A 57,671-nucleotide genomic window follows, 5' to 3' on the forward strand; every position below is an offset into this window, starting at 1 on the left:
TTCATACCCAATCGAATTTTTGGAAAATGTAAATCCTAGAGGATATGGTGCTTCACCAAAGCATATCTTCTTTTTGAGTGCGGATGCATTTGGAGTACTTCCTCCGATCTCCAAGCTTACTGCTGAACAGGCCATGTACTATTTTATCAATGGATATACAGCTAAAGTAGCAGGAACAGAAATGGGAGTAAAGACGCCTACGGCTACTTTCTCCGCTTGTTTTGGTGCTGCATTTATGCCATTGCATCCTATGCACTACGCGGAAATGTTAAGGAAGAAACTAGAAGAAAATCCGGATATCCAAGTTTGGTTGGTCAATACGGGTTGGGTAGCTGGTCCTTACGGCGTAGGAAGAAGGATACAGTTAAAATATACCCGTCAATTAATCCGTACCGCTATGGAGGGCCATATTGGCGAAGCAGGATATGAAAAACATCCGATTTTTAATCTTCAGATGCCAAGGGAATGTCCTGAAATCCCAACTAATCTATTAAATCCTAAACGCGTTTGGGACAATCCAGAAGCTTATGAGGAGTTAGCGGAAAAATTAAAGGGAATGTTTGATGAAAATTATGCTCAATTTATCCCGAAACCAGTTGAAAAGGTATTGAGTTAATAAAAAGAGAAATGGGAATTCAAACATTAGAGCAATTTATTTCTGAGCAACAAACTCAATTTCCTCAAGCAAAAGGAGAATTGACACGATTGCTACAAGGGATTTCTTTGGCCGCTAAAATTGTTCATAGGGAAGTAAATAAAGCTGGCTTGGCTGACATCCTAGGGAAGCAAGGTAATACCAATGCCCAAGGTGAGGAACAACAAAAACTAGATGTATTTGCTGATCATTACTTTATGGATGCATTGGAACGAGTTGGCGAATGCTGCTATCTAGCTTCTGAAGAACATGAAGACGGAATAGATCTGACAAAACGAAATAAATATGCTGTAGGTAAGTATATGGTTTATTTTGATCCTTTGGATGGTTCTTCCAATATTGATGCAAATGTGTCAGTAGGTACTATTTTCTCCATCTATAAAAGAGTAAGCTCTGGAGAAGAGATCGAGAACATTGATTTTGCGCAGATCGGTAGAAAACAAGTTGCCGCAGGTTATGTGATCTATGGTTCTTCAACCATGCTTGTTTATACTACTGGAAAGGGAGTGAATGGCTTTACTTTGGATCCATCTATTGGAGAATTCTGTCTTTCCCATCCAGGTTTAAGGATTCCTGAAAATGGGAAGACCTATTCTGTAAATGAAAGCAATTACAACCAGTTTTCCCTTGCGATTAAACAATACCTGCAATTCTGCAAAGAAATCGATAAAGAAACCAACCGACCATATTCTTCTCGATATATTGGTTCCTTAGTGGCCGATTTTCATAGGAATATGATTCAAGGAGGTCTGTTCTTATATCCGGATACCTATCAGTATCCGAATGGGAAACTTCGATTGATGTATGAATGTAATCCATTGGCATTTATTGCTGAACAAGCTGGTGGTAAAGCTACAACCGGTGAGATGCCAATCTTGGACATTGAACCTGTCGAATTGCATCAAAGGACTCCGTTGATCATCGGAAGTAAGAACATGGTTGAAAAGGTAGAACAATTTATTGCAGAATATTCAAGTGTAGAACCGTCTTTTGTATAGGCTATTATTTAAGTAATTGAAAATAATTATGTTTGCAGAAACATCTAATTATGAAAATACTATTTGCTGTACTGTGTCTGTTCTGCTTTCAGCTTTCCTATGCCCAAGATAGATTACCTCTGTTTTTAAAAGGTCATTGGGAAATACAGGGAAGCAATAGCGAAGAACATTGGGATGTTCTTTCTGACAAGAGCATGAAAGGCTTTGGTTACAAAATTGATGGTGCTATTCCTCAGGTTTCTGATTACCTGGATATCCAATTGAAAAAAGGTAAAGTGGTCTTGATTGCTACGGTAGTGGGTCAGAATAAGGGATTGCCAATTGAATTTACTGCCGAAGGAAAACCATCTGATAAGGAGATCAAGTTTGTAAATCATAAGCATGATTTCCCGCAAGAAATTACCTATAGCAAGGCTTCAGACTCTACAGGGAATTTGATCGTAAAAATCGCTGGTCAAGGAAAGGAACATACGCAAATCTTTCTTCCTAAGAAGGTTTCAGGTGCAAAGCAGGATACTGTCTATGATGAAGCTTTAGCACAGAAGTTAGGTTCAGATGAATACGGTATGAAATCCTACTTTTATGTGGTTTTGAAGACTGGAGAAAATAAAGATCAGGACAAAGATTTGATCAATACGGCTTTCAAAGGCCATATGGATAATATCAACAGGTTGGTTAAGGAAGAGAAGCTGATCGTTGCTGGTCCTTTTGGGAAGAATTCGGATCAATATAGGGGTCTATTTATTCTAAACAATATAAAGACAGAAGAGGAAGCGAAAGCAATTCTGGAAACTGATCCAGCTATAAAAGCGGGGTACCTGGCTTATTCTATTTATACCTGGTATGGTTCAGCGGCACTTCCAATGTATCTTCCATATTCAGAGAAAATTACCAAATCCAAATTCTAATATAGTTAAAACAGATTCGGCCAGTCTTGCAGAGCAATGACTGGCCGAGTTTTTTATTAAATATTGTGATTTATTTAACTCCCATTTCTTGGATAATGAATTGAGCATTGTCAACCTTATCTGCTATCCATAACACATAACGGATATCGACACCGATCGAACGACTGTAGCTCTCGTTCCAAGCGAAATCATTGATAGTAGCATCATAAGCTCTATCGAAGTTCACTCCGATCAATTCTCCGTAAGCATTCATGATAGGAGATCCTGAGTTTCCGCCCGTAGTGTCCATGTTATATAGGATGTTAACAGGTACATCATTCAAATCCTTTTTAAAGTAGTTTCCGAAGTTCTTGTCCAGCCAATTGGTCTTGATTGCTTCAGGATAGGTGAATTCATTTAAACCTGAGTTACCCTTTTCAATGATTCCTTTTACGGTAGTGAAGGGTTCCATGTAGGTGGCATCTGCAGGACTATAGCCCTTTATGTTTCCAAATGTCAACCTTAAAGTTGAATTCGCGTCAGGGATAAAGCTTTTTGATTGGAACTTTTCTTTTACGGCAATATAATCCGCCATTAACTTGTTCAAATTACCTTCTCTTCTTTTTTGTTCCGCATAGAATGGCTGCATTTCCGTTTCCAGTTCTTTTTGAAACTTCATTAAATCATCTGAATACTTTAAGAAAGAATTTACATCCTTTAGGACAGTGTTCTCAAAATACTCTTGATTAGAAAGTTTGGAATCTTCGATGGCCTTGCTGATATAATCAGAAGCTGCCTGTTCGTTACTGAATTTGTGAGCTGCAACAAATGGAAGGGCATTGCCATCTTTTAATTGGTAAGCTTGAGCAAACATGCTGCTTGCAATACTTTTATCTACATTTAGATTGAAGCTTTCATAAAGGCCAGCTAACTGTTTCTTGAAATTATCAATATTGGCCTTGTACAATTCTTCCTTACGTTTGCTTGATAGTTCTTTGTTAATAGCATCTTGAAAGCTATTGGTCAAGGAAGCAAATTGTAAGGAGCGAATTCCAGAATAGATGTTGTTATACCATAATTCTTTTTCTGCATTTTGGAAAACCAATCCGTAGTGTTGGTCTATATCTTTCATCAAGGAGCCATATTGAGCTTTTAACGCAGCATCATTCTCAATGAATTTTGCCAATTCCTCATCCTCCTTGATCTTGGTATTGACAAGGTCGATGTTTCTCAAGCCTTTCAATTTACCTCTGTAATTCTTCATTACATTTGCATTCCTCTTGATCCTTGTTGCAAGTGCCAATTCAGTAGCTTTATCATCTTTTCCTGCAAGTAGCATCTGCTGATTTTGGAAATCATAAAGTTCTGAGGTGTAAGGCAATAAATATTGCTGCTGATATTCAATATACTGGGCAGGTCTATGACGGAAAGTACGACCAGGGTAGCCAAGGATAAAAACGAAATCATTTTCATTTACACCTTTAGGATTTACCTTTAAATGTTTCTTTGGTTTATAAGGGACATTATCTTTAGAGTATTTCGCAGAAGAACCATCTTTGGCAACATAGGCTCTCAAGAAAGAGAAGTCACCTGTATGTCTAGGCCATACCCAGTTGTCCGTCTCACCACCGAACTCTCCAATGTTCTGTCTAGGGATATAAACCAAGCGCACATCTTCTATGGTTTTATATTTGAACAAAACATAGCTCTTGCCGATGAACATCTCAGAAACTTCAGCCTTGATGGATGGATCTTGGGCTTCAGCTTCTTTTGCAATTTCTTTTCTTTTGTTGGTAATGATATCGATACGCTGGCTAGGGTCAGTTACATTTGCAACAGCTTCCCAGATTCTCTGGGATACATCCTCATAAGAGTCCGTAATCCGGATATTCAGTCCCTTGGCTTCGATTTCTTGCTCATGCGAATTCGCGACGAATCCATTTTCTAAATAATTGTGTTCGGGTGTGGAGGCTAATTGAACGGCACTGAAAGCACAGTGATGGTTGGTGATGATCAATCCATTCGGAGAGACAAATGAGCCAGAACAACCACTAACCTGTACCAAGGCATCGACTAGGCCTATCTGTCCGGGATTATAGATCTCCTTTTCGCTAATTTTTAATCCTGCTTTTTTCAGACCGGCTTTGCCCAGTTCGCTCAAAGGGAACATCCCTTCATCAGGAATGGCATTCGGAATGATGACCGTTCCGGTGGTTAAGAAAGCAGCAATTATCCCTGCTTTGATAAAGTTTAACATAACTATAGATTTTGTTTCATCCCAAAAATACTAAATGTTAATTGGCAAAACAGATTTATTGCTGTAATACCTGGGGTATTATTTAACTATTCGATAAATGGTTCCTATATTTGCAGAAAATAGGGAATTTTATTCACGCTAATTTAATAATAGGAACCTTAGCCTTTATAAATAGCAAACATTAATCTTTAGCTATCTAAAAGGGGAAATGACCAACGAATGAGACAAAAATTTCTAAAGAAACTAGAGGCTTTAAATAGGTGGAGAATGCAGAAGATTTCAAACAGAAATTTTCTAATCGTTCTAGCCTTTGTGGTGGGTATTGTAGGTGGGTTGGCAGCTGCTCTCTTGAAAGGATTAACTCATTTTATCGCGGCCAAACTACAGGATGATCTTGAATGGCATTTCAAATATTCCCTTTATTTGATATTTCCGCTGATCGGTATTTTCCTGAGTGTGCTATATGTCCGCAAGTTCATAAAGGGAAAAAAGCTTGAGCACGGAATCACACCAATCATTTACGCCATTTCCCGACGGTCCAGTCGAATCGATCTACATAATATTTATTCCCAAATTGTTACCAGTGCCATTACGGTTGGCTTTGGAGGGTCTTCAGGTTTGGAGGCACCGATTGCCTATTCGGGTTCCGCCATTGGTTCCAATATTGGACGGTTCTTCGGATTGAGCTATAAGGAAGTTACGATGCTTTTGGCATGTGGAGCTGCAGCAGGGATATCCGGAGCATTTAATAGTCCCGTTGCTGGGATGGTATTTGCCATTGAAATCCTATTGCCCGAGTTCTCAATCCCTGTCTTTATTCCATTGTTGATTTCCTCGGCCTTAGCTGCGGTTATCTCAAGGATCTTATACAGCGAACCTTTGTTCCATACTGCTGCAACAGATTGGGAGGTGAGCTCGATATTCTTTTACATTCTATTAGCCGTTTTGGTCGGCCTCTATACCATCTATTTCTCCAAGATCAGCCAAGTAGTAAAGAATTGGTTTTCGAAAATCAAGAATCCATATAATAAGGTATGGGTCAGTGGGATTTCCTTGGGAGTCATGATCTTCGTATTCCCCGCCTTATATGGAGAGGGCTATCTGACCATACAGCAGATCCTTGATGGGCACTTTAACTCGATTGTCAAGAATTCCCTGTTTTCAGATTATCGAGACATGGCCTGGGTAGTTGTTTGTTATACAGTTTTGGTTCTATTTGGTAAATCCTTTGCATCACTATTTACAATCAATGGGGGAGGAAACGGAGGTATCTTTGGACCTAGTTTGGTCATGGGTGGATTGATAGGCTTTGCCTTCGCCTATGGCATGAACCAAACTGGTTTTGTGCAACTCAATGTTCCTAATTTCGTGATGGCTGGTATGGCCGCCGCACTTGCAGGAATTATGCATGCGCCGTTGACAGGAATTTTTCTTATTGCCGAAATCACCGGCGGATATACTTTGATGGTACCCTTGATGTTGGTTGCTTCGATTTCTTACTTAATCAATCGAGGGGTGATGAAGCACTCTGTCTATACCAAAGTATTGGCAGAATCCGGAGATCTTCTATCTTACGAAGATAAAGACCGTACTGTTCTCAGTATGATGAAACTGAGGTATGTGCTTGAAACCAATTTTGTTGTTTTGAGACCGGATCAGACCCCATTGGACCGTCAATCGGATATTTTACATTCCAAACGGAATATATTCCCAATCGTTGACGAAAAAGGAAAACTTCTAGGGATCCTATATAGTGAGCGATTATTTTCCATTCTATTAGGTGAAGAAGAGGGAAGAGATAAAACTTTTGCCACTTTAGCTCAAAAGCCTAATGATATAATTATTGAAACGGAGAATATGGAGCATGTGATGACGAAGATGAATAAAGAGGATGTTTGGATCCTTCCAGTGGTCAATAAGGATGAACAATACCTAGGTTTTATATCAAAGTCTTCTGTTTTCAATAAATATCGCGGGCTTTTAATTAGACAAGGCCAATATTTGGAGTAATCCTATCGATTTGACCAAAATATGTTGCTTTGTTTACCATCTGTAGCAATAATATTCCCTCTAAATTTCGTTGAAATCATACAAAGGATTGCCTTTGACTGCTGATTTTCCAATTGGTTTAATTAAAAAAAATAAAGAAATCCCTTTTTTTATTTTTTCAAATGCATGGTTTTAGCCTTTGAAAACCAACGATTTATAGCTTAAATGTCTTAGAATTAACAAAATATTAACTAAAGTATAATCTGTTAACAAATGTTAAACGGTACAATAATTGTTAAATGATACGTTAATAAGATGGAAGTGTAATAAAAATATTACGAATACAAAGTACAAAATCGGAAAATTACTGTGAAGAAAACAAAGTTATCAATTTTAAAAGCAACATTATTATTAATAGGAACAGTAGGCATCATGTCCAGTTGTTCTGAAAGTAAATCCAAAGAAAAAGAAGATACCGCAAAACCCATGGCGTTACCAGTTTATACCGTCGATAAATCAGACGCTGTAACGGTAAAAGATTACCTAGGTACCATAGAAGGTAAGGTAAATGTTGAAGTACGTCCTCAAGTAGAGGGTTTGCTGCAGGAAATCTATGTAGATGAAGGTGCTTATGTTCAAAAAGGGCAGAAGCTATTCAAAATAGATCCATCTTTCTATCAAGAGGATTTAAATAATATGTATGCTGCAGAGAAAGTGGCGCAAGCCAAATTAAAGAATGCAAAGTTAGAAGTTGACCGTTTGAAACCATTGGTAGAGAACGATGTCATTGCAGATGTTAGGTTAGCATCAGCGGAATCTGACTATCAAGTCGCAAAAGCAGGACTGGATCAAGCTGCTGCAGAAGTTCGCTCGGCACAGTTAAGTAGAAATTTTACAACGATCACCGCGCCAGTGAGTGGTTATATAGGTCGTATTCCAAAGCGTATCGGAAACTTGATTACCAAAGGTGACAAAGAACCTTTGACTAATCTATCGGATATCCAAGAGGTTTATATCTATTTCGCAATGAACGAATCAGACTTCTTGTACTTCTCAAAGGCACAGGCTAAAGCTGATAGTGTCGAAGGTCGTAAATACGATAAATTGAAACGCCTGACTTTCCCAGAGGTTACCCTGATGATGGCCGATGGCGAAGAATACTCCTCCAAAGGTGTTGTAGATGCGGTTAATGGACAAGTTGATAGAACCACTGGTTCCATCTCATTGAGAGCGACTTTCCCTAATCCTAACAATATCTTGCGTTCAGGGAGTACGGGTACATTAAAAATTGCCGAAGTCAAGAAAGATGTATTGCAGATTCCGCAGATTGCGACCAATGAATTGCAGGACAAAACCTTTGTGTTTGTAGTTGACAAAAACAATCAGGCTCAACGTCGTAACATCAAATTGAACGGTTCTACCAAGGATAAGTATATCGTATCTGAAGGACTGCAAGAAGGTGACCGCGTAATTTTAAGTGGATTCGAAGAGCTTACTGATGGCTCTGTGATCATGCCTATACCTCAACAAAAATAATTGTCAAATTAATTTTGCTTATTCTGACCTTTCCATTGCGCATGCAGGAAGGGCTTAGGATAGCTAAACCCTAATATTGCTATATGCTTAAAACATTCGTAAGTCGTCCCGTTTTAGCTACTGTTGTATCTATTATCTTGGTTATTTTGGGATTGGTTGGGATGAAGTTACTTCCAGTAACGCGTTTCCCTGAAATCGCTCCGCCAAGTGTGGTTGTTTCCTTGAGTTATCCCGGTGCAACTGCTGAAACTGTAGCCAGCTCCGTTCTATTGCCTATTGAAGAAGCAATCAATGGGGTAGAGAACATGACTTATATCCGGTCAACTGCTTCCAACTCAGGATCTGGTTCGGTAACCGTATATTTTAAAACCGGTACCAACCCTGATGTGGCCTCAGTAAACGTTCAAACGAGGATCTCAAAAGCTATATCTTCCATTCCAGCGGAAGTAAACGAAGCTGGTATCACCACGATGCCACGGCAAAGTGGGGTTATCATGACCATCAATATCTTCTCTAACCAGAAAGATTCGGTCTATGATGAAACATTCCTACAGGCATTTGCCCAGATTAACTTAATGCGCCCATTGCTTCGTGTTGATGGGGTAGCCCAGGTTTCCAGGTTAGGAGCTAGGGATTACGCCATGCGTGTTTGGTTAAATCCCGAGAAATTAGCCCTGTACAATCTGGTGCCGAAAGATATATCGGATGCCATTAAGGATCAAAACTTTGAGATTGCACCTGGTAAATTTGGTGAAACATCTGATGAGGCCTTTGAAACCGTTATTAAACACAAAGGACGATTTAGTCAACCGGAAGAATTCCAGAATATTGTCATCAAAACCAATAATGATGGTTCCGTTCTATACCTGAAAGATGTTGCCCGGGTCGAGTTTGGTGCTACCAACTTAAACTCTGATAACAAGGTTGACGGGAAACCAGGTTTGACGCTTAACTTAACTCAGACAAGTGGTTCCAATGCCCATGATATTGATGTGGAGGTGCGCAAGGTATTAGAGGAACAAAGGAAATACTTCCCGAAAGGAATTGACTATGACATCACCTATTCCGTGCGTGACCAGATTGACCAATCCATCGATCAGGTAAAACATACCCTTTTCGAGGCGTTTATCTTGGTATTTATCATCGTATTTATCTTCTTGCAAGATTTCAGATCTACCTTGATACCTGCCATTGCGATTCCTGTATCCCTCATCGGTACCTTCTTTTTCTTGCAGCTCTTTGGCTTCTCGCTGAATGTACTGACGATGTTTGCACTCGTCCTCGCCATTGGTATTGTGGTCGATGATGCCATTGTCGTCGTCGAGGCCATCCACCATAAAATGCATGCCACGGGACAAAAACCGCGACAGGCGACTTTATCGACCATGTCGGAGATTACTGGAGCCATCCTTTCCATTACGATGGTTATGGCGGCAGTATTCTTACCTGTAGGGTTTATGGAGGGACCGGCCGGTATATTCTATCGACAGTTTGCCTATACCTTGGCTACGGCCATTTTGATTTCCGCCTTGAACGCTTTGACCTTAAGCCCTGCATTATGTGCATTGCTTCTTAAGGCACCTCAAGATGAAAAGGAAATCGGTAAGAAGAAAAATAAATTCAATACTTATAAAGACAGGTTCTTTACGGCCTTTAATACCTCATTCGATAGGTTCACTGATAAATATATCATTGGCGTTAAGAAGTTGATCAAAAATCAAAAGGTAGCATGGGCTGGTTTAGCTGTAATTACGGCTATCGGAGCATTTTTGATGATGAAATCACCAAAGTCGTTTATCCCGACTGAGGATGATGGATTCGTGACCTTTAATATTGCCATGCCTGCTGGTGCTTCCTTGGCCAGAACGACAGAAGTTCTCAAGAAAGCTGATAGTATCTTAAGGAGGCATAAGGATATCGAAGGAATGACTTCCGTTTCAGGTTATAATGCCCTGGATGCGAGTTCCAGTCCCGCATTTGCTGCTGGCTATATTACATTAGTTCCGCATGCTGATCGTAAGTATATCAAGAATATCCAAGACTTTATGGATACGGTCAGGAATGATCTTTCCCAACTTCATGAAGCTAAATTTACGGTATTCCCAAGACCAACCGTTCAAGGTTTTGGTGACTTCGCCGGTATCGAGCTGGTTCTACAGGATAGGTTAGGAGGTGATATCCGAGATTTCAACGTCTTGGCTGATACCTTTATCAATCAACTGAATGAATTACCGGAGATAGGAAATGCCTATACCAGTTTTAAATCAACCTTCCCGCAATATGAAGTCAATATTGATGTAGTTAAGGCTAAATCATTGGGTGTTAGTATCAATAGTTTGATGTCGACCATCCGTTTATACTTCGCAAGGGTACAGGCCTCAGACTTTAGCCGATTTGGTAGACAGTACCGTGTGTATGTACAGTCAGATTTTGATTTCCGTACCGATCCGGAATCCTTTAGTTCTATTTTCGTAAGGAATACTGAAGGAAAAATGGTGCCTATCAATACCATAGTCACATTGAAAAAGATCGTTGGACCTGAAACCATTACGCGTTATAACTTGTACAATGCGATCGTTGTCAATGCTGAGCCAGCTAAGGGCTACAGTACAGGTGATGCCATGGAGGCCATTGAGAAATTCTCTCAAGATAAGTTGCCGGGAAATATCGGTTATGAATGGACCGGTATGAGTTTAGAAGAAAGTCAGTCCGGTTCACAGACCATCCTCATCTTCGCATTGAGTATCCTGTTTGTGTACTTTTTATTGGCTGCGCAATATGAAAGCTATATCCTCCCTTGGGCGGTATTGCTATCCATTCCAGTAGGTCTGATCGGAGTTTATGCAACGATTGGTCTGGCAGGACTTCAAAATAATATCTATGTGCAGGTCGGTTTGATCATGTTGATTGGTTTGCTGGCGAAAAATGCCATCCTTATCGTCGAGTTTGCCGTGCAGGAAAGAGACAAGGGAATGAGTATAGTGGATGCCGCTATCAATGGTGCAAGGTTAAGGTTAAGACCTATCCTAATGACCAGTTTGGCATTCGTAGCAGGTTTGATCCCATTGATGTGGACTGTTGGTCCATCAGCTATCGGTAACCATTCCATCAGTTTCAGTGCCGCCGGCGGTATGTTGTTCGGAGTAACCTTTGGTATTTTCATTATCCCAGTGCTATTTGTTGTTTTCAAATCCCTGGACGAAAAGGTTCGTAATAAAATTAAAACGGAAGAAGAAGAATAGATCATCAATGAATAAGAAAATAATATTTAGAGTTTTAATCGGTTGTCTTTGTGCTGCATTCTTTATGGTGCAAGGCTGTAAGGTAGGGCAGAAATACCAGCAACCCGATTTAAACATGCCTGAAAAATTTAGGGGCGATACCCTGGCATATTTTGGTGATACTTCGAGTATCAGCGAGATTTCTTGGAAAGAATTTTTCCATGATCCTACCCTAAAAGATTTGATTGATTCTGCATTGAGCAATAACTATGATATGCAAACAGCATTGAAAAACATTGAGATTGCTAACAAATGGATGCGCCAGAACAGGTTTAATTATCTCCCAGAAGTGGATGCAACCATTGCCGGGGTCAATAAACAGTACAGATCCAAGCACTTTGGTTCTGGTCCATCAACCAGATGGTATGAGTTCAATGGTAAAAAAGCTCCTGAGAACATGTTTACTTATACTTCCCAATTTGGTACAGAAATAGGCTTCAGTTGGGAGATTGATATCTGGGGCAAGATCAGCAATGCCAAAGACCAATTGGTTGCAGAATACCTGAATACACAGGAGGCGAAGAATGCCATCCAGACCAATTTGATCGCTAGTGTTGCCAAAGGCTATTTTAACTTATTGATGTTAGACGCCAAAATCGAAGTTGCTAAGCGAAATGTGCAACTGAACGATAGCACCCTTCAGATGATCAAATTGCAATATGATGCAGGTGAAATTACAGCATTAGCTATCCAACAAACCGAGTCCCAGCGATTGATCGCGGCCTCCTTGGTGCCTGAATTGGAGAAAGAAATCGTCCTTCAGGAAAATGCATTGAGGATTTTGATTGGTGAGATGCCAGATTCTGTATCTAGAGGGACCAGTTTTGAGCACTTATTTGCTGAAAACAAAGATATTTCTTTAGGCTCTCCGCTTGAGATCATCCGGAATAGACCTGATGTGAGGGGCGCGGAGTTAGGTTTGATTGCCGCTAATGCCAATGCAAATATCCAACAAGCCATGCGTTATCCAAGCTTATCTCTTGAAGGGGTATTTGGAGTCAACTCTAGTTTGCCAAAGAACTGGTTTTCCATTCCAGGTTCCCTATTAGGTGGAATTGGAGGTAGTTTGACTGCTCCAATCTTTAAGAACAGAAAATTAAAGACCGAGTGGGAAGTTGCAAAAATTGAAAGAGACAAGGCTGAAATAGATTTCCAAAAAACGGTATTAGAAGCTGTTTCAGAGGTTTCAGATGCCGTAGTGACCGTAGAGAAATTAAGAGAACAATTAGAATTTGCAAGATTAAGAGTCGAGAACTCCGAAAAAGCAGTAAAAAATGCAGGATTGTTGTTCAAAGGTGGTTATGCTACCTACTTGGAGGTGATCACTGCACAAGGTAATGCACTTGATTCAGATTTGGCTTTGGTTGAATTGCGTCAAGAACACCTGGAATCCTATGTTGACCTTTATAGGTCCTTAGGCGGTGGCTGGAGATAAAACCACCTATTAAACAAGCTTCACAGTATCATTATGATACATTTCCATCGTTCTTAGCTTTCCGATTAAAAGCAAAGAACACCAAAAAAATGGGTTGGGTTTCGATGAGATTCCCACCCATTTGCTTTTTAACCGAAAAATTAATTCCTTACCGATTTTCAACACTCCAATTCAGCTCAATAACCTAAATTCTACCTGCTAAATAGTATATTTGAATACCGACCAGCAATTTATTGCATGAAAAACATTATTAACTGTTAACCGAATATTCTTCAGATGGAGAGGTATTTTATTTTCTTGGTTTTAGCACTGATCACAGAGATTATTGGCACAGTGTCTGGGTTTGGCTCGTCCATTTTATTCGTTCCGACCGCTTCCTTGTTCTTTGATTTTAAAGCCGTATTGGGGATTACTGCTGTTTTCCATGTATTCAGTAACCTTTCCAAGATCACTTTATTCCGGAAAGGTATCAATAAAGATATAGCACTGAAACTAGGCATTCCCGCTGTATTATTTGTGATAATCGGAGCTATGTTGACCAAATATGTTCCTGTCAAGGAAATGGAATTGGGAATGAACCTGTTAATTGCCAGCCTTGCCGTATTCCTTCTTTTCCGATTTGATAAACCCTTGAAACAGACCAATCAGAACTTATATTTAGGTGGGGTGATATCCGGATTTTTTGCGGGTCTTGTTGGGACTGGCGGAGCCATCAGGGGAATTACTCTCGCGGCCTTCAATCTGCCCAAAGACATCTTTATTGCCACTTCTGCCTTGATAGATCTTGGTGTCGATTTCAGTAGGGCTGTCGTATATGTATCCCAAGGCTATTTTCCTTCAGAATATATCAAGCTGATTCCTTTTCTGATCCTTGTGAGTATTTTGGGAAGTTATTTGGGTAAAGTAATCTTGAAACATACATCAGAAAGGGTCTTCAAATACATTGTCTTAGGGGTAGTCATCTTAACTTCGGTATTTCAGTTTATCAACTATTTCACCAAAGCCTCAGGATCTTAAAATCTAAAGTTAGGACGGTTAGTAAAAGGAGAAAATGACCAAGGAATGGAACTTAAAATGATTAGACTGATCCATATGTATCTTTTCCATAAATAAGTAAAACCATTGCTGCCAATCTTTTTCTTTACTAGGTTGTTCACGATATTGATCATGAATACCGCCAAAGTCATCATTGACATATGCTCCAAACCGAAGAATCTAAGTTGACGAGTTTTTACTCCTACTGAAATATCATTCCAAAAGGCCGTAACGATGGGGCTGTTCAAGTATAAAATCCAGCCAATCAGAAATTGTATATTATAGATCGTGGTCAATCTAAGTAAGATCTGATAATCCTTCAAACTAAAGATCTTGTTATTTCTATGGTTGATAAATATCCAGGCGATTTGAAATAGGAGCGCAAATAAAACCAGCCAACGGAAATAGGAGTGAAGGATTAGAAGATAATGGTACACAGATAATGAATAAGTAAAATGATGCTAAAATTACATACGAATAATTAAATTCGTGTCGTTTTTACATTGGAAAATATATTTACATGAAGAAATTGACTTTAATATTAGGATTTAGCCTAGTGATGCTACTTACAGCATTCCAAACACAGAGTTTTGCCCAAACCAAAAAAGTAAATCCAGAATTGGATTCCTTAGCAAAACCTTATCATCCTGAGGCGGATGCTCAAAAAGATATTGATAGTTTAGTTGCATTGGCTAAAAAAGAAAACAAGAATATTATCATTCAAGCTGGCGGTAACTGGTGTATTTGGTGTCTGCGGTTCAATAATTTTATTCATCAAAACAGCAAAATAGCCAATCTGCTCCAGGATAACTTTGTGTATTACCACCTGAATTATTCTCCTGAAAATAAAAATGAAGTGATATTTAATAAATACGCAGCTGGTAAAGGAGAGGAATATGGCTTTCCATTTTTTATCGTTATGGACAGCAATGGCAAAGTCCTTTTCACACGAGAAAGTGGTAGTCTAGAGTCAGGAAAAGGCTATGATGAAAACAAAGTAATGGCATTCTTCAGTGAATGGCTTCCGAAGAAATAAAATATTAGACTAAAGTAAAAAGAGCTATAATTTTAAATTATAGCTCTTTTTTTTTGCCTTTTTTAGGCGTAACAACTTCTCGTCTTGCATTGCTACAAGATGGAAATTCCTATCTAAATAGTTGTTATATGGTTTTGATTTAAATTAGTGGCTTTAAATTGTTCTGCTGATAGTATTCAATTTTATATTGAAACATTTCAGCCATTCTAGCACCTTGCCATTTTGCCCTTTCTGCCTTCTCACCTTCATATAAACTGTCCACAGTCTTAGAAAACATGCCAACCCATTGGTCGAAATGTTTCTTTTCTACTGGCATCTTTGCATGAGGTGGAAATGGACTTCCATAATAGGTGTGCTCTTCCAAAAGAACGGTTTGCCAGAAACGGTACATTTTTTCTAGGTGTTCCGGCCATCGATCTTGAATGATTCCATTAAAGATCGGTCCCAACAACTCATTCTCCCTTATTTGGTCGTAAAATGTATTGACCAAGACTTTGATATCCTCTATATTCCGAATATCATGTTTAATGCTTTCCATGCTTAAATTCCTTTAACATCTTAGGCCTATTGGCCTCCAAAACTGCATTACCTCATTAAGATACTTTCACCGGAAATAATGCCTACAGCCAATTCATAGACCGTAGTTTTTTCCAACATATTCTTTAAATCGGTCCTGATCTTCACAAAACTATTGTGCATAGGACAAGGTTTTAAAGCATTACATTCTTTCAAACCTAATCCACAGCCCATGAAGATCTGATCTCCGTCTACCGCTTTCACAATTTGCGATAGACTGATATTATGTATCTGATTATGGTCCATCTCAAATCCTCCGAATGGTCCTTTAATCGAATGTAGGATCTGATGCTTGGTCAATAGCCCTAAAACCTTTGCCGTAAAGGCTTCTGGCGTACCAGTATGCTCAGCTACCGCCGTAATCTTTACGCGGTTTCCTTCTAATGATTGCGTGGCAATATAGATGATTGCCTTAATTCCGTGTTCACAAGCTTTTGAAAACATAATCAATACCTAAAGTTCAAAGATAAGCAGTATTTTTTATTAAAGAGTATTTTGTCTTAAATAACCGCCGTTATTACAATTATTTGATAATGTACAGATTGTAATACCTTCTAATCAGCTGGAAAAGGAGTGAAGTCCTTTTCATAATGATTCCAGATGATATTGGCAATTTTTCTCGTCAGGACCTCGGCCTCATTGTTTTTTGTCCAACTTCTATCTTTGTTGTTATTGCTGAAGAAGGAGAAAACAAAATCACCATGTGGCGCATTCACCAAGACGACCTCAGAACGCACTTCATCCAAAGATCCTGTCTTTCCGATCCAGCTGACTTCAGCAGGAAACTGGGATAGTGCCCTTTCATTATAGAATTGGTTCTTTAAGAACCGATACATCTTATCTGAATGTGCAGGAGAGATCACTTTACCCTTTCGGATCATTTCATATAATGTTGCCATTTCCCTTGGCGTAGTTTGTCCCCAACCATACTTCTTCCAAATTTCTTCACGTCCGGGAGTCCTCGAATTGACCTTTGTGTTTTTAAGGCCTAACTGGTCCAAAATAGGATTGATGCTTTGACCTCCACCTGCCAATTCCTGACACCAAATGGAAGTTACATTATCGCTATAGCTTAACATTAATCCAATCAAGGTGGCTAGGTCAGTTTCGGTACTGTCCTTGAAAAATTGCATGAGTCCAGAACCTCCATAAGCCCGGGAATCTCGGTATATAAACTTCTGGTCTAAGCTTAAATCCCCGTCTTGAATTTTTTGAAAAACACCTACCAGTATCGGAACCTTTACTACACTTGCTGTAGGGAAGGTGCTGTCAGCATTGATGTTAACTATCTTGTTTTGCTTCAGGTGTTTAACATAAATCCCTAGGTCCCCCTCGAAACCCGCAATAGCTTGATTGATTTTCTCGGTCAGCTTTTTGTCGATCTTCTGAGCATGGGCTTGACAGATAATTGATAAAAATATAATGCACAGACTGAATAGTTTTTTCATGGATTAGAATTAAATTAGTTGAACCTCGAATTTAAGGAATAATAAAATACTATGGAATTATTTATGGTCGTAATTGGCGGAAAGCCTGAAGGAAGGTTTACTGAACAGCATGATGTTTTCTTTGGAATTGCTGATGAATTGAAAGATTTAGTGCCAGCTATGAATGAGTTTTGGCCAGCTCTAGAAGGTAGGATGCATATCGATTCCTGGAGAAAGGTAAGCAAGGTTACTGGTAATAAAATCCAAATCGTAGAGAAGGGACCGCAAACGGACGGTAATTTCAAGAAGTTATTTTTTGTCAATTTAGGAGGATACAAACCCAATGACATGGAGGAATATCATTACAAGCAATTGGTGGTGGCAGATGATTTAGCTGAAGCGACCAGGGTTGCCAAGGATACCGTTTTTTGGAAACATCATGAATCATCCCACATCGATGATAAATATGGGATCGATGTAGATGATATCTATGAAGTGTCTGACTTGTTAAACCCCAAATTCAAAGCCCAATATCATATCAGCATACAGGCGACGACCGATACATCTGAAGATATACTTGAAGTAGGTTATTTAAAGATCAGTAAGCTAGTGGGCTAGAGGTACACTCTCAATAGCCGGCTGTAAATCTCTTTTTGATGAATTTATTGTTTTCAACTTCATCTACCACAGCTACGGCCAAATCTTCCACGGAGATATTGGAATGACCATCATGATCAAAAACAGGATGGTCTGTTCCAGTCCTATATTTTCCAGTTCTTTTTCCCTTTTTACTTGGATTCATCTCAATGGCTGGACTGATAAAGGTCCAATCCAATTCTTCTTCCCGTTGGATAACCTCATAAAAATCCGCTGCTGCCAGGGCACCAGGTTTAATCTCCTTTGGAAAATTAGGGTCATCCACAAGCCTATTGTCATTTTCATCCAAGAGGCTTCCTGCACCTCCAATGACAATGAAACGTTTTATTCCGGTCTCCTTTAATTCTTTTAGAATATGTCTGGATCCTTCTAGGTAATCATCATAGATCTCAGGATTAGTCCAGCCTGCATTAAACGCCGAGATTACTACATCATTGCCATTTAATGCACTGCCAAGGCTAGTGTCATGCATCACGTCCATTTGTACCGCTAGGACATGAGGTTTATTTTTGAGGTTTTCTACATCCCGAGCGATCGCTGTCACTTCCATGTTTCTGTGTACCAATTCTTCCAATATATGGGAGCCAACAAACCCTGTTGCTCCGATCAATGCTACTTTCATATCTGTCCTATTTTATTCAATAAAAAACAGGTTAGCAAACTTCTCTCAAAGTTTGACTAACCTGTTATTAATACAAATTATTGTATAAAATGTTTATTCCAAAAAACTTATTGCTTTATTGGCTCAACCTTATTTTTCTTGAATTTAGCATAGGAATCCAAGATATAAGCTTTTAGATCTTCTGGTGAAGCTTGCTTGATAAACTCATAGGAAGGCCTATAGCCATCTTTGAACAACAGAAGGTCTTGTCGCTCCATTGGAATCAGTGAAAGGATGACATCGTTTGTAAACACGCGGTCTACATTTCGTTGTTCTCGCTCTATTTCCAAGATATCTATCGATGCCCTTGCCTGTTTAGCTTCTTTGCCAAATAATCGGGAAGGGGATATCCTTAAACCTCCACGGGTTGTGCTGGTTTCAACAGCTTTACTGTTGTTCTTGGCCCTTTCGATTTCTCTGGTCAATCGGCTATCCGTAATCTTAGAAACAACAACTTCATCAATCGTAATGGTGCTTTTGTCGTTTACTAAATAGATACGGGTAATTCCTTCCTGATAGATAAATGCAGTATCTCGGTCATAACCTTGGGCGGTTAGACTTAAATAATCACTCATCTTTCCAGGGATTGTAAAATTCCCCTGTAGGTCGGTCTTTACTTGATCGTTTGTTCGCAGGTTCTTGATCAGTACATCAGGCAATTTCTTGCTGGTTTCCAGATCATATACTATTCCTTTGATCTCTTGTGCAAATGAAATAGTTATGTTGCCCAAAAGCAACATAACCAATAGCAATAAATTTTTGTGAATCTTCATATATTATTTTGATGTCCAGTTATTGTTCTCTGGATTGATATCCGGATAAACATTGTCTGGATCTATTTTAACGCTAGTAAGCTTCTCGGTAGTATCTAAAACAAACTTCCAAGAGGTATTTCTTTCCCAAACTTCAACTGGTAATTTCTTTCTCACTTTTTTACCACTTGCTGTTGTTGCTTCAACCACAACGGGCATCGCCATTTTTTGAAGGTTTTCGATCGTGATCACGGAACCTTTAGCTGGATCTAAATCTACGTAGCTTACATCGCTAATCGCTTGATCTAAAGACCAATTGTTCAAGAACCAACCTCTCCAGAACCAATTTAAATTTTCTCCGGTTTCATTTTCAATGGTACGGAAGAAATCATTTGGTGTCGGGTGTTTGTAAGCCCAATAGTCGATGTATTTTCTGAAGGCAGCGTCAAATCTTTCAGGACCTAAAACCTCATCTCTCAAGATCCTAAGGGCAAATCCCGGTTTATAATAAGCCAATAAGCCAATGTTTCTTTCTTTCATGCCCTGTGGACTGGTGAAAATTGGCTCTAGGTTTGGATGCATTAACGCTTTCGCCATGGCATTTCTATCGCCCATCCTGCGGAAATATTCGCCGTTGTTGAAGGCCTCTGTGGAAAGGTCATTGATAAAAGTGTTGAAACCTTCATCCATCCAAGCATATAGGCGTTCATTCGAACCTACGATCATTGGGAACCAAATATGGCCAAATTCATGGTCAGTTACTCCCCAAAGGCTTCCTGCTTTAGCTTTGCTACCACAGAACACAATTGCAGGATATTCCATACCCCCAACATTGGATGCTACATTCACGGCAACTGGATAAGGGTAATTATGCCATTTCTTTGAATAATATTCTATGGAAGCTTTGGTATATTCTGTAGATCTTTCCCATGCATTTCCACCATTGCTCTCTTTTGGATAAGCAGATAGCGCCAGTGCTTTTTTGCCATCTTGGAGGTTAATCTGTGCTCCATCGATGATAAATGCCTTAGAGGAAGCCCAAGCTACATCTCTTGCATTTTCCAATCTATATTTCCAGGTCAATGTGCTTTTGTTTGGCCTAGAATTTTTATTCGTCACTTCATCTTGAGAACGGATAATGACGGTTTTATCACTTGATTTTGCTTTGTTGTATCTTTCCAGCTGTTCTTTGGTCCATACCTCTTGTGGGTTCAATAATTCACCACCAAGTACAACGATGTGGTTTGCAGGAGCAGTTACCTCCACATTGAAATCTCCATATTCAAGGTAAAACTCACCTGGACCAGAGTATGGTAAAGTATTCCAGCCAGTTACGTCATCATAAACAGATACTTTAGGGTACCATTGTGCAATAGCATAAATATCTCCGTTTTCCGTAGGAAGGATACCGGTACGGTCAGCGCCATACTGAGGGACGATATAGGAGAAATCCATGCTGATTTCTGTTTTTCCGCCGTTAGCTGCCAATGGAGTAGGAAGGTCGATTCGCATGCGGGTATCGTCGATGCTATACTTTACATCAGCCTTACCACCGCCTGAAACATTGGAAATCGTATATCCACCATTGAAATCGGATCCTGCGTCACCATAGCGACTGTTTGTCAATGGGACCACGGCTTGACCGATGGATTTTTGATTGAACAGGTTTTGTTCCAATTGCAACCAGATGAAATCCAATTGGTCGGGGCTATTATTTGTATAATGGATTTTTACGGTTCCTTTTACCTCATGGGTCTTATCGTCCAAGCTTACTTTGATATCATAACTTGCCGCATTCTGCCAATAAAGTTGGCCTGGTTTCCCCGAAGCAGAACGATAAACATTTCCATTCTGTGTATAAAAACCAGGTTTAAAAGCCTCTTTGTAATCGTATTTACTCTCGACTTTTTGTGCAAAACTGCTTTGTAAAATACCAGCTTGGGCCAATAGGAGGCCTAAGGATATCTTAATAATAGATTTATTCATGCGTGTTTATAATTTAGATTTGTATTCGTCTTCATCAAAACCTAATAAAATACCCTTTGGACTTTCGATCAAGGGTCTTTTTATCATACTATTGTTACCAAGAAGGACTGAATTTGCACTCTTTGCATCCTTAACGGCAGCCTGTTCTTCAGGGCTCAGCTTTCTCCAGGTTGTTCCTTTTTTATTCACTAATTGTTCCCAAGAAACTTCTTTTTCCCATTCTTCAAGTTTGTTTAAGGTTGCCGGTTCTTTCTTATAGTCGTGAAAAACATACTCTTTATGGTTCTCATTTAACCAATCTATTGCCTTTTTTACTGTATTACAATTTTTAATTCCGTAGACCTGAAGCATAGCTATTATAATATTAGAAAGTTATATTCAGCTAAAGATATTAATAAAATCTTTAATAGCTACGGAAGGAGGGTATGGAGGATGCCTAAAAAGTTCATAGTGTATTTTTTACACTATATTCTTTGAACTCACAAAAAAACTTTATCTTTATTGGTATTAATAAAATTTAGAAAATATACTATGAGCCTAAAAGATTTCAAAGGAGTTTTAACTGGAGATCAAGTTCAAGAGCTTTTTGAAAAAGCAAAAGAGCATAAATTTGCATTACCTGCAGTAAACATTATCGGTACAGATTCTATCAATGCTGTTATGGAAACGGCTAAGAAAGTTAATTCACCTGTGATCATTCAATTGTCAAACGGTGGAGCACAGTTCTACGCTGGAAAATCCCTGAATAATGATAATTTACAAGCATGTATTCTAGGAGCTGTTTCAGCTGCTCAACACGTACATTTATTAGCAGAGCATTATGGTGTTGCCGTTATTTTGCACACTGACCATGCTGCCAAAAAATTATTGCCTTGGATTGATGGATTGTTGGACGCTGGCGAGAAATTCTTTGCTCAACATGGCAAGCCATTGTTTTCATCTCATATGTTGGACCTTTCTGAGGAGCCTTTGGAAGAGAACATCGAAATCTCTAAAAAATATCTAGAGCGCATGAAACCACTTGGTATGACTATCGAAATTGAATTAGGCGTTACTGGTGGTGAAGAGGACGGAGTGGATAACTCTGACGTTGATAGCTCAAAACTATATACTCAACCAGAAGAGGTTGCTTATGCTTTTGAAGAGCTTTCTAAAGTTTCTGATAAATTCACGGTAGCTGCTGCATTTGGTAATGTACATGGTGTTTATAAGCCAGGAAACGTGAAGTTACAACCTGTTATCTTACATAACTCTCAAGAATACATCCGTGAGAAATTCAACTTAACGGCTGAAAAACCAGTTAATTTTGTATTCCATGGTGGTTCTGGTTCTTCTCCTGAAGAAATCGTAGAAGCAATTTCCTATGGTGCTATCAAAATGAACATCGATACAGATATGCAATGGGCTTTCTGGGACGGTGTAAGAAAATACGAAGCTAAAAACCACGATTTCCTACAGGCGCAGATCGGTAACCCAGAAGGTGCTGATTCTCCAAACAAGAAATATTACGACCCTCGTGTTTGGTTGCGTAAAGGTGAGGAAGCTTTCGTTGAGCGTTTGGAACAAGCTTTTGCTGAATTGAACGCTGTAAATGCTACAGATAAAATTTAATTCTTAATCGAATTACAAGTATAATAAGGGAGCTTTCCATTGCGGAAAGCTCTCTTTTTTTGTCCAGGTATCGGCTTTAATCCTGACCTCATTCGAGGCATATTCGAGAACGCCGAATTGGGTAAAGGATTTCTCGAATATGCCTCGAATAATACCCGATGCGAAGTAAGTAGATTTCTCTCGGAATGTTGGAGGGTAAAAAGGTCTTTTGGCCATTTTATTCTCCTTATCATGGAAAATCTGAATCTGTTGAAAACAATTCCGGTATCAGCATACTAAGCTAAGTTTAAACTCGTATATATTAATAGGAATACCTTATAAGAGGGGTTAAGAAATTGTGAAGTAAGTCAAATGTAAAATTGTCCTTTATCACATGTTTTATGCTATATAATCCTTAATATTACAATAAGAAGCAAATAAGAATGTATAAGGATCGATTTATAAATTATTTAAAATTTGAGAAGCGGTATTCTGAACATACGATCATTGCTTATGAGCGTGAAATAGATGGGCTGTTCCAATTTTTGGAAGTCGAGTCCATGCCCTTTGAGGAAATTGACTATCGATTTTTGAGGTATTATTTTTCTAATTTAAAGGAGCAGGGCAAGGAGGCCACTTCGGTGAATCGGGCGATATCTTCATTGAAATCATTCTATAAATTTTTAATGCGCGAAGGTCTGGTCAAGCAGAATCCGATTGCCTTGATCAAATCCTTGAAAACAGCCAAGAAACTACCCGTAGTCGTCGAGAAAGAAAAGATGATCAAGTTATTGGACCATATGAATTCATCGTCTGAGGATTTTGAGCAAATCCGTGATTTCATCGTTTTGGAACTCTTGTTCGGAACCGGTATTCGTTTGGCGGAATTGTTAAAAATAAAGGAGCAGGATATTGATTTTTATAATAAAAAAATACTTATATTCGGAAAAAGGAGCAAGGAGCGTTTTGTTCCCATACACCAAACATTGGCCAACGAATTGAGGAAGTATTTGGATTTGAAAAAAGCAAAAGATTTTCAAAACAAATCAACAGAATTGATCGTTAGCAAAGAAGGGAAGGAAGCTTATCCTAAACTGATATATCGAATTGTCAAGAAATACTTAAGTACGATCACTTCCCAAAAGAAAAGGAGTCCGCACGTATTGCGGCACAGCTTTGCAACCGCCCTGTTGGACAACGGCGCAGATTTAAATGCAATCAAGGAATTATTAGGTCATGCTGGGTTATCGGCAACACAAGTGTATACCCATAATTCGGCAGAACGTTTAAAATCAATTTATAAACAAGCTCATCCAAAAGCTTAAAAAAGGAGGAAAAATGAACATTACAGTGCAATCTATTAAATTTAATGCTGACAGTAAGCTAATCGAGTTCATTAAGAAGAAAGCGGAAAAACTAAATCAGTTCTTGGATAACATCATCGAAGGTGTATGTTATTTGCGACTGGAAAACGTAGAAGATGAAGCCAACAAAATAGTAGAACTTAAATTTAATGTTCCCGGCAATCAATTGTTTGCCAAAGCACAAGCTAAAAGTTTCGAGGAAGCAACGGATATTGCAATTGAATCTATTAGACGACAGATCAACAAACACAAAACCAAAACAAGAACTAATCTGAGTAATCACAAAGAAGTATTAAATCAAGAAGAAGAATTTTAACTACAATATTTAAAAACACGAAAAGGCTCCTGATGAGGGAGCCTTTTCGTGTTTTTAGACATTAGACAATAGACATCAGACATCAGACCGTTCTGGGGGTATAGCAGGGATAGATGGGTGGATGGGTAAAGATTTAAGGTTCCGCAGGAAGTTTTGTTAGCACACTGCTATTCTGAACGATCAGTGAAGAATCTGTAGACTCTTTTTTTAAAGGACGCTGTCATTCTGCACCGAAGGTGCAGGAACTGTACGCTATGTTGAGCCAGGATGCCCTTCGCGTAGCTCAGGGAATGGGATAGGAGGATGGACCAAGATCTGGTTTTGAGCCAGGATGCCCTTTGGCAGAGCTCAGGTTCTGGATAGAAGAACAAGATAGTTTTCCAACTTTGAAAATTCTGTTGTCTTATGTCTTATATCTGTTAGTCTAAACTAAACAATATGTCTATTTTAATTTGGAATAATTCTTAACAATATTTAGATTTGTTCCAAATTAAAAGAGAGCACATGATTTGTCCATTAGCAAATTTTGAAGAGATTTTCCAAACTGAGGATGGGGCTGTATACCAATGTAGCCGTAGGAACTGTTATTGGTTAGATTTTCAAGGGTCTACAACTGCTTTTAGGGTTAGGGACTTTTTTGCTTTTAAGAAGAGGGTAGATGCCATTGATCTGGAAATGATGCTGAGCAATTCGGCTAGAGCATTTGATTTTGAGATCATTATGCCCTTCAGGACCGATAGTATCTTTGTTTTATCTGTGCAAGACATCATTAAATTAAAGGCTGTACTTTCTGGTGCGAAATTTATGATCGAGCTGAATAGCGAAATCAAAGCCTGCCTACAGGCCAAAGCCTTGATTGCTATTTAATATTCTTTATAATTATACTGATTCTAAATAGCTTAGCTAATATTATGGCTAATTTAGACTGAATTTGTATTACATATTTTTCCTACAATTTCTTTCGTTTAGCTTTATCTTTGTGTTAAGGAAATCGACATAAGGTTTCTTGTTATTACATAAAAAGGAAAATATATTATGAAAGATTTATTGAAATTAAAAACATCTATCTCAGAGGAGATTGAAAACATATTGAATGAACAAGTTAAAGTAGAAGCACACTCATCAGCATTGTATTTGGCAATGTCAGCATGGTGTGATGATCAAGGCTTGGACAATGCAGCAGATTTCTTTGCTAAACAATCAGATGAAGAGCGTACTCACATGCTAAAGATCTTCAAATACATCAGCGACCGCGGTGGACGTTCTATTTCACCTGAAATCACGAATGTACCAGTTGATTTTGAATCTTTCAGAGGTGTATTCGAGCAAACATTGGAGCAAGAGATGTTCGTAACGGAACAATTTAACAAGATCGCTGACAAATGTTTCAAAGCAAAAGATTTTGTAACATTCAACTTCATTCAATGGTTCCTAGAAGAGCAAGTAGAGGAAGAATACATTGCCAGACGCATCCTAGAACTATTCGACGTAATCGGCGAAGAAGGTACTGGACGTTGGGAAATTGACCGTCATTTAGTGAAAGTAACTTTCGATGGAGAATAAAATTCTTTAAAAAGTAAAAAAAAGGGGCTAAAATCACATTTTAGCCCCTTTTTTTTATACAATTATTTTCAGTTTATACGTTTTAATAGTAAATTTCAGTTTATAGTTATTTAGTGAATTTTTAGATTGCCAATTTAGTCTATAGCTTTGTGAGAAATTACTGTTTAGGTATACTTATTTTGCTTCTAACATTTTTAGGATTTCATGAGCTCCATGCTCAAGAAGCCTTGAAAAATGTAGAAGGTGTGGTAGTTGACAGTACGGGGCTGGGGATGAAAGATGCATCGGTAAGGTTAGTTAGCAATATCGATACCATGAGCACTACCACTGATGCAAATGGCTTCTACCAATTCAGGAATGTCAAAGGGAAAAACCTCAATATTTCCTATAGTATGTTGGGATACCAGATCGTAAACAAGAGTATTCCTACTACAGTATTCATCAATAAGATTTTCGTACCGCGAGTTGTACTATACCCACAGTCCACATTAATTCCCGAGGTTAGGGTAGTAAAAGTCATCCCTGTCGTGGATCGCGGGGATACGATCCAATTCAATATGTCCGCATTTTCTTTTCCTGAACATTCACTTCTTGAAGAGGCCATCAAGCAATTGCCAGGTTTTCAGGTCCTGCGTGATGGTACAACATATTATAATGGTCAATTGATTCGGGGAGTACGAGTGGATGGCAAGAAATTCTTTGGTGGTGACCTGCTGACTGCTACGCGAAACCTCCCTTCGGAGTTTGTAAAACAGGTTGAAGTCATCAATGACTATGGCGATCTCTCTATGGCAAAAGGTATTAAGACATCAGATCCGGAAAAGATCATCAATATTATCCTAGAGGAAGATAAGAAGCGGATTACCTTTGGGCAGGGAACGATTGGTGCGGGTACACGGGACCGATTTATCGGTAGTTTAGGTATCAATAAATTCAATGATGGTCAGGAAATGTCCATTATTGGTTCCTTGAACAATACGAATACCAGTCTATTCCTTTTCGGTTCGCCAGATGGAGCTGGAGGTAGGAATACGGACCTTTCTGAGGTAGGAGACTTTTCAGACCCTAATGATGGTTTGAACAAATTAGGGTCGCTAGGGATTTCTTTTACCGATAACCTAGGCGATAATATTACCTTGAATGGAGGATATTCCTATCAAAGTAAGTTTAACCTAACGGAAGGAAATTCTTTGTTGACCTCTTCATATGCAGGCTATAAGATCCACCGTTTCGAGAAGTACCAAAGCCGTTCCTATGATAACTTGCATACCTTGAATTTGGAGATGAATGCCAAGTTCAAAAATAACGATGTATTAAAGATCAATCCAAAAGTTGCCTATAATCGGGAGTATTTCTATAACCATAGAACGACGGATTTGACCAACCGAAGATTGCATGATATAGGTGAGAGACAGGATACGACCATCAATAGTAAGCCTTCGGCTGATATTTCAGTTCTCTATTCCAAATACTTTCACAAGCCGGGAAGAAAGCTCGTTGGTGATCTGAAATTAAATTATCAATCATTGACCAAGGATGATGTGGTATCGGAATACTATGAAAGTTTTGATTCTACTGGAACCATTCCTACGATGACGAGTTATCGACAGCGGCAACTGGTGGATGCAAGAAATGATGTTGCAGGAGTAAAGAGTTCGTTATCATATGTGGAGCCTTTCTATGAACATAGTTTATTGGAGATATTCCATGAAATGGACATCAATAATATTGAAGCTGTTCGTACCGTGCGGGATCCCTATTACCTAGGTGGGGAATTTGTTGATTCCTTGGCCATGGACTATGCCTATCAGTTTAGGAGCTTTAAAACAGGATTGAACTATCAATATGAACCTAACAAGAAATTTAGGGTCAATATGGGTTTTTCGGTACAACCTGTCAATCTATCCGGAAGGGTGCGAGGTGATACCACGATCTATAAATATAATAACGTGAACCTGGTACCCTCTACCACCATCCGTTATAAATTCAGCAATGACCTGGAAATCAAATTGGCCTATTTGGGAAGAAACGTACAACCGACTTTTTTACATATCTCGCCAGTAAGGGACAACTCGAATTCAAGGAACATTATTATCGGTAACCCTTCATTGAAAGCTGAATTTTCCAATCAGTTTTCTACCACATTAAGGAAGTTCGTGCCGACCCGTGGACAGTATTTCCAGACCGATTTTGCCTATACCTTTATTGCGAATAAGATCGTAACAGCAAAGAAATCATTATCCAATGAAACCATTCAGGAAACTACTTTCGAGAATACCGATGGCTATTACGATATCAAGTGGTATTATGAGTTTAATTCGCCTATTTTTTCGGATGAGCTGAACTTAGGACTTTCAGGAAATGTAGATTATTATAATAACCTGTCCTATATCAACGATAGGAAGAGTACGACGCAACAGGTGTTATTTAACCAAAATGTGCAGTTTAGGTACTTGCCGAATGAATATTTTGAATCGGTTTTCAATACCAATTATTTCCTGAACCGTGCTGTTTACGAGCTTCCCTATAAAAATAAGATTGCTGCCCATTCCTTTTTGTTGAGTTTGGCAGGTAGAGGTTATCTTTCGGAGAATTTTGTTTTAGGTGCTGAGATGTCGCAAAAGTTTTATAATGGTTATGTGAGCGAATTGAGTGATGTAAATCCAACTATTATCAATACCTACCTAGAATATAGCTTTTTGAAAAACAAAGCAGCATTAATTAGGTTACAATGTAATGATATCATGGACCAGAACAAGAATGTGGGGGTAATGACTTCATATGTTGGTAACGATGTATTTGAATCTAGGAACAATAGGTTGGGGCGATACTTTATGTTGACCTTTAACCTACGTTTGCAAACTTATCCGAATAAATAAATGAGAGCAGCAGTAATGACAACATTTGGAGGGCCTGAGGTTTTTCAAATTGAAGAAAGGGAAGATTTAACACCGACTGGGGATGAGCTAGTGATTGAGGTCAAGGCTGCTGGAATCAACCGTCCAGATGTCTTTCAAAGAAAGGGGCATTATCCAGCTCCAGCGCATGTCATCCAAGAAATTCCAGGTTTGGAAGTTTCCGGTATCGTTAGCTCCATTGGACCAGAGGTGCACAGATTTAAGGTTGGGGATGAAGTGATGGCTCTGTTGCCAGGTGTAGGTTATGCGACCCAAGCTTGCGTATCAGAAAGAGCATGTTTGCCAAAGCCCAAAAACTTGAGTTTTGAGGAGGCAGCTTGTATTCCGGAGACGGTTTATACTGTTTGGCATAATGTCTTTCAAAGGGGGCGATTAAAGAGGGGTGAGCGGGTACTGATCCATGGAGGAACAGGAGGCATTGGGACCACGGCAATTCAGATTTGTAAGCAATTTGGTGCCATAGTCTATTGTACCGTAGGGTCAGAAGAAAAAAGAAAGGTAGCTTTGGACCTTGGTGCTGATAAAGCCATTAATTATAAGACTGAAGATTTTGTTGATGTCCTCAAGCCGGAAGGTCTGGATGTAATATTGGACAGTATAGGTGGGGTATATTTCAACAAGCATATCGCATTGCTGCATGAAGATGGAAGGTTGGTACAGATCAATGCCATGGAAGGCGGAAAAGTGGAATTGAATCTTCTGAAGCTGATGCAAAAACGGATCACGGTGACGGGTTCGACATTGAGAGGGCGAGACCTTTCTTTCAAAGGAGAGTTGACAAAAGAAATTGAAACAAATATTTTACCTCTTTTAGAAAAAGGGGAGATCAGACCACTGCTAACTAAAATCTTTCCCTTTGAGGAGGTAATTGAGGCACATCGCTATTTTGAGAGTCCAGAACAGTATGGGAAAATAGTGCTTAGAATGGATAGCTAAATACTTTTAGCGATTGGCTTTGTCAATTATTTTCCTATATTTAGAAATTGATAAAACCTATTTTTCACAAAATGAACTTAAAATTTATTACTACAGCTTTATTGATAGGTACGACTGTCTTATCAGGATTTGCTCAAAAAGTTGGGAAGGTTGAGAAACCGATCGATTTGGTGAGCACCTTGGTGGGTACACAATCTACTTATTTTTTATCCAGCGGTAATACTTATCCAGCGATAGCCCTGCCATGGGGGATGAACTTTTGGAGTCCCCAAACCGGAAAGATGGGCGATGGATGGATGTACACCTATACCGCAGAGAAATTGCGTGGAATAAAACAGACCCATCAGCCATCACCTTGGATGAACGATTATGGTCAATTTTCCATTATGGCGATGGTCGATAATAAGACTTTCGATCAGGACAAACGTGCGAGTTACTTTTCGCATAAGGCCGAGGTTGCAAGACCACATTACTATTCAGTATACCTTGCTGACTATGATACGAAGGTGGAGCTAACTCCGACAGAACGTGCTTCATATTTTAGGTTTACTTTTCCAAAAACAGATTCAGCTTTTGTATTGATCGATGCTTTTGATAAGGGTTCTTACGTAGAAGTTATTCCTAAGGAGAACAAAATCGTTGGTTATAGTACGAAGAACAGCGGTGGAGTTCCTGAGAACTTCAAGAATTATTTCGTGATGACCTTTGATAAGCCATTTGCGAATGTTTCAACTTTCGCTGATTCAGTTTTGACTGATGGCCGGTATATGGTAAAAGCAGACCACGTGGGCGCTATTGTAGGGTTCCAGAATGCGAATGCAGGTGAACAAGTGTTGATGAAAGCTGCCTCTTCTTTTATTAGTCCTGAACAGGCGGTTCAGAACTTGAAGGAGTTAGATGGTGTAACATTTGACGAACAGGTTAAAAAAGGAGAGGATATCTGGAATAAGGAATTAGGAAAGATTGAAATAGAAGGTGGAAACATTGACCAGATGCGTACGTTCTATTCTTCCCTGTACCGATCGTTATTGTTCCCAAGGATGTTCTATGAGATCAATGCACAGGGCGAGGTGGTTCACTATTCTCCATATAATGGGAAAGTGCTACCAGGCTATATGTTTACTGATACCGGATTTTGGGATACGTTCAGGGCATTGTTTCCATTCCTGAACTTGATGTACCCAGAGATCAATGAAAAGATGCAGGAAGGCTTGGCAAACGCCTACCGTGAAGGTGGTTGGTTGCCTGAATGGGCGAGTCCTGGATATAGAAATATCATGGTCGGTAACAATTCTGCTTCTGTAGTAGCTGATGCGTACATCAAAGGGGTTAGATCTAAAGATATTGAGACCTTGTATGAGGCGGTATTAAAAGGTGCCAACAATGCAGGGCCAATAACAGCCGTAGGTAGAGCAGGTGCCGAATACTATAATGAATTGGGTTATGTGCCGTATGATGTGAAAATTAACGAAAATGCTGCCCGTTCTCTAGAATACTCTTATGATGACTTTGCTATCTATCAATTAGCAAAATCATTGAACAAAGATTCCGATAAAGATTTCTACAAAAAGAGAGCTTATAACTATCAGAAGTTATTTGACCCATCATCAGGCTTGATGCGCGGTAAGAATAAGGATGGATCATGGTCTACACCATTCAATCCATTCAAATGGGGAGATGCTTTTACAGAAGGTAACAGTTGGCATTACAGCTGGTCCGTATTCCAGGACGTTGAAGGGTTTTCGAAATTGTTAGGTGGACATAAGGCAATGGAAATCAAATTGGATTCTGTATTTACCTTACCTCCAATTTTTGATGATAGCTATTATGGCTTCCCAATCCATGAGATCCGTGAAATGCAGATTGCCAATATGGGTCAATATGCGCATGGTAATCAGCCTATCCAACATATGATCTACTTATACAATCATGTGGGAGCTCCTTGGAAGGCTCAGTATTGGATCAGGGAAACGATGAACAGAATGTATTCGCCAAATCCTGATGGATACTGTGGTGACGAGGATAACGGCCAGACTTCAGCTTGGTATGTGTTTTCAGCCATAGGCTTCTATCCAGTAACTCCTGCTACCGATGAATACGTGCTAGGATCGCCAGTATTTGATAAGGTCACTTTGCATTTAAGCAATGGCAAGACCGTGAATATCGAGTCTAAGAACAACTCTGACCAGAACCGTTATATCCAGAACATGAAATGGAATGGCAAGAACTATACAAAGAACTATATCAATCATAGTGAATTGTTGAAAGGTGCTAATCTGCAGTTTGACATGGGTGCAGAGCCTAATAAGAAAAGAGGGATCAATAAAGCTGACCTTCCTTACTCCATCAGTAAGGACGATCAATAGACTGATCAATACCTAGTGAAAAAAAAGCTCCAAGATTAGTCTTGGAGCTTTTTTTAGGTTAATAGGTTGGAGAGATTAAAAAAGGCTTGAAATCAATTCAAGCCCATAAAAATTCGTTTTATCTTACCCCATACCTTAGGGCGCGCACATGTTCCTTTACTAGATGTATTCTGGTAAATTAATTGCTTTTTGGCTAGTGAAGATTAAAAATCTTCATCATCGTCATCAAAATCATCGTAGCCGCCGATCGAATCGATATCGTCTAATCCGAATTCATCATCGTCATCAAAGTCATCATCATCGTCATCAGGACCGTTGAAGTTGAGCACTCTTTCATCAACCTTTACATCTGTTTCAATTGCTTGCATTGTAGCCATGTTGTTTATTATGATATTTTTCTTTTGTTATGTAAAATTATAGAAGAAAATTCAATTGATAAATTTTTTTTAAAAATAATTAAAACAAATTTTATCCTACCTTATAATGATTTAATCGACGATTTCACCGATACTGTTCTCTTCAGCTACAATATCTTTAAGCTGAGGGAGATCCTTGGTGCTGGATAGCCCAAAGTGGTTCATGAACTCGCCGCTGGTCGCATATAGCAGGGGCTTTCCAATGCTGTTCGCCTTTCCTGCAATCTGTATCAAGCCTTTATCCAAAAGCCTTTGAATGGAATAATCACAGTTCACACCGCGAATCTGTTCTACTTCCAATTTGGTAATCGGCTGCCTATAGGCGATGATTGCCAAGGTTTCTAGTGCTGATTGGCTCAGTTTTTTTCTTTCTTTATGGATTTGAAGCTGATTGATCGCATCGTGGTAGGCCGGTTTTGTCAAGAACTGCAATTGATCATTAATGGAAACCAATGCCAAGGGATAATCTTCGGATTCATACTTAGCCTTAAGTTTTCCAATAAACTCTGCTAATTCCACTTTACTGATCTCAATGGCCAAGGCTTCCTGTAAAATTTCACGCAGGTCTTTCTGGCTTATACCTTCGGAAGATGCAAAGATGATAGCTTCAATATTTAATATAATATCTTTCAAAACGATGCTTAATAATTAATAACCTGTTCTTCCATCTGTTCTGGTAAATCCCTGAACTTATAGGTCTGCGTCCTTAGTTGAGGTTCAAATCCAGCTTCAATGATTGCATCCTGAATGGATTTTGAAGTGAACCTGTGGGGAGCACCAGCAGCGGAAACTACATTCTCTTCAATCATGATGGATCCAAAATCGTTAGCACCGGAATGAAGACAGATTTGTGCAGTCTGCTTTCCGACGGTTAACCAAGAAGCTTGGATATTCTTGACGTTAGGGAGCATAATTCTGCTTAGGGCGATCATCCTGATGTATTCATCTGCCGTTACATCATTGGTGATGCCCCGAAGGCGTTTCAATAAGGTTCCGTCATCCTGGAATGGCCAAGGGATAAATGCGATGAATCCATAGGCATCGGCAGGTTTTTCGCTTTGTACCTCACGGATCCATACCAAATGCTCAAAGCGTTCTTCGATGGTCTCAATATGACCGAACATCATGGTTGCTGAAGTTGGCAAGTTGATTTTATGGGCTGCACGCATGACATCCAACCATTCCTGGCCGCCACATTTACCTTTAGAGATTAATCTGCGTACGCGGTCATTCAATATTTCTGCACCAGCACCTGGCAAGGAGTCAAGACCGGCCTCTTTCATGGCCGTCAGGACTTCAAGATGGCTCATGCCTTCCAATTTTGCAACGTGGGCAATTTCGGGAGGGCCTAAGGAGTGCAGCTTCAGGGCTGGGTAAAGTTCTTTTAATTGTTTGAATAGGTTGGTGTAGAAACTCAATCCTAGATCAGGGTGATGTCCACCTTGCAACAGTAATTGATCACCACCATAGCGGAACGTTTCTTCGATTTTCTGCTTATAGGTTTCAATGTCCGTAATGTAACTTTCTTCATGGCCCGGGCGTCTGAAGAAATTACAGAATTTGCAGTTAGCGATACATACGTTGGTCGTATTCACGTTCCTGTCAATCTGCCAAGTTACCTTACCATGGGGAACTTGAATCTTACGCAGTTCGTTGGCTACAAAAGCAAGGTCTGCGGTTGCCGCTTCTTTATATAAGAAAATGCCTTCTTCTTTTGTCAAGAAGTCAAAGTTCAAGGCACGTTCTAACAGTTTGTTTACATTCATGTAATAACAAAGATACGGAGCTTTTTATGAAATCGGAAGATGTAAAATAGAATTGAAATGGATTAAAATTAACCTAAATAACACCTAATCAATTTGTTGCTTGAAGATAAGTGCTTGTTCAGGTAATCAAATTAATTTTTAGAATAAATTTTGGAATACAAAAACTTATAAATCAGTTAGTTGTTTTAATAATAAGCTTACATTTATTTTACTTACAGTTTACCGTTTTATAATAAAGTAGCGTTGAAAATTCATATATTTAAGTACACTACAAAGGAGGTCATTGATGAGCCACGACATTATCCATATTGAACGTACATACCCAATTTCTACAGCTGCATTATGGCAGGCTATGACCGATAAGCAAAAGTTAAAGGACTGGTTCTTTGATATCCCTAATTTCAGTACGGAGGTTGGTGCCCAATTTGAGTTTTCAAAGGTTGAAAGGCAGGAAAAGGATTTTCACCAATGCCAAGTTTTGGAGGTAAAACCGGAGGAACTATTTAAGTTTACTTGGCGCCATCCAAAGCAAAAAAAAGGGAATTCAGTTATTACTTGGAGGTTTATTCCAAGGAGGGGAGCAACCACTTTGCATTTGACCCATGAAGGTTTGGAACATTTCAGAGATGCCGGAGAACAATTTTCCCAAGAACGTTTTGAGTCGGGTTGGGAAAGGATCTTGGGTGATTCACTAACAAAATTTATCGAAAAATTGTGACACAGGGTTTTGTCATAACCCTTTGAATATCATTTTTCTACTTCTTAATTAATGAATTCTTGCTGCGAAGAATAGCAATGGGAATTCATTTTTTTTTACATTTAGTTTTGAAACCTATTCTATTCGTTCACGGATCTAAAGATTTATATGAAGAAAATTTTCTCCAGTTTATATGTACAAGTCATATTAGGCATCCTTATCGGTATTTTATGCGGAGTGTTCTATCCTGATTTTGCTGTTAAACTAAAGCCTCTCGGTGACGGATTCATTAAGTTGATCAAGATGATCATCGCCCCGTTGATCTTTAGTTCCATCGTAATCGGTATCGCCGGAATGCAGGATATCAAGAAAGTCGGAAAGATTGGTTTGAGTTCCTTGATCTATTTTGAGATCATGACCACCATTGCCCTGATCATCGGATTGGTATTTGTGAACCTGATCCAGCCAGGTACGGGGATGAACGTTGATCCCAAGACTTTAGATCCTTCAGCCGTTTCTCATTATATACAGGAGTCCAAGGAACATAATAGCGTGATGGATTTTATCCTGAGCATTATTCCCAATAATGTTATTGCAGCCGTCGCATCAGATAATCTTCTTCAAGTGCTATTGTTTGCTGTTTTGTTTGGAATTGGGCTTACGAAAATTGGTGAAAAGGCTTCAGCCCCAGTGATCGATGTCCTGCAATCCTTCTTAAAAGGTTTGTTTGCAGTCATTAAGATGATCATGTATTTGGCACCGATTGGTGCAATGGGGGCGATGGGCTTTACCATTGGAAAGTATGGGATCGAAGCATTATCCTCCTTAGGGTTATTGATGCTCAGTTTTTATGGCACCTGTATCGTTTTTATTGTAGGTGTGATTGGTGCTGTGCTCTATTTTTATGTGAATGTCAATATCTTCAAGTTACTAAAGTACATTAAAGAAGAGTTATTGATTGTTTTGGGTACTTCTTCTTCTGAATCGGCATTACCTGGCCTGATGCAAAAATTGGAAGATGCAGGCTGTTCCAAACCGATCGTTGGTTTAGTTATTCCTACTGGTTATTCATTCAACCTGGATGGTACCTGTATCTATCTGACCATGGCAGCTGTGTTTATTTCACAGGCCCTTAATATGCACCTCAATCTAGAACAGGAAATTACCCTGCTCTTGGTTCTCTTATTAACTTCTAAAGGCGCCGCTGGTGTAACCGGAAGTGGTTTTGTAACCCTTGCGGCAACTTTGCCCGTTGTAGGGCATATCCCTGTTGAGGCAGTGGGTTTGATCTTAGGGATTGATCGTTTTATGAGTGAGGCTAGGGCATTGACCAATATTATTGGAAATGCTACTGCTACCATAGTGGTCGCCAAATATGAAAAGGGCTTGGATGAGGACCTCCTTCATGAAAAGCTGGGTTCTGCGCATGCAGAGATTAAATAAGATCTGGAATCGCCTCATAAGGGCGATTTTTTATTTAAAGAATTTGATAAATCACAACACGAAAACTAAAAAAGTAAAACATTAGCCTCCTTTTATTGGTTAGAGTAATATTCCAAGTTGATATTGTATCACAGTTTAAGATTTTTATATGGATTTAAAGTCTAATGAACCTTTTTGGTTGGTCAAGAATGGAATTATTTCATCTTATCCTTCCTTGAGAAATGATTTAGCATGCGATGTTCTGGTCGTTGGGGCTGGAATTACGGGTAGTCTGATTGCACACCAATGCGTGGAGCTGGGTTATGAAACGGTCGTGATCGATAAAAGAGAAGTCGTGAACGGGAGCTCCTCGGCTACTACATCCATGTTGCAATATGAGATTGATACCCCCTTGTATCAATTGATAGATATGGTTGGAAAGGAAGGTGCAGTAGAAAGTTATAAGGCTTGTTGTGAATCCATTGATAAGTTAGGGAAAATCGCCTCGAAGATAAAATCTGAAGCAGGTTTCAAAAAGAAATTATCCCTGTACTATGCCTGTAGAAAAAAAGATATTTCTTGGTTGAAAAAGGAATTTGAAGCCAGAAAGGAAGCTGGATTTGATGTGAGCTGGTTGGAAAAGGATGAGATAGAGAAAAAGTTGGAAATCAAAGATTCACATGGAGGGATTCTTTCCAAGCATGGCGGAAGTGTCGATGCCTTCCGTCTGGCGCATGATTTATTGGAGTACAATCAAAAAAGAGGATTAAAGATTTTTGATAGGAACGAGCTTGTGAGAGTGGAAGAGAAAAAGGGATTCAACCTTGTTCACTTGGATACCAAGGCTAAGATAAAAGCCAAACATATCATCTATTGCATTGGCTATGAAAGTGCCAATCTGATCAAGGAGAAGTTTGTCGATCTCCTGAGTACCTATGCCATCGTTTCGGAGGTAAATCAAAAGCTTTACGAAAAATACAATGATTATCTGATCTGGAATACCTCAGATCCCTACTTATATATGCGGACCACAGATGATGGCCGATTTTTAATAGGCGGTGAGGATGAGGAGTTCAGAAACCCTCAGAAGCGGGATGAGCTATTGGGTGAAAAATCATTGAAATTGGAAAAGGACTTTAATAAGGTCTTTGAGGATAAGTCTTTTGTAACTGATTTTACCTGGGCAGGGACATTCGGTGAGACCAAAGATGGTCTGCCATATATCGGTACTCATCCGGATTTTAAACGGTCATATTTTGTCTTAGGCTTTGGAGGGAATGGGATTACCTTCTCGGTAACAGGGATGGAAATGGTCTCGGATTGGTTAAAAGGAAAAAAACATAAACTGTCATCATACTTCGCTTTTGGAAGATAAATGTCTAATTAAAATTATAATACCATGAAAAAAAGAAAGAATACTGATGCACCTCATATTGACAGCCATCTTGTTGACAATATGAACAAGGTAATGACCACTAATGACGGCGTGCCTGTTTATGACAATAACAATACGCTAAAGGTTGGAGATAGAGGACCGTCTTTACAGCAAGATCATATCTTTTTTGATAAGCTCATGCACTTTGATAGGGAACGGATACCGGAAAGGGTGGTTCATGCCCGTGGTTCAGGTGCTCATGGATATTTTGAAGCGACCGCGGATATGAGCGAATATACTTCGGCGGACTTTCTCAAAAAAGGAACGGTGACTCCTTTGTTCGTGAGGTTTTCGACGGTTGCTGGATTTAAGGGTTCAACAGATCTAGCAAGGGATGTGAGAGGTTTTTCCGTAAAGTTCTATACCCAAGAAGGGAACTATGATTTGGTTGGGAACAGTATTCCTGTTTTCTTTATCCAAGATGCTATGAACTTTCCAGATGTCATCCACGCCGTAAAGCCTGAACCCAACAATGAGATTCCTCAAGCGGCTTCTGCACATGATACCTTTTGGGATTTTATCTCTTTGATGCCCGAGTCCGCACATATGTCTTTATGGGTGATGTCTGATCGAGCAATTCCAAGAAGCCTTCGGATGATCGAGGGATTTGGCGTACATACCTTTAAATTTATCAATTCTGCCGGAAAAGCTACTTTCGTGAAATTTCATTGGAAACCTAAATTAGGAGTGCATTCTGTAGCGTGGAATGAAGCCCAGAAGATTTCAGGTTTTGATGCTGACTTTCACCGCAGGGACCTTTGGGAAGCCATTGAAAATGGACAGTTCCCACAATGGGATCTAGGTGTTCAATTGATTCCAGAGGAAGATGAAATGAAATTTTCATTCGACATCTTAGATCCAACGAAAATAATACCTGAAGAATTGGTGCCAGTAAAGATCATTGGAACCATGACCCTGAACCGTAATCCTGAAAACTTCTTTGCAGAAACAGAACAAGCTGCATTTGACCCAGGAAGAGTGGTGCCAGGGATTGATTTCTCAGATGACCCACTATTACAAGGAAGAATCTTTTCCTATATGGATACGCAGAACTATAGGCTTGGAGGTCCAAATTTCCATGAACTGCCAATCAATAGGCCCATCAATGGAAAGCACAATAACCAAAAAGATGGTTTTGCGAGGATGGATATCCTAAAAGGCAATTCGAGTTATTTTCCAAATAGTCAAGGAAATGGTTGTCCATTTCAAGCGATGATGAAAGGAGAGGTGGGCTATCAGACCGGTAAGCAGCAAGTAGATGGAAAGAAAGTAAGGGCAAGGTCCAATTCCTTCGCAGATCATTTTACACAAGCCAGGTTGTTCTTTCATTCCTTGAGTACAGAAGAACAGACTCACCTGATAAATGCCTTCAGTTTTGAATTGTCAAAAGTCAATAAAGAAGATATCCGTAAAAGGGAATTGGCTATACTTTATCAAGTTGAGCCCGCCCTTGCAAATGCAATTGGTAAAAACCTTGGATTGAAGCCTTCAAAATCCTTAGATCCATTGACGGTAAAGTTTGCGAAGCAAAACCATCCAAACTATCCGATCCAGCCTAATAAACCAGAAGTAGAAAAGTCTGCATTCCTGAGCATGAAAGTCAAGGGCGATGAAGGAACCATAGCAAGTAGAAAGATTGCTTTTTTGGTAGATGATGGTGTTAGTAAGAAGTCGGTGGATAAAATGCGCAAAGCATTGATGAAAGAAGGAGCAATGGCTGTATTGGTTTCCTCGCATGTTGGAAATCTTAGGTATTTGGAAGGCGATATGGAAGAAGTGCAGCATTCTTACCTGACGGATTCTTCGGTTTGTTTTGATGGTTTCTATACTCCAGCTGGGGATAATATTGATAAACTTGGTCAAAACCCAGATTATCTTCAATTTGTAAATGAGGGCTATAGACATTGTAAGGCTTTAGCCTTTGCAAAAGAAGCGGAGAAACTCATTGGGAAATCTTTTATTGATAAAGATGCAGCAGTAAATTGTGAATCTGCGGGAGCCAATTGGATCAATGATTTTATCCAGGCATTGAAAAAGCATAGAATCTGGGAAAGGGAGAACAGCAGGAAAGTTCCTTCCTAGAAAAATTAAAAGAGGCCAACTTTTTACAGTCGGCCTCTTTCTTTAAAAAGTTATCTTCTTTTTTTCTTTTTATAACTCACGTCATAATTGAAAATAAAATAACCTTTTTTGTATAATTATAAACGCCCTAGTATCTGCAATATTGTGCATCTATTAACTTTTTTTTAATATTTTTTTAATAATGCCCTCAATTGGGCAATAAACAAGCTTTTTTTAAATAAAAAAGATTGAACAAAAGTAAAATTAAGAAAAACGGTTAAAACCGTTACTATGCAGTAGTTTATAAATTGACGGTCTGAATTTGGAAGGTAGTGTACATCAGGTTTTGGGCTTAAAAAGACAGAGATAGGTTACTAAATCATTACCTGTTTTGGATTGTACAAGATAGTATAATTAGCTATATTTCAGCATTTTGCACTCTTTTTTATCTTTCCTTGTAACTCGCTAAAATTTAATTTTAAACATTAAAATTTTGAGTTATGGAGACAGTTAAAAGATCCACTTTCAAGCTATTGTTTTACTTGAAGAAAAATGAACCCAAAAAAAATGGTAATGTACCTGTAATGGGACGTATTACTATTGATGGTACACCAAAAACTTTTGGAACCAAACTGGAAATTGATCCCAATACTTGGGATTTAAAACACGGACGCGTACAGGGAAAAAGCACAACAGCACTAACTACCAATCAAAAATTGGATAAAATTCGTGTACGTATCAATAAGATTTATGATGATATGCTTAAAGATGAAGGTTTTGCTACTTCACAGAAAGTTAAGCTCTCTTTTTTAGGTGTCGGTGTGATGGATGATGCAGTACTCAAAGTTTTCAAAGAACAAAATGAGGATTTTGAAAAAATGGTGGCAAAAGGTAAGCGCTCGTCAAACACTTATTATAAGTACAAAGTTGTTTTCAATCATCTGACGGAATTTATAAAAGCTAGGTATCATCGGGATGATATGGCTTTTCGTGAGCTTACATCTGATTTTATCAGGGAGTTCGATTTTTTCCTTCGCATTGATAAAGAATGTACACACAATACGGTATGGGTTTATACAATGCCTGTTATAGCTTTAGCTGACCTAGCTATTAAAAAAGGATTGATACGTCAAAATCCATTTGAGGATTACGAAATAAGCATGCAGGAAACTGATCGTAGCTATCTTTTGAAGGAGGCTGTGGAAAAATTGTTATTCTTAAAACCCTCTAAGCCGAAATATGAACTGGTTAAAGACATTTTCATTTTTAGTTGCTTTACAGGGTTGTCTTACATTGACGTTAAAAAGCTAAAGTGGAGCAACATTCAATCCTTCTTTGACGGTCATCAATGGATTATCAGCCGAAGAAAGAAATCGGATGTTGCATCAAATGTTCGTTTGATGGAAATTCCCAAACGGATCATTGAAAAATACAGAGGTATTACAAGAAATGATTTCATATTTCCAGTTCCATCCAATGCAACATGTAATAATCATGTAGCTAAACTGATTGAAGAAGCTGAAATTGTCACTGAACAAAAAGTGACGTTCCATACGGCACGACATACTTTTGCAACAATGTTTTTAACAGAGGGAGTACCTCTTGAAAGCCTTAGTAAGATGATGGGACATAAGAATATTTCTACCACTCAGATTTATGCTAAGATTACAAGTCAGAAGATCAGCAAGGATATGGATTTGGTTTCTCCGAAATTTGCTTCTCTGGAAACAGCATTCATTTCAATGGAACCAGATACGCCTTCACAGCCCGATTTCATAATAGTTGAAGATGAATTAGAACTGGTCACTTAATGGTGTAATATTTATTGAAAAGCAGGATTTTATAATTCTGCTTTTTTATTTACCTCTTTATGCAAATTAAAGCCACCTGTTATTTTTTATATTTACAAAACAAACTTGACCTATAGTGTCGTTAAAAAATCCTTATAAAATGGCAGAAATTGACTTGACTAAAATAAAATACTACCCTGACAGATTTTATATCTGCCTAGATGGATTTGATATTGATAACTTAACCACTTTTATAACTGACCTACAAATCGGTCAAGAGCAATCTATATTCATTCATGAATACTACCACTACCTTACCAACATTGCTACATTCTCTGGAATACGTCAATTTAACCTTAATTTTTGTGATAGGTTCCGAGCATCAACCATCTTGACGTCAAAAGAAGGGCTTAACGCTTATCCAATAAACAGTAACACCTTTGAAAGCTGTAAGAATATGGTAGATTATTGGAACGAGATAACAGCCATATTGAATGAGGATGATATTGACTATAATGTGGTCGAAGAAACTGATAAAACGCCTAGTAAAAAATTTGGTATAGCATCGATAGAACGAACCGAAAAACCAATGGAAGTCGTTGTAAATGGTGTTAAGTATAGTGGAGCGAGGATTCTGATTAAGATATATACAACAGAACTTATTAATATTAATAGCTTTTACTTAACATTTGGTGCTATTGATGAGTTTCTGAGTTCTACAATTGACGAGTATATGTATGAGAACAATTTATCGGATATTAACCCAAGTATGCTTAGTCGAAGACCCTTTTATCCTTATGGTTTCTTTGATGAATTGCTTTCGTTTTACGGGATTAAAAGGGCCCCGGCATTTGAGAAAATTCTTATTGCATACTTTGCCTTGAACTCATCAAACCCGCCAGTGATTTTAATTGATATACTTGAAAAATTAAAAGATGGTGGCTATGAACAATTTCAGGAGAATCCCGAAATATATTTGCTTACTAATTTTTTAGAAGTACCTCAGTACAATGATGTTCTTAAAAACATTAAGGACTTTGCCGATCTAACATACGAACAAGGACGTATACATATCTCACAGGCATTGAAATATTATTACGATAAATTTTATATGGCACAAAAACTAAAAGAAAATGACTTCTTTTATTTTGTTAGACCCTTCTTTGCCAACGGTAAGGATACTATTAGTTACAAACAAAAGTTTCTTCTTGAACTTTCAAGAATAATAAACCTTTTTACACCTCCTGTTATACTAAAAGACAAGCAGTTTTTTTATATTGATAAATTGACCACTTTCGGTGAAGCTACCGTATTGATATTGGCTACCTATGAAATTTTTGAAAGTATAAGGACAAACCGAATCGCATCAAGACCTGCACACCAGAAAGCAAAATATAGCTTCCCTGACGGCGATCCTGAGTGCGACAATCTTGAAAAATTTACTCCACCCCCTATTAACGGTATAGTATTCAGGCTTGCTCTTAACGAATTGAACCTATATGGCCCATATCTTAAAGAGTTGGATGACCTTAAACAAAAGAATAGTTAGATATGGGTATTTCAAGACGTCATCATTATATTCCGCAGTTCCTTATCAAGAAATTTGCTGATTCGGACAATATGCTTTATCTGTATGATAAAGAAAAAAAAACCTTTGCAAAGGAAAAGAGAAGCCCCAAATCTATATTCTTTGAGATGAATAGGAATATCCTTGATTTTGGCGGAACAGCAAACGATAATCTTGAAAAGTTGTATGCTGAACTTGACGAAAAATTTTCCCGTGATCTGACAGAAATAATTGCGACTAAAAATATCACTGAAGAAGGGCTTACTTCTTTACTTGTAATGGTTTCTTCATTAAAATGGCGATTACCCGTTAATGATGAACTGTTCTATGATAAAGATAGACAGTATACATACGATAAATTACCGATCTCGATAAAGGCCATAAATGATGATGGCTCTCAAAATACGGAGGCTATCGAGCATCTACTCAATTCTGAAATTTTCAACCGTACAAAACGACTAATCTTTCCGTTCTTACCATTCTATAATAATTATGAAATAGCAGAAGATAAATTATCAAAATTACATCAGAACAGCTATATTGATTCAAATGAGATAATTACATCTATCCTAGGAGATTCACCAATTATTGAAAGCAAACGTTCCGATATAGAAGATTTTGGGAACTTCATTTTACCTCTAGGTAATAAAGAAACTTTCATTTGCAGTGACTCGGGTAACAAGAAGGTCAACAGTATAGCTTTTTATGTAAATAAAGATTTAGCAATGTTTCATCAGGCAAAAAAGTATGTCGTCTGCTGTAATAAAGACCATCTTGCTGCTATTATTTATGCGTACCAAAATTTACATAGTGTAGGGCAAACAAATCTTATTCATGAACACATTTTCAAGTTTGTGTAAACATTACCTATTACAACTGAGCCGAGGTCGATAAACCTCGGTTTTTTTTCCTCTACAAATCCGTAAAGCACATTTACCCTCCCCATATCCTACCATAAAAGAGCTTCACTGGATATTCTTGAAAAAGACAAATTCCAAAATGCCTGTCTACTTCCAAAACATTGTTTTTCCATCTCTCTTTTAAGTGACTCTTAGGAGCCACGAGTTTTAAGAAAACAGTTTAAAATTCGTGCAGGTGATGCCTGTATTCTAATCTAATCAGCCATTTGCTCAATGCCTTTTCCAATGGCTTCCACATTATTTTTTATCCAAGAACCGGTATGCTGTTTTTGTCCCATTTCAAGAGCAAAGGTATTTCAGTGTTCTTAACGCAACAGCAAGATCATGCCCTCCGGGTTTGCAAAATAATCTCCACCCATACGGGTCGTATTTTTTTGACAAAACCTTGCTGCTGCTAAACACTAACCTTTTATGCTCGTGAAACGAAACAAAGCATACTCCGGCTCTTTACACGAATAAAAAAAATGTCAGAAATGAAAAATATCAGCATTGGAAATGGAAAAAGTGAAACGAAAACAAGCACCTCCTCTCATTGCCGAATAAATCAAATCAAAAAAAATCAAACAGGAATTTAACAACGTAAAAATCGAAAATCATGAACATCACAGGAAGATTGACAAGGGATGCGGAAGTACGCACAACGTCACAGGACAAACAAGTAGTAAACTTTTCAGTAGCAACAAACGACAGCTACAAAAACAAGCAGGGCGAACGCATAGAGCAAACCACCTATTTCGACTGCTCGTACTGGATAACTCCCAACGTAGCCAGACTACTCACAAAAGGCACACTGGTAGAACTAACAGGCAGAGTAAGTACAAGAGCGTGGACAGGAAATGACGGAGAGCCAAAAGCAGGACTGAATTTTCATACCTCACAAATCAAACTGCACGGAGGTAGCAGGAAAACAGAAACCGTACAGGCTACTAATAATAACAAAGGTAAGGTTACAGCGGAGCAGACCAAAGACGACCTACCATTTTAACAACAATCAAATATTCATTTTTCAAACTTTTAAAATTTCAATATCATGGCACATAATATCAATTTCAACAGCAAGACAGGACGTTACTCATTCTTTAGTGTAAAGGAAAAAGCGTGGCACGGTTTGGGGCAAATCGTACAGGATTATCCGACAAGCGAGCAGGCTATCAGACACGCAGGGTTAGATTATGAAGTGGTAAAATCTCCACTCTTTACCAAAGGTTCGGGTATTATCGAAACCACTAACGGCATAGAGATAGGCAGTAGCGAACTGGAAGTACATAACTATTTCGCCAACATACGCACCGATAACAATGCCGTATTGGGTGTGGTGGGTAAAGACTACCATATCGTACAAAACAGGGATGCTTTTTCATTCTTTGACAGTATTGTAGGCGGTACAGACGGTATTTTATACGAAACCGCAGGAGCTTTAGGTAATGGGGAACGCATTTTTATTACAGCCAAATTGCCGAGTTATATCCGTGTGGGCAATGGCGATGATGTGACAGAAAAATACATCTTCCTAACAACTTCGCACGACGGTAGCGGAAGTATTACAGCCGCTTTTACACCTATCCGTATCGTTTGCCAAAATACCTTAAACGCTTCTTTGCGTAATATGAGCAATGTGGTACGCATCAAGCACACCGCAGGAGCAAAACAACGTTTGGACAATGCTCATAAAGTTATGGGATTGGCTAACCAGTTTAGCGACCAGTTAGAGGGTATTTTCAATGAGTGGACGAAAGTCAAAGTATCAGACCAAGAGGTTAAAAAGCTAATCCAACTGGCACTTTGTCCGAATAAGGAAACATTGGAATTACTGAAAAAAGGTGCGGAAGATGAAGTTTCCACCGTATTCAAAAACGTGGTTGAAGATGCTTTTGCTTATGCAATGGTAAGCGATACCCAACAAATGGACACCACCAAAGGCACATTGTTCGGGGCATATAATGCAGTAACAGGCTACTATCAGAACGTAAGAAGCTACAAAGACAACGAAGCCAAGTTACAGAGTATTGTAATGGGCGGTACTGCTCAACTCAAATCACAGAAAGCATTTGAACTGTGTACCTCTTTTCAGAAAGTCGGTGAAGAGGTTTTTCAACTTAATTAATTACACCACAGGCTACCGCCTTGCAAACGGTGGTAGCCTTATATTATTAAACATGAAAGTAACGGATTTGAACGGATGCTCTATCGAAGTCACTGACCTTGATGAAGCCATAAAGATTAGCAAACGGTACACTGGTTACAGACACGAGGACGAAAGTTTCTCCGAGTTCGACAAAAGACAGAACGCTTATTGGACAGATATGTACAATAAACTGACAGCAAAGAAAAAACGATTAGAGGACAAACAAAAAAATTAGAACGATGAATACAAATTTTTTCAATCAGATACAGCAGTTGGACTTTACAGGAGTATTGCAACTGAACATTTCAAAGGGAACAGAAACCAAGCTAATAGTATCGGTTATGCTTAACAATGATGAGTGCGGAGATAACGCCAAAAACCTTATTCCACCCCTTACATTCAATGCTACCGCACAGGAGTTTGACGAGGGATTTTTTGAGCAGATAACCGCACCAGTACAAACCGTTTCGGGCATGATGGTAGATATGGAAAAGTTTCTAAAACAAATGGAGGAAGTCAAAAAGCAATCGGCAATGGAAAAGGAAAAAGCCGATAAGGAGAAGAAAGAAAAAGAAGCCAGGGACAAGAAGTATAAAGAAGCTATGGCAAAGGCTGACGAATTGGAAAAAGAGGGCAAATTCCGTGAAGCGTGGATGAAAGTGCCGAACCCTGCCGATTTTCCCGACTATGCCGATGCCATACGCAAACGCAAAACTTCACTATCGGACAAATTTGCCACACCGAGCCTTTTCGGTGCAACAGAAGAAACAACACCCGAACCGATACAATCGACTGTAGTTACAGAGGATTACCCCATTGATGAAGCAGGTGAAGAAGAATAAAAGTGTTAACCAAAAAATTAAATGTTATGTTATTAGCAACGCAATTACAACGAGTTTTCATATTAAATAACAAGGGGCAGGAAATTAAACTGAACGACCCCGAACCGCAATGGAGTGTACAGGCAGTAATGAATTTTTATTCCAATACATACCCCATTCTGACCACCGCAAAAGTATCAGCACCACAAATCAAAGACGATACCGTACAGTACCGCTTTGAAAGTGCTATGGGAACAAAAGGTTAAACCAAAACAGTAAAACAATGACTTATGCAACGACATACCGTATCGGGAACATTCCAAATGCCCCAAGAACCCAAGCAAAAGCAATTACATCGTCAGTTGAGCGAGTTCGCAAACTGGATGCAACGACCGAAAGACGCAAACGAAATCCAAAAGGACAAACAAAAGTCTGTACCAGTAACTATGTTGCCAATGGTTTTCTAAGAACTTCGTTTCTCCCAAGACTGGAAGAAACGGAAACTGTACAGGCTTGCAGGGATAATATCAAAATGGAAAGGGATTTTTATCGTTCCCTTTCTCAATTAGCAGAGCATTACGGTATCATTCCGAAACCAACGCAGGCTTTAGGATATCCGTACAATATCGCATTGGCTTTAAAAGATATAGAAGAACAGTTAAAACTTAAAGTAAGCGATTGGGAAGAAATCAAACTGATACAGGATAGTAAGAAAGTGTTTTTTACAAGTGAGGAAAGATATAATACAGGTGCAACGCTGTATTATATTCCTGTAGTACCCTTATTTCGTTGGTTGAAAGACCCAAAGCGAAAACATACCGCTCAACTGCTTATATCGGTTTGTAGTTATCTGTACCACATTGCCGACATTCCCTATTACAGACAGGAAAGCAGTTATCTGTACTGGATGTATGAGATGCATAAAGATTGGGTAACAGAGGACGATTATGGAGAAGACACAGAAACCTATCTTAGTGAATTTGCACAAGCGGAATGGATTGGCGACCGTATGGAACAGAAGATATATAACGAAGCCAATTTAAGGCTCTTTAAAGACCGTTTAAACCGCTTTAAACCAAAAGATAAGATTGATGCTGATTGCTATAAAGTAGCACAGGAAGCCTATGCAATTTATGAGCAGTACCCCAATGCAACCGTCTTCCGCAATGCCCGACCAAATGGCGAAGCCAACGAAGAAGATATGGAAAACATTATATCTATGGAGAAATATGTTTCCTTCTGTGCAGATGGTACAGGGTGGCTAATGGATAATGTAGTAGAATCTGTAAATAACGAATTACAGGAATACGGACAGATGGAAGAACCGATTATTATCAAACGGTTTGACGGAAGCGATATAACCGCCAATACATTGGAGTTTGAAAACCGTTTGTTACCGATGATAAACGAACTGACCTACATTTTAAATAATTTTTAAAAACAAAACTATGAACGATATAACACAGGATTTCGGAATGCTGTACTATCCAAAATCAGCATTGGTATTTTATCAGACTACTGGAAAGGGTAACGATACTTATGTAGAGCATTTTGATATGGATAAAAACGGTATGCCCATTAATGCACACCCTTTGACCGTAAAAGAAGCGAACCAATTGGCAAAGGCTTTGAAGACCGCCAAAGAGGAAAAAGAACCGCTATTGAAACCGCAGGGAGTATTGAGCAATCAGGTTTTATACTTTGAGCCGACAGGAAACAAAGTGGTTTGGTTTACCAAAGCCACACAAAGGGAAATGTATTTTATTGAAAGTCTGGGAATACCCAAAGGCAAAGCCAATGTACCGCCTATGCTGTGGGTAGCGAACCGAAGCGGTTTAGCCGTTTTCGCTTTAATAAATGGCAGAAGACCTACGATAAAAACAAAGCTTTACAACGCTCCTTTTTTTAATGTGTACGAGGACGGCAATGTATGTATGGGTACAGTAGATGTACGCATAAAGAAAACCGCTTCATTGGAAGAATTTACAAACAAATGGGAAGGCTTTTTCTTTAACAGTTATTTCAGTCATTTAATGCACGGTCATAACCCGATAAAAGGAAATTGCGTAAGCCTTTGGGAAAATTTAATTGCCACAGGCGAAGCTTTTCCAATGGAAGTATTGACAAAAAGTAATCTAACCTTAAAAGACATATTGCGATGAATACCGAAAAAATAAAAGTCCATTTTACGGACAATAGTTTAATAAATGCAACCAATCCTATATCGGTAAACCTTATCGGTGCAGGTGGTACAGGCTCAAAGGTTTTGACCGCCTTAATGGAAATGAACCATAGTTTGATTGCGTTAGGTCACGCAGGATTGTCCGTTCGCCTTTGGGATGATGATGTTATTACGGAAGCTAATTTGGGCAGACAGCGTTTTGCAGAATGCGAAGTAGGATTGTATAAATCTGCTGCTCTAATCAACCGAGCCAACCGCTTTTCAGGTACAAATTGGAAAGCCGAAACGCAGAAGTTTGAAAAGGACAGTTTGGGCAAACTTCCCGAAAACGCACAGGCTACTATCTTTATTACCTGTGTAGATAGTGTAAAGGCAAGATTTGGTATTGCTGAAATATTAAAAGCACTGGATAACGGAAAATATTATCATCATAAACCAAAATACTGGTTGGATTATGGTAACAGCCAATATACAGGACAAGTATTGTTATCAACTATTGGAGATATAAAACAACCCAATTCCGATATATATGAAACGGTAGCTAATCTGCCAATGGTTACAGATGAATTTGGTGCTTTGTTAAAGCAGTCCGAACAGCAAGACGATACACCAAGTTGCAGTTTAGCTGAAGCATTGGAAAAACAGGATTTATATATCAATTCGTCATTGGCTCAAATGGGTAGTTCTTTGTTATGGGGTTTATTTCGTAATGGATTGACCGAATACAGAGGTTTTTTTCTCAATCTGAAAGATTTTAGGTCACAGCCTATTCCAGTCGCCCGATAGCCAAAATCGGGCCGCAAAAAGACACTCCCTCCGATGGTCGGGGCAGTCTTTTTGCATTTAAGCGGTACAACCCCTTTGCCAAAATGTAAGGCTACGCACCGTCCTCACTTCACATTTTATCAAACAGGTTGCGATCTGTTTTTGAAGGGATATTCCAGTATCCCTTTCGTTGTTTTAGCGAACTTCTTTTCTTTCCACATCTGCGACCAAAGAAAAGAAGCAAAAGAACGCCGCTTGGTTATTATTGGTTTTTACCTTAACGATTCCTAGTGATATTTTTATTTGAGTAAATTTGCTAGTAAATACAATGTATGAATAACTGGCTATAAAGAATGCTCATTGCGTTCGCTTTAGAGTTAAGCATAATCTTAACAGTGACCGTACCAATCTGAACCGTTAGAAAAATGGACGACAATATCCCTTTTGTTATTTTTACAGTTTAGTTTAAGCAGTGTCTGTTAGGCAACTTTAATTTATATTTTTGTAATAAAAGGATATTTAATAGATAATTTACATTGAATGGAAAAATTGATTATAGCATTAACCGAATTAGAAAAGTTAAAATATGTTGAACGTGGTACCAATGTAAAGGGAAGAAAAGAAAGTACAGCAGAACACTCTTGGAGTTGTTTGCTGATTGCGGATATTCTAATCGATTATGTTGAAGAACCATTAAACAGATTAAAAGTTATTGAGTATTTAATTTACCATGATATTGTTGAAGTTTATGCAGGAGATGCCAAATTCAATAATCCAGAGGAAATGAAACTCAAACATCAAAAAGAAGAACAAGCATTAGAAAAAATCAAAACACTTATTCCTAATAAATTAAGATTTGAAAAAATTGTCAGTGAATATGAAAAAAGAGCCACACGAGAAGCTGAATTTGCTAAAGCTGTTGACTGTTTAGACGCCTGTATTAGAAATATTAATGATGATACTAAATCTAATAATGATGGATTTACAGAAGTCTTAATAAGAAATAAATATTTGCCACATGTGTCAAAGTTTGACATTACAAAAGAATTATTTGAGCATTTAATACACCGACTGCAAGTATTAAATAAATTATAATTACTATATTTTGTTTGATAAAGATGCAAATCAAATTTTCTTTTGCCTTGTAAATACTTTTTTTCTTTCCACATCTGCGACCAAAGAAAAGAAGCAAAAGAAAGTCGCTTGGCTATTATTGGTTTTTACCTTAACGATTCCTAAGGATATTTTTATTTGAGTAAATTTGCAAGTGAAAACAATGTATTGATAGCTGACTATAAAAAATGCGCTTTGCTTTAATAGATAATAATCGGACAGAAGCTCAACCGAAACTTAACGGATTGTGTTGTTGTTGTTCGAAGCCAGTTATTGCAAAATGTGGTACACGAAAAATATGGCATTGGGCACATAAAAGCAAAACGGATTGTGACAATTGGTGGGAACCAGAAACAGAGTGGCACCGAACTTGGAAAAACAATTATCCATCCGATTGGCAAGAAATATCTTTGTTTGATAATGGAACAAAAGAAAAACATATTGCTGATGTTCGTACCGCTCATAGCCTCGTAATAGAGTTTCAACATTCGAACATTAATCCTCAAGAGCGAACTGCACGAGAACAGTTTTATAAAAACATGGTTTGGATAGTGGATGGCACGCGACTAAAAAGAGATTATCCTCGTTTTTTAAAGGAATGGAAAAGAGACGGAATTAGTGAAGTGCATCAAACTGAAAAGTCGGGGATTTTTGAGGTTTGTTTTCCAGAGTTTTGTTTTCCAGAAGCTTGGCTTAAAAGTTCTGTACCTGTAATCTTTGATTTTCGAGGAAACAGTTCAATAGATGATACAGAAGATTTACGAAATAATCTTTACTGTTTATTTCCACAGGTTGGTAGACATGCAAAAGTTGCAGAAATCTCACGTAAAGCTTTTTTGAATACAACCACAAATGGTGAATGGACTTTGAGAGTTCAGGAATTCATAAATGAATTTAGAAAGCAAGACCAAATAAAAGAAAGAGAAAATCGACAAACATTGTACTCATCAAATAGAGGAATATATTCATGGAGAGGAATTCCAATTATTGGATATAGAAAGCGTAGACGAAGATTATAAGCATTCCAGCTACTAACATGCAATTTGGCAAAAGAGCAAAGTTAAGAGCAATTTAAACGATTCGGCTCCCTATTTCGAAAAAACCACTTGCTTTTTGTTTTTCTTTTTTTAATTCAAGATTCATGAATCATGATTCATGATTTTTATCCGTAAAAACCATTTTCGGTTCCTCTTTTTTGTATTTTAGCAAAAACGAAAAATGGTTCTGCTAACGCAAGTGCAAAATTGAACGTTCGATCTTATAAAGTTCACTCTTTTGCAAGGCTATGGCTAGTTCCCTTCAATACTATTTTTAACGATATGCCCAAAAATTATACATTTGAAATTAGAGAAACTTTTGGAAAGAAATATTTAAAAGTATTTCTAAAAGATGGAATTGATCCTGAAAATATTGCTAATCATTTACAACAATTAGCCTCAGTACATAAGTCAAATGTTACGAAGCAAAAAAGTGGTAATATTGACTTAACAATATATCCATCAAAATTATACGAAATAGAAGAAACACAAGATGAAGTCGCTCTAACACTTGAAAACTATTTTAATGGTTCTCCTGTTGATCCGCAATTCGTTGACCAAACCGTTACTGGCGTCAGTGAAAAAGCATTTTACCAAGTTATTGATTATATGAATATTCTCGGTAAAAATTTAGAAGGTTTCAAATCTCTTAATGTTCGTTTTGATGAAGAAAGATACAGAGATTACTTTATTCCTTTCTTAAACTCTATTTCAAAGAATCATTCTGCTAAAGGTGAAGTTTTTAATAGAAACGGAAAAACAGATATTTTAATGTTCGACAATAATGGGAATAATCTTTTTATTGCAGAGTGTAAATTATGGAAAGGTGAAAAGTACCTAATTGATGGGTTAAATCAGTTACTATCAAATTATGTGAATTGGAGAGATGAAAAAGTTGCTTTGGTAATTTTCAATCGTGATACTAAGAATTTTACCGATGTAATAGAAAAATCGAGAAACGCAATATTAGCACATGAACTGTGTGAAGGTTTGGTTAATCAAAGAGCACAAACAAATTTCACTTTCTCGTTTAAAAATCCGGATGATCCAAATAAGAAAATATTGGTTGAGTTAGTGTTATTTAATTTTGCGTAAGTAATACAGATAACAGTGCTTTTTTAACCACCAATTCTCACAGTACGGGCTTTAGTATTAGTTATATTCGTCGAGTAATAAATCCAAAATATCATGCTGACATATAACGAAATTATCCAATTAAAAGACAAGTTGGAAAATAATGAAATCACATTAGAAATTGCAAAATCACAATACTGGATTGATTTCAAAGGTGGACAGCGATTGTGGCATTCTAAAGATTGGAGAGAAAGAAGAATTGAATTCATTAAAAATAATTGTGAGATATGTAATAGTACAGAAACATTAACACTTCAACATTTTTCTCATCCAACTAATTATTAAGAATATATTACAGAGATAATAAGAGCATATCCCAAGAATACATCGGTGCTAGTCCAGATGTGGAAAGAAGTAAATTCAGTAATCTACTGTGGGAATTTAAAATCTTGTTCAATTTTTCTACTTAATGCATTATTCCTTATTGTTTTTTTTTAAATTAGCCTAAGGCATTAAAATGCTATCTATGTTTCAGTTAAATTGATGCGTTAATAGCTTGTCGATCTTTTATTAGATTAAACCAAATTAACGTAAAAAATGCATTTAGCTTATATAAAGATTGAAAACTACAAAGGAATTGAGGTAATTGAAACCGAATTTGATCCAAAACTAAATATTATTATTGGTGAAAATGGATGCGGTAAATCAGCTGTTATTGATGCCATACGTTTACTATACAATATTGGAGAACCTATAAGGGAGTTATCAGTTTCATCCGATGATTTCCATCAAAAAGCAATCGACAATGATGGTCATAAAACACTTAATAAATCTACCCTAATAACCATTACTTATATTTTTAAAGGATTATCTACCGCTCAAAAAGGAGGGTTTTATGAATATATGGTAATTGATCCCAATAATATTGAGGAAGATTATGCTAAAATATCCATCTCTTATGAAGAAAAAGACGGAAAATATCCATATTTCACTTATAATACCGGAAATATTGATGGTCAAAAAGCAGACTATAAAACCTTCGAACTTTTTCAGCATTATTATTTAGGAGCTTTAAGGGATAGTACCAAGGATCTGTTGAGTACTAGAAATAATATTTTGGGCAAAGTTATAAGACGATTTGTAAAGAGAGAAAAGTCGGAATTGCAAATAGAACAGATAATAAAAGATGCAAATTCTCAGCTGTTAGAACGTGATGAAGTTAAAAATACGCGAGATGGTGTTAACACGAATCTCGAAAGTATTTTTAAGAGAGTTATTGACAATAAAATCGGCGTCAGAATTGAGGAAGCAAAAACAGAATATATAGTTAATGCAATCAAACCTTATCTTCCACATAATAGAGCTACTTTGATGGATGAGGGGTTTCATTTATGGCAAAATAGTTTAGGATTGAACAATCTAATCTATATAGCAGTTGTTCTAGGTGATATAAAAGAACAGATTAAGGATAATGGCCTACCTCATTTTGCACTTCTAATCGAAGAACCCGAATCTCACCTTCACCCACAATTACAGCTAAGCCTTTATAACTTTTTAAATAATGCAAATGCGACTGAAAACAGCCAGCTATTTATAACTACCCATTCACCAACGTTGACTTCAAAAGTACCCCTTAAAAATCTTATTTTATTAGATTGTGGTAAAGCAACAAAACTGGATAAACAATTTCAAAATAGAGAATCTGAAAAAATAATTGAAGATACTACTAAAAGCAAAGAATTGTTGGATACAGATTTTGAGAATAGAATGAAGAAACTTCAGAGGTACATTGACGTAACCAAATCTCAGCTTCTATTCGCAAAATCCATTTTATTCATTGAGGGAATATCAGAGGAACTTTTGATATCAGCATTTACTCTTTTAGAGGACTATAAACTTGAAGATTACCGGACGGAAATTGTAAACGTAAAAGGAACTTCATTTTATCCCTTCCTTTACCTTTTTAATCACTCAGATGTACTGAAACGAATAAACAAGCCTATTTCCATCATTACAGACGATGACAGGTTTACTGACTCAAAAAAATCTGATTATAGCTTTAAGAATTTGATAAATGATACCACCGTGCTAGATCTTTTAGATGATTGTATCCAAAAAGGTAACGCTGTATCAAGAATTAGGAATTTAAACTCTGTTAAAAACAAGGCTGAAAATATAAAGATTTTTGAGTCATTTAAAACTTTGGAATATGAAATAGCATCGCATAACGTAAACAATGACAGAAGTGCTTTTAAGGACAACTTTTTAGTGAAGTATCTTGACATGATAGTAAGTGATAAAATCAGCAATATAGTCACATACATGTCAACGTTTCCAGCAGATTTGATGTCTGAACAGGAAAAAAGAAAAGTTGCGATTCTCTTATGGAAAACGTTCCCTGACAAAGCTGAATTTGCACAGGATTTCTCAATTCATTTAATTGATAATTTGGAAGAGGCAAAAGCCTCATTTATAGTTCCGGTATATATATTGAACGCGTTAACTCATTTAAAAAATGGATTGTAATGTATTATGAAAATGAAGAAAGACTGGCTTACTTACAAGCTAGAGGAAAAGTTATTTTAAATGCCTGTCCTGGAAGCGGAAAAACAACTACTATCGCAAAGAAGATATTAAATTTAGAGAATTTAAAAGAAGTTGGAGGGCATTCGGGAGTAGCTTGTTTATCATTTACTAACTCTGCTAAAGATGAAATCAATGAAGCCTATAGGAAACTGGCGGGTAAATCACTTCAATTCCCTAATCATGTATCAACTATTGATAGTTTTATAAATAAGTATATTACTCTTCCATTTTATAACCTACTTAATCGAGACTTTAATAGACCAAAAATACTCGACCACACAACGATCTTAGATGATATGTGGAAGACCACTTATGTTAAAAATGGCAAAACACTTGAAGGCTTACTAAGACCACTTAATAATCCAGAATACAAGGCAAAGAATAATCGAAGTATTTATCATCTATATCCTCCCAGTGAAATTAGAATTGAGCCAAATGGATCTTTTTCTATTAATGGAAATCAACCATCATCTGATAAAGTTGAAAAAGTTAATTTTGACAACTACTGTAAACTCATCAAGAATGCTCAATTTCGAAAAGGATTAATTTCAACTGGAGATTCAGCATTTATAGCCCTTCACCTACTGAAAAATAATCCTAAAATTTGCAGATGGCTTAGTTTAAGATTTCCTTTTATTATTATAGACGAGGCTCAGGACAATTCACTAATGCAGCATGCCATATTTGAAGAATTAGTGAAGCAAGGCCTTAACAATATTGAACTGATAGGAGATCCTTACCAAAGCTTATATGAGTGGCGAGATGCAAAGCCTTCTGAATTTTTAAGAAAGTACGAAAATGACGCAACATGGAACTCTTACGACTTAACTGATAACCGACGATCACCTCAAAGTATAATTGATATATTTTCAAAAGTTCGTCGATCAGATGATTTAAAAATCAATAGCGTAGATTGTGAAAATATAACGGATTCGATTGTAATTTATAAATATTCAAACGTGAATCATCAATTAATTATTAAACATTATGATGACTCTTGTTCAATGAAAAAATACATCAGTAGCTGTATTGTTGTTCGAGGAAATTCGTTGAAAGACGCATTGTTAGGAGCAAAAACAGAACAGAGACCTTGGGGTATAGACTTGCCAAAACAAATTATATATGCTAAAAATCTTTACACAAGTGGTGATATTAAAAATGCAATAAAAGAAATCAGAACCATTTGTATACCCCTAATGCATTCTGATGAGGCTGATTATCATTTATTGAAAGAGATTGAGAAAGAAAAAAGTATAGATCCTTACTTTAATTCATTGATGATTACTATTTTAGATGAATTACCAGCTTTTAGTAAAACAATTCAAGATTGGACAGCTGCTACTCAGCAGTTTTTAAAAAGTAAATTAGGCCTTAGCCATGAAGTAGATTTTAATCTACGGAGTCGAAAATCGAAATATTTAGAAAAATCTACGCTTGCTGAAACTGTAAGCCAACATTTTAAAAAATCTTTTTCTACGTTCAATATCCCCATCACTACGATACACCAAGTAAAGGGACAAACTTTGGATTCTATTCTTGTTTTTTTCAACGAAAGGAAACATAAAGATAATATCACATTTGATAACATATCAAATATTGACAATGGCTTTCCTGATGAAACCAAAAGATTAATATATGTGGCATTATCTCGACCAAGACATCTATTAGCAATG

General features: G+C 37.9%; 52 protein-coding genes (2 of these 52 running past the window's edge). 39 read left to right on the plus strand and 13 right to left on the minus strand.

What is annotated here, in order from left to right; genetic code table 11:
* The 3 genes in view from pckA to ACWICE_RS06030 are tightly spaced (at most 50 nt apart) and all read left to right on the plus strand, a layout consistent with a single transcriptional unit that may run on beyond the window.
* Window positions 1–616, plus strand: partial view of a phosphoenolpyruvate carboxykinase (ATP) gene (gene pckA, locus ACWICE_RS06020; RefSeq protein ID WP_454292300.1) — the end only. The gene continues 959 nt to the left of window position 1, outside the view; the window shows 616 of its 1,575 coding nt (coding positions 960–1,575); its start codon lies off the left edge, out of view; the stop codon is at window positions 614–616.
* An 11-nt stretch (window positions 617–627) separates the two neighbouring features.
* Window positions 628–1,653: a class 1 fructose-bisphosphatase gene (gene fbp, locus ACWICE_RS06025; protein WP_214649463.1), complete on the plus strand. Its 1,026-nt coding sequence runs from the start codon at window positions 628–630 to the stop codon at window positions 1,651–1,653.
* A gap of 50 nt (window positions 1,654–1,703) precedes the next feature.
* Window positions 1,704–2,561, plus strand: coding sequence for a DUF6265 family protein (locus ACWICE_RS06030; protein WP_454297868.1), 858 nt, complete (start codon window positions 1,704–1,706; stop codon window positions 2,559–2,561).
* Between the two features lie 70 nt (window positions 2,562–2,631).
* Here the strand turns inward: ACWICE_RS06030 and ACWICE_RS06035 are convergent, their stop codons facing one another.
* On the minus strand, window positions 2,632–4,797 hold the full coding sequence (locus ACWICE_RS06035) for a S46 family peptidase (RefSeq protein ID WP_454297869.1): 2,166 nt from the start codon (window positions 4,795–4,797) through the stop codon (window positions 2,632–2,634).
* Between the two features lie 267 nt (window positions 4,798–5,064).
* On the opposite strand from ACWICE_RS06035, the gene ACWICE_RS06040 reads away from it, so the two are divergent.
* The 5 genes from ACWICE_RS06040 (at window position 5,065) to ACWICE_RS06060 (ending at window position 14,055) form a co-directional block, all read left to right on the plus strand.
* Window positions 5,065–6,807 carry a chloride channel protein gene (locus ACWICE_RS06040; protein WP_237219526.1) on the plus strand — a complete coding sequence of 581 codons (1,743 nt, stop codon included), beginning with the start codon at window positions 5,065–5,067 and terminating at the stop codon, window positions 6,805–6,807.
* A 348-nt stretch (window positions 6,808–7,155) separates the two neighbouring features.
* Window positions 7,156–8,322: an efflux RND transporter periplasmic adaptor subunit gene (locus ACWICE_RS06045; RefSeq protein WP_254530025.1), complete on the plus strand. Its 1,167-nt coding sequence runs from the start codon at window positions 7,156–7,158 to the stop codon at window positions 8,320–8,322.
* 83 nt (window positions 8,323–8,405) lie between these two features.
* Window positions 8,406–11,564: an efflux RND transporter permease subunit gene (locus tag ACWICE_RS06050; protein ID WP_185211927.1), complete on the plus strand. Its 3,159-nt coding sequence runs from the start codon at window positions 8,406–8,408 to the stop codon at window positions 11,562–11,564.
* 7 nt (window positions 11,565–11,571) lie between these two features.
* Window positions 11,572–13,038: an efflux transporter outer membrane subunit gene (locus ACWICE_RS06055; RefSeq protein WP_185217884.1), complete on the plus strand. Its 1,467-nt coding sequence runs from the start codon at window positions 11,572–11,574 to the stop codon at window positions 13,036–13,038.
* Between the two features lie 276 nt (window positions 13,039–13,314).
* Window positions 13,315–14,055: a sulfite exporter TauE/SafE family protein gene (locus ACWICE_RS06060; protein WP_185211929.1), complete on the plus strand. Its 741-nt coding sequence runs from the start codon at window positions 13,315–13,317 to the stop codon at window positions 14,053–14,055.
* On the opposite strand, the gene ACWICE_RS06065 is transcribed toward ACWICE_RS06060, so the two are convergent.
* Window positions 14,052–14,510 (minus strand): hypothetical protein, encoded by a 459-nt coding sequence (locus ACWICE_RS06065; protein WP_185217885.1) that lies wholly within the window; start codon window positions 14,508–14,510, stop codon window positions 14,052–14,054. The two genes, ACWICE_RS06060 and ACWICE_RS06065, sit on opposite strands and share 4 nt — an antisense overlap.
* A gap of 83 nt (window positions 14,511–14,593) precedes the next feature.
* Here ACWICE_RS06065 and ACWICE_RS06070 point away from each other — a divergent pair, with 83 nt between their 5' ends.
* On the plus strand, window positions 14,594–15,109 hold the full coding sequence (locus ACWICE_RS06070; RefSeq protein WP_454297870.1) for a thioredoxin family protein: 516 nt from the start codon (window positions 14,594–14,596) through the stop codon (window positions 15,107–15,109).
* Between the two features lie 139 nt (window positions 15,110–15,248).
* On the opposite strand, the gene ACWICE_RS06075 is transcribed toward ACWICE_RS06070, so the two are convergent.
* The 3 genes from ACWICE_RS06075 to ACWICE_RS06085 form a co-directional block, all read right to left on the minus strand.
* Window positions 15,249–15,647 carry a group III truncated hemoglobin gene (locus ACWICE_RS06075; RefSeq protein ID WP_185211932.1) on the minus strand — a complete coding sequence of 133 codons (399 nt, stop codon included), beginning with the start codon at window positions 15,645–15,647 and terminating at the stop codon, window positions 15,249–15,251.
* Between the two features lie 47 nt (window positions 15,648–15,694).
* Window positions 15,695–16,129 (minus strand): RrF2 family transcriptional regulator, encoded by a 435-nt coding sequence (locus ACWICE_RS06080; RefSeq protein WP_185211933.1) that lies wholly within the window; start codon window positions 16,127–16,129, stop codon window positions 15,695–15,697.
* Between the two features lie 110 nt (window positions 16,130–16,239).
* A complete protein-coding gene (locus ACWICE_RS06085) occupies window positions 16,240–17,133 on the minus strand; it encodes a serine hydrolase (RefSeq protein ID WP_454297871.1) in 894 nt (297 codons plus the stop codon).
* A 51-nt stretch (window positions 17,134–17,184) separates the two neighbouring features.
* Here ACWICE_RS06085 and ACWICE_RS06090 point away from each other — a divergent pair, with 51 nt between their 5' ends.
* On the plus strand, window positions 17,185–17,730 hold the full coding sequence (locus ACWICE_RS06090; RefSeq protein WP_313258094.1) for a DUF1543 domain-containing protein: 546 nt from the start codon (window positions 17,185–17,187) through the stop codon (window positions 17,728–17,730).
* Window positions 17,731–17,740: 10 nt separating this feature from the next.
* On the opposite strand, the gene ACWICE_RS06095 is transcribed toward ACWICE_RS06090, so the two are convergent.
* The 4 genes from ACWICE_RS06095 to ACWICE_RS06110 form a co-directional block, all read right to left on the minus strand.
* Window positions 17,741–18,391 carry an NAD(P)-dependent oxidoreductase gene (locus tag ACWICE_RS06095; RefSeq protein ID WP_313258092.1) on the minus strand — a complete coding sequence of 217 codons (651 nt, stop codon included), beginning with the start codon at window positions 18,389–18,391 and terminating at the stop codon, window positions 17,741–17,743.
* Window positions 18,392–18,498: 107 nt separating this feature from the next.
* Complete coding sequence (locus ACWICE_RS06100; protein WP_254530037.1) at window positions 18,499–19,203, minus strand: carboxypeptidase-like regulatory domain-containing protein; 705 nt, start codon at window positions 19,201–19,203, stop codon at window positions 18,499–18,501.
* 3 nt (window positions 19,204–19,206) lie between these two features.
* Window positions 19,207–21,168 carry a M1 family metallopeptidase gene (locus tag ACWICE_RS06105; protein ID WP_185217891.1) on the minus strand — a complete coding sequence of 654 codons (1,962 nt, stop codon included), beginning with the start codon at window positions 21,166–21,168 and terminating at the stop codon, window positions 19,207–19,209.
* A 6-nt stretch (window positions 21,169–21,174) separates the two neighbouring features.
* Entirely contained in the window at window positions 21,175–21,519 is a 345-nt protein-coding gene (locus tag ACWICE_RS06110) for an ArsC family reductase (protein ID WP_185211939.1), read from the minus strand.
* Window positions 21,520–21,699: 180 nt separating this feature from the next.
* Here ACWICE_RS06110 and fbaA point away from each other — a divergent pair, with 180 nt between their 5' ends.
* Window positions 21,700–22,779, plus strand: a complete 1,080-nt coding sequence (fbaA, locus tag ACWICE_RS06115; protein ID WP_454297872.1) for a class II fructose-bisphosphate aldolase — start codon at window positions 21,700–21,702, stop codon at window positions 22,777–22,779.
* Window positions 22,780–22,791: 12 nt separating this feature from the next.
* On the opposite strand, the gene ACWICE_RS06120 is transcribed toward fbaA, so the two are convergent.
* A complete protein-coding gene (locus tag ACWICE_RS06120; RefSeq protein WP_454297873.1) occupies window positions 22,792–22,995 on the minus strand; it encodes a hypothetical protein in 204 nt (67 codons plus the stop codon).
* Window positions 22,996–23,201: 206 nt separating this feature from the next.
* On the opposite strand from ACWICE_RS06120, the gene ACWICE_RS06125 reads away from it, so the two are divergent.
* The 7 genes from ACWICE_RS06125 to ACWICE_RS06155 all read left to right on the plus strand — a co-directional run bounded on the left by ACWICE_RS06125 (window position 23,202) and on the right by ACWICE_RS06155 (window position 32,221).
* Entirely contained in the window at window positions 23,202–24,083 is an 882-nt protein-coding gene (locus ACWICE_RS06125) for a tyrosine-type recombinase/integrase (protein ID WP_185211942.1), read from the plus strand.
* A gap of 13 nt (window positions 24,084–24,096) precedes the next feature.
* Entirely contained in the window at window positions 24,097–24,438 is a 342-nt protein-coding gene (gene hpf / locus ACWICE_RS06130; RefSeq protein WP_185211943.1) for a ribosome hibernation-promoting factor, HPF/YfiA family, read from the plus strand.
* 504 nt (window positions 24,439–24,942) lie between these two features.
* Entirely contained in the window at window positions 24,943–25,305 is a 363-nt protein-coding gene (locus ACWICE_RS06135; protein ID WP_185211945.1) for a DUF6686 family protein, read from the plus strand.
* Window positions 25,306–25,473: 168 nt separating this feature from the next.
* Window positions 25,474–26,001 carry a ferritin gene (locus tag ACWICE_RS06140; protein WP_185211946.1) on the plus strand — a complete coding sequence of 176 codons (528 nt, stop codon included), beginning with the start codon at window positions 25,474–25,476 and terminating at the stop codon, window positions 25,999–26,001.
* A 179-nt stretch (window positions 26,002–26,180) separates the two neighbouring features.
* Window positions 26,181–28,880 carry an outer membrane beta-barrel protein gene (locus ACWICE_RS06145; protein WP_454297874.1) on the plus strand — a complete coding sequence of 900 codons (2,700 nt, stop codon included), beginning with the start codon at window positions 26,181–26,183 and terminating at the stop codon, window positions 28,878–28,880.
* Window positions 28,881–29,855, plus strand: coding sequence for an NAD(P)H-quinone oxidoreductase (locus tag ACWICE_RS06150; protein WP_454297875.1), 975 nt, complete (start codon window positions 28,881–28,883; stop codon window positions 29,853–29,855).
* Window positions 29,856–29,926: 71 nt separating this feature from the next.
* On the plus strand, window positions 29,927–32,221 hold the full coding sequence (locus ACWICE_RS06155) for a GH92 family glycosyl hydrolase (RefSeq protein ID WP_454297876.1): 2,295 nt from the start codon (window positions 29,927–29,929) through the stop codon (window positions 32,219–32,221).
* Between the two features lie 203 nt (window positions 32,222–32,424).
* Here ACWICE_RS06155 and ACWICE_RS06160 read toward each other — a convergent pair whose 3' ends face one another.
* The 3 genes from ACWICE_RS06160 to ACWICE_RS06170 all read right to left on the minus strand — a co-directional run bounded on the left by ACWICE_RS06160 (window position 32,425) and on the right by ACWICE_RS06170 (window position 34,403).
* Entirely contained in the window at window positions 32,425–32,589 is a 165-nt protein-coding gene (locus tag ACWICE_RS06160) for a hypothetical protein (RefSeq protein ID WP_185211950.1), read from the minus strand.
* A gap of 120 nt (window positions 32,590–32,709) precedes the next feature.
* Complete coding sequence (scpB, locus tag ACWICE_RS06165) at window positions 32,710–33,270, minus strand: SMC-Scp complex subunit ScpB (RefSeq protein WP_185211951.1); 561 nt, start codon at window positions 33,268–33,270, stop codon at window positions 32,710–32,712.
* A gap of 8 nt (window positions 33,271–33,278) precedes the next feature.
* Window positions 33,279–34,403 (minus strand): CofH family radical SAM protein, encoded by a 1,125-nt coding sequence (locus ACWICE_RS06170; protein ID WP_454297877.1) that lies wholly within the window; start codon window positions 34,401–34,403, stop codon window positions 33,279–33,281.
* A 286-nt stretch (window positions 34,404–34,689) separates the two neighbouring features.
* Here ACWICE_RS06170 and ACWICE_RS06175 point away from each other — a divergent pair, with 286 nt between their 5' ends.
* The 21 genes from ACWICE_RS06175 to ACWICE_RS06275 all read left to right on the plus strand — a co-directional run.
* On the plus strand, window positions 34,690–35,121 hold the full coding sequence (locus ACWICE_RS06175; protein ID WP_185211953.1) for an SRPBCC family protein: 432 nt from the start codon (window positions 34,690–34,692) through the stop codon (window positions 35,119–35,121).
* Window positions 35,122–35,268: 147 nt separating this feature from the next.
* The gene (gene dctA / locus ACWICE_RS06180) at window positions 35,269–36,543 is read left to right on the plus strand and encodes a C4-dicarboxylate transporter DctA (protein ID WP_254530053.1); all 1,275 of its coding nucleotides are present in this window, start codon (window positions 35,269–35,271) and stop codon (window positions 36,541–36,543) included.
* A 148-nt stretch (window positions 36,544–36,691) separates the two neighbouring features.
* Window positions 36,692–37,897: an NAD(P)/FAD-dependent oxidoreductase gene (locus ACWICE_RS06185; RefSeq protein ID WP_454297878.1), complete on the plus strand. Its 1,206-nt coding sequence runs from the start codon at window positions 36,692–36,694 to the stop codon at window positions 37,895–37,897.
* A gap of 24 nt (window positions 37,898–37,921) precedes the next feature.
* Window positions 37,922–40,039 (plus strand): catalase, encoded by a 2,118-nt coding sequence (locus ACWICE_RS06190; RefSeq protein WP_454297879.1) that lies wholly within the window; start codon window positions 37,922–37,924, stop codon window positions 40,037–40,039.
* A gap of 479 nt (window positions 40,040–40,518) precedes the next feature.
* The gene (locus ACWICE_RS06195; RefSeq protein ID WP_058699729.1) at window positions 40,519–41,829 is read left to right on the plus strand and encodes a site-specific integrase; all 1,311 of its coding nucleotides are present in this window, start codon (window positions 40,519–40,521) and stop codon (window positions 41,827–41,829) included.
* 139 nt (window positions 41,830–41,968) lie between these two features.
* Window positions 41,969–43,357, plus strand: a complete 1,389-nt coding sequence (locus ACWICE_RS06200) for a hypothetical protein (RefSeq protein WP_058699730.1) — start codon at window positions 41,969–41,971, stop codon at window positions 43,355–43,357.
* Window positions 43,358–43,359: 2 nt separating this feature from the next.
* The gene (locus ACWICE_RS06205; RefSeq protein WP_058699731.1) at window positions 43,360–44,235 is read left to right on the plus strand and encodes a DUF4238 domain-containing protein; all 876 of its coding nucleotides are present in this window, start codon (window positions 43,360–43,362) and stop codon (window positions 44,233–44,235) included.
* Window positions 44,236–44,890: 655 nt separating this feature from the next.
* Window positions 44,891–45,280 (plus strand): single-stranded DNA-binding protein, encoded by a 390-nt coding sequence (locus ACWICE_RS06210; protein WP_058699732.1) that lies wholly within the window; start codon window positions 44,891–44,893, stop codon window positions 45,278–45,280.
* 45 nt (window positions 45,281–45,325) lie between these two features.
* Window positions 45,326–46,399: a DUF932 domain-containing protein gene (locus ACWICE_RS06215; protein ID WP_058699733.1), complete on the plus strand. Its 1,074-nt coding sequence runs from the start codon at window positions 45,326–45,328 to the stop codon at window positions 46,397–46,399.
* A 52-nt stretch (window positions 46,400–46,451) separates the two neighbouring features.
* Entirely contained in the window at window positions 46,452–46,655 is a 204-nt protein-coding gene (locus ACWICE_RS06220; RefSeq protein WP_058699734.1) for a hypothetical protein, read from the plus strand.
* A 4-nt stretch (window positions 46,656–46,659) separates the two neighbouring features.
* Window positions 46,660–47,262 carry a PRTRC system protein E gene (locus ACWICE_RS06225; RefSeq protein WP_058699735.1) on the plus strand — a complete coding sequence of 201 codons (603 nt, stop codon included), beginning with the start codon at window positions 46,660–46,662 and terminating at the stop codon, window positions 47,260–47,262.
* A gap of 26 nt (window positions 47,263–47,288) precedes the next feature.
* Window positions 47,289–47,507: a PRTRC system protein C gene (locus ACWICE_RS06230; RefSeq protein WP_058700045.1), complete on the plus strand. Its 219-nt coding sequence runs from the start codon at window positions 47,289–47,291 to the stop codon at window positions 47,505–47,507.
* Window positions 47,508–47,524: 17 nt separating this feature from the next.
* Window positions 47,525–48,679 carry a hypothetical protein gene (locus ACWICE_RS06235; RefSeq protein WP_058699736.1) on the plus strand — a complete coding sequence of 385 codons (1,155 nt, stop codon included), beginning with the start codon at window positions 47,525–47,527 and terminating at the stop codon, window positions 48,677–48,679.
* A 10-nt stretch (window positions 48,680–48,689) separates the two neighbouring features.
* Entirely contained in the window at window positions 48,690–49,403 is a 714-nt protein-coding gene (locus ACWICE_RS06240) for a PRTRC system protein B (RefSeq protein ID WP_058699737.1), read from the plus strand.
* A complete protein-coding gene (locus tag ACWICE_RS06245; protein ID WP_058699738.1) occupies window positions 49,400–50,209 on the plus strand; it encodes a PRTRC system ThiF family protein in 810 nt (269 codons plus the stop codon). The genes ACWICE_RS06240 and ACWICE_RS06245 overlap by 4 nt, the downstream gene beginning before the upstream one ends.
* Window positions 50,210–50,728: 519 nt before the next feature.
* On the plus strand, window positions 50,729–51,283 hold the full coding sequence (locus ACWICE_RS06250) for an HD domain-containing protein (protein ID WP_058699739.1): 555 nt from the start codon (window positions 50,729–50,731) through the stop codon (window positions 51,281–51,283).
* 206 nt (window positions 51,284–51,489) lie between these two features.
* A complete protein-coding gene (locus tag ACWICE_RS06255) occupies window positions 51,490–52,320 on the plus strand; it encodes a competence protein CoiA (RefSeq protein ID WP_058699740.1) in 831 nt (276 codons plus the stop codon).
* Window positions 52,321–52,620: 300 nt separating this feature from the next.
* Window positions 52,621–53,433 carry a hypothetical protein gene (locus ACWICE_RS06260; protein WP_058699741.1) on the plus strand — a complete coding sequence of 271 codons (813 nt, stop codon included), beginning with the start codon at window positions 52,621–52,623 and terminating at the stop codon, window positions 53,431–53,433.
* A gap of 93 nt (window positions 53,434–53,526) precedes the next feature.
* Window positions 53,527–53,757, plus strand: coding sequence for a hypothetical protein (locus tag ACWICE_RS06265; protein ID WP_058699742.1), 231 nt, complete (start codon window positions 53,527–53,529; stop codon window positions 53,755–53,757).
* A gap of 252 nt (window positions 53,758–54,009) precedes the next feature.
* Complete coding sequence (locus tag ACWICE_RS06270; protein WP_058699743.1) at window positions 54,010–55,938, plus strand: AAA family ATPase; 1,929 nt, start codon at window positions 54,010–54,012, stop codon at window positions 55,936–55,938.
* Window positions 55,938–57,671, plus strand: the 5' portion of a protein-coding gene (locus tag ACWICE_RS06275) for an ATP-dependent helicase (protein WP_068791507.1). 93 nt of this gene lie beyond the right edge of the window; 1,734 of the gene's 1,827 nt are visible here — the first part of the coding sequence; its start codon is at window positions 55,938–55,940; its stop codon lies beyond the right edge, outside the window. Before ACWICE_RS06270 ends, ACWICE_RS06275 begins: the two co-directional genes overlap by 1 nt.

The sequence above is a fragment of the Sphingobacterium sp. NPDC055346 genome (assembly GCF_053645235.1).

Excerpts from the sequence above, each read along its gene's own strand:
- ACWICE_RS06185 (WP_454297878.1), top strand. The coding sequence starts at position 36,692 with ATGGATTTAAAGTCTAATGAACCTTTTTGGTTGGTCAAGAATGGAATT.
- ACWICE_RS06170 (WP_454297877.1), bottom strand. The coding sequence starts at position 34,403 with ATGAATGTAAACAAACTGTTAGAACGTGCCTTGAACTTTGACTTCTTG.
- ACWICE_RS06175 (WP_185211953.1), top strand. The coding sequence starts at position 34,690 with ATGAGCCACGACATTATCCATATTGAACGTACATACCCAATTTCTACA.
- ACWICE_RS06085 (WP_454297871.1), bottom strand. The coding sequence starts at position 17,133 with ATGAAAAAACTATTCAGTCTGTGCATTATATTTTTATCAATTATCTGT.
- ACWICE_RS06080 (WP_185211933.1), bottom strand. The coding sequence starts at position 16,129 with ATGTTTTCAAAAGCTTGTGAACACGGAATTAAGGCAATCATCTATATT.
- ACWICE_RS06220 (WP_058699734.1), top strand. The coding sequence starts at position 46,452 with ATGAAAGTAACGGATTTGAACGGATGCTCTATCGAAGTCACTGACCTT.
- ACWICE_RS06155 (WP_454297876.1), top strand. The coding sequence starts at position 29,927 with ATGAACTTAAAATTTATTACTACAGCTTTATTGATAGGTACGACTGTC.
- ACWICE_RS06210 (WP_058699732.1), top strand. The coding sequence starts at position 44,891 with ATGAACATCACAGGAAGATTGACAAGGGATGCGGAAGTACGCACAACG.
- ACWICE_RS06190 (WP_454297879.1), top strand. The coding sequence starts at position 37,922 with ATGAAAAAAAGAAAGAATACTGATGCACCTCATATTGACAGCCATCTT.
- ACWICE_RS06265 (WP_058699742.1), top strand. The coding sequence starts at position 53,527 with ATGCTGACATATAACGAAATTATCCAATTAAAAGACAAGTTGGAAAAT.
- ACWICE_RS06250 (WP_058699739.1), top strand. The coding sequence starts at position 50,729 with ATGGAAAAATTGATTATAGCATTAACCGAATTAGAAAAGTTAAAATAT.
- ACWICE_RS06200 (WP_058699730.1), top strand. The coding sequence starts at position 41,969 with ATGGCAGAAATTGACTTGACTAAAATAAAATACTACCCTGACAGATTT.
- ACWICE_RS06110 (WP_185211939.1), bottom strand. The coding sequence starts at position 21,519 with ATGCTTCAGGTCTACGGAATTAAAAATTGTAATACAGTAAAAAAGGCA.
- ACWICE_RS06255 (WP_058699740.1), top strand. The coding sequence starts at position 51,490 with ATGCGCTTTGCTTTAATAGATAATAATCGGACAGAAGCTCAACCGAAA.
- ACWICE_RS06075 (WP_185211932.1), bottom strand. The coding sequence starts at position 15,647 with ATGGAAAGCATTAAACATGATATTCGGAATATAGAGGATATCAAAGTC.
- ACWICE_RS06070 (WP_454297870.1), top strand. The coding sequence starts at position 14,594 with ATGAAGAAATTGACTTTAATATTAGGATTTAGCCTAGTGATGCTACTT.
- ACWICE_RS06230 (WP_058700045.1), top strand. The coding sequence starts at position 47,289 with ATGTTATTAGCAACGCAATTACAACGAGTTTTCATATTAAATAACAAG.
- ACWICE_RS06120 (WP_454297873.1), bottom strand. The coding sequence starts at position 22,995 with ATGGCCAAAAGACCTTTTTACCCTCCAACATTCCGAGAGAAATCTACT.
- fbp (WP_214649463.1), top strand. The coding sequence starts at position 628 with ATGGGAATTCAAACATTAGAGCAATTTATTTCTGAGCAACAAACTCAA.
- ACWICE_RS06235 (WP_058699736.1), top strand. The coding sequence starts at position 47,525 with ATGACTTATGCAACGACATACCGTATCGGGAACATTCCAAATGCCCCA.
- ACWICE_RS06240 (WP_058699737.1), top strand. The coding sequence starts at position 48,690 with ATGAACGATATAACACAGGATTTCGGAATGCTGTACTATCCAAAATCA.
- fbaA (WP_454297872.1), top strand. The coding sequence starts at position 21,700 with ATGAGCCTAAAAGATTTCAAAGGAGTTTTAACTGGAGATCAAGTTCAA.
- ACWICE_RS06060 (WP_185211929.1), top strand. The coding sequence starts at position 13,315 with ATGGAGAGGTATTTTATTTTCTTGGTTTTAGCACTGATCACAGAGATT.
- dctA (WP_254530053.1), top strand. The coding sequence starts at position 35,269 with ATGAAGAAAATTTTCTCCAGTTTATATGTACAAGTCATATTAGGCATC.
- ACWICE_RS06215 (WP_058699733.1), top strand. The coding sequence starts at position 45,326 with ATGGCACATAATATCAATTTCAACAGCAAGACAGGACGTTACTCATTC.
- ACWICE_RS06095 (WP_313258092.1), bottom strand. The coding sequence starts at position 18,391 with ATGAAAGTAGCATTGATCGGAGCAACAGGGTTTGTTGGCTCCCATATA.
- ACWICE_RS06160 (WP_185211950.1), bottom strand. The coding sequence starts at position 32,589 with ATGCAAGCAATTGAAACAGATGTAAAGGTTGATGAAAGAGTGCTCAAC.
- ACWICE_RS06225 (WP_058699735.1), top strand. The coding sequence starts at position 46,660 with ATGAATACAAATTTTTTCAATCAGATACAGCAGTTGGACTTTACAGGA.
- ACWICE_RS06090 (WP_313258094.1), top strand. The coding sequence starts at position 17,185 with ATGGAATTATTTATGGTCGTAATTGGCGGAAAGCCTGAAGGAAGGTTT.
- ACWICE_RS06055 (WP_185217884.1), top strand. The coding sequence starts at position 11,572 with ATGAATAAGAAAATAATATTTAGAGTTTTAATCGGTTGTCTTTGTGCT.
- ACWICE_RS06050 (WP_185211927.1), top strand. The coding sequence starts at position 8,406 with ATGCTTAAAACATTCGTAAGTCGTCCCGTTTTAGCTACTGTTGTATCT.
- ACWICE_RS06105 (WP_185217891.1), bottom strand. The coding sequence starts at position 21,168 with ATGAATAAATCTATTATTAAGATATCCTTAGGCCTCCTATTGGCCCAA.
- ACWICE_RS06260 (WP_058699741.1), top strand. The coding sequence starts at position 52,621 with ATGCCCAAAAATTATACATTTGAAATTAGAGAAACTTTTGGAAAGAAA.
- hpf (WP_185211943.1), top strand. The coding sequence starts at position 24,097 with ATGAACATTACAGTGCAATCTATTAAATTTAATGCTGACAGTAAGCTA.
- ACWICE_RS06205 (WP_058699731.1), top strand. The coding sequence starts at position 43,360 with ATGGGTATTTCAAGACGTCATCATTATATTCCGCAGTTCCTTATCAAG.
- ACWICE_RS06125 (WP_185211942.1), top strand. The coding sequence starts at position 23,202 with ATGTATAAGGATCGATTTATAAATTATTTAAAATTTGAGAAGCGGTAT.
- ACWICE_RS06100 (WP_254530037.1), bottom strand. The coding sequence starts at position 19,203 with ATGAAGATTCACAAAAATTTATTGCTATTGGTTATGTTGCTTTTGGGC.
- ACWICE_RS06150 (WP_454297875.1), top strand. The coding sequence starts at position 28,881 with ATGAGAGCAGCAGTAATGACAACATTTGGAGGGCCTGAGGTTTTTCAA.
- ACWICE_RS06245 (WP_058699738.1), top strand. The coding sequence starts at position 49,400 with ATGAATACCGAAAAAATAAAAGTCCATTTTACGGACAATAGTTTAATA.
- ACWICE_RS06140 (WP_185211946.1), top strand. The coding sequence starts at position 25,474 with ATGAAAGATTTATTGAAATTAAAAACATCTATCTCAGAGGAGATTGAA.
- ACWICE_RS06030 (WP_454297868.1), top strand. The coding sequence starts at position 1,704 with ATGAAAATACTATTTGCTGTACTGTGTCTGTTCTGCTTTCAGCTTTCC.
- ACWICE_RS06195 (WP_058699729.1), top strand. The coding sequence starts at position 40,519 with ATGGAGACAGTTAAAAGATCCACTTTCAAGCTATTGTTTTACTTGAAG.
- ACWICE_RS06270 (WP_058699743.1), top strand. The coding sequence starts at position 54,010 with ATGCATTTAGCTTATATAAAGATTGAAAACTACAAAGGAATTGAGGTA.
- ACWICE_RS06035 (WP_454297869.1), bottom strand. The coding sequence starts at position 4,797 with ATGTTAAACTTTATCAAAGCAGGGATAATTGCTGCTTTCTTAACCACC.
- ACWICE_RS06040 (WP_237219526.1), top strand. The coding sequence starts at position 5,065 with ATGCAGAAGATTTCAAACAGAAATTTTCTAATCGTTCTAGCCTTTGTG.
- ACWICE_RS06135 (WP_185211945.1), top strand. The coding sequence starts at position 24,943 with ATGATTTGTCCATTAGCAAATTTTGAAGAGATTTTCCAAACTGAGGAT.